Source organism: Trebonia kvetii (assembly GCF_007827045.1).
GTDB lineage: Bacteria > Actinomycetota > Actinomycetes > Streptosporangiales > Streptosporangiaceae > Trebonia > Trebonia kvetii.
In genome coordinates this window covers 250390-294650 of sequence record NZ_RPFW01000010.1, presented here as the reverse complement: position 1 = coordinate 294650, position 44261 = coordinate 250390, and the positions used below count along the sequence as shown (strand labels likewise).

General features: G+C 68.0%; 38 protein-coding genes and 1 pseudogene (1 of these 39 running past the window's edge). 7 read left to right on the top strand and 32 right to left on the bottom strand.

The window, feature by feature from the left end; genetic code table 11:
• Positions 1-99: 99 nt before the first annotated feature.
• The 9 genes from EAS64_RS39775 to EAS64_RS39735 all read right to left on the bottom strand — a co-directional run bounded on the left by EAS64_RS39775 (position 100) and on the right by EAS64_RS39735 (position 7995).
• Entirely contained in the window at positions 100-684 is a 585-nt protein-coding gene (locus EAS64_RS39775; protein ID WP_145861832.1) for a helix-turn-helix domain-containing protein, read from the bottom strand.
• Between the two features lies 1 nt (position 685).
• Positions 686-1480: a bifunctional DNA primase/polymerase gene (locus EAS64_RS39770; protein WP_145861831.1), complete on the bottom strand. Its 795-nt coding sequence runs from the start codon at positions 1478-1480 to the stop codon at positions 686-688.
• Positions 1477-2103, bottom strand: a complete 627-nt coding sequence (locus EAS64_RS39765; protein WP_145861830.1) for a hypothetical protein — start codon at positions 2101-2103, stop codon at positions 1477-1479. Before EAS64_RS39765 ends, EAS64_RS39770 begins: the two co-directional genes overlap by 4 nt.
• Positions 2094-3743 carry a type IV secretory system conjugative DNA transfer family protein gene (locus EAS64_RS39760; protein WP_145861829.1) on the bottom strand — a complete coding sequence of 550 codons (1650 nt, stop codon included), beginning with the start codon at positions 3741-3743 and terminating at the stop codon, positions 2094-2096. Before EAS64_RS39760 ends, EAS64_RS39765 begins: the two co-directional genes overlap by 10 nt.
• Positions 3740-4717, bottom strand: coding sequence for a hypothetical protein (locus EAS64_RS39755; RefSeq protein ID WP_222849954.1), 978 nt, complete (start codon positions 4715-4717; stop codon positions 3740-3742). The genes EAS64_RS39760 and EAS64_RS39755 overlap by 4 nt, the downstream gene beginning before the upstream one ends.
• A gap of 207 nt (positions 4718-4924) precedes the next feature.
• A complete protein-coding gene (locus EAS64_RS39750) occupies positions 4925-5140 on the bottom strand; it encodes a hypothetical protein (RefSeq protein ID WP_145861827.1) in 216 nt (71 codons plus the stop codon).
• Between the two features lie 403 nt (positions 5141-5543).
• Positions 5544-6248: a hypothetical protein gene (locus EAS64_RS39745; protein ID WP_145861825.1), complete on the bottom strand. Its 705-nt coding sequence runs from the start codon at positions 6246-6248 to the stop codon at positions 5544-5546.
• A 162-nt stretch (positions 6249-6410) separates the two neighbouring features.
• On the bottom strand, positions 6411-7262 hold the full coding sequence (locus EAS64_RS39740; protein WP_145861823.1) for a helix-turn-helix domain-containing protein: 852 nt from the start codon (positions 7260-7262) through the stop codon (positions 6411-6413).
• Between the two features lie 118 nt (positions 7263-7380).
• A complete protein-coding gene (locus EAS64_RS39735; RefSeq protein WP_145861822.1) occupies positions 7381-7995 on the bottom strand; it encodes a helix-turn-helix domain-containing protein in 615 nt (204 codons plus the stop codon).
• Positions 7996-8584: 589 nt separating this feature from the next.
• Between EAS64_RS39735 and EAS64_RS44250 the strand changes: the two genes are divergently transcribed.
• Entirely contained in the window at positions 8585-8731 is a 147-nt protein-coding gene (locus EAS64_RS44250) for a hypothetical protein (protein ID WP_187366517.1), read from the top strand.
• Positions 8732-8938: 207 nt separating this feature from the next.
• Here the strand turns inward: EAS64_RS44250 and EAS64_RS39730 are convergent, their stop codons facing one another.
• Positions 8939-9292, bottom strand: a complete 354-nt coding sequence (locus tag EAS64_RS39730) for a hypothetical protein (protein ID WP_145861820.1) — start codon at positions 9290-9292, stop codon at positions 8939-8941.
• A 306-nt stretch (positions 9293-9598) separates the two neighbouring features.
• Here EAS64_RS39730 and EAS64_RS39725 point away from each other — a divergent pair, with 306 nt between their 5' ends.
• Together EAS64_RS39725 and EAS64_RS39720 are read left to right on the top strand one after the other, a co-directional pair.
• Positions 9599-10237 carry a helix-turn-helix domain-containing protein gene (locus EAS64_RS39725; protein WP_145861818.1) on the top strand — a complete coding sequence of 213 codons (639 nt, stop codon included), beginning with the start codon at positions 9599-9601 and terminating at the stop codon, positions 10235-10237.
• On the top strand, positions 10234-10971 hold the full coding sequence (locus EAS64_RS39720) for an NsdA family TPR-like regulatory protein (RefSeq protein WP_145861816.1): 738 nt from the start codon (positions 10234-10236) through the stop codon (positions 10969-10971). Before EAS64_RS39725 ends, EAS64_RS39720 begins: the two co-directional genes overlap by 4 nt.
• Here EAS64_RS39720 and EAS64_RS39715 read toward each other — a convergent pair.
• The 6 genes and pseudogenes from EAS64_RS39715 to EAS64_RS39695 form a co-directional block, all read right to left on the bottom strand.
• Entirely contained in the window at positions 10968-11843 is an 876-nt protein-coding gene (locus EAS64_RS39715; protein WP_145861814.1) for a phosphotransferase enzyme family protein, read from the bottom strand. The two genes, EAS64_RS39720 and EAS64_RS39715, sit on opposite strands and share 4 nt — an antisense overlap.
• 118 nt (positions 11844-11961) lie before the next feature.
• Positions 11962-16332 carry a MobF family relaxase gene (gene mobF, locus EAS64_RS39710; protein ID WP_187366516.1) on the bottom strand — a complete coding sequence of 1457 codons (4371 nt, stop codon included), beginning with the start codon at positions 16330-16332 and terminating at the stop codon, positions 11962-11964.
• A 153-nt stretch (positions 16333-16485) separates the two neighbouring features.
• Positions 16486-16638, bottom strand: a complete 153-nt coding sequence (locus tag EAS64_RS44245) for a hypothetical protein (protein ID WP_187366515.1) — start codon at positions 16636-16638, stop codon at positions 16486-16488.
• Between the two features lie 335 nt (positions 16639-16973).
• Positions 16974-17480, bottom strand: a complete 507-nt coding sequence (locus tag EAS64_RS39705) for an integrase core domain-containing protein (RefSeq protein ID WP_187365938.1) — start codon at positions 17478-17480, stop codon at positions 16974-16976.
• A gap of 211 nt (positions 17481-17691) precedes the next feature.
• A pseudogene (locus EAS64_RS46520) lies at positions 17692-17907 on the bottom strand (IS3 family transposase); the annotation flags it as partial.
• Between the two features lie 92 nt (positions 17908-17999).
• Positions 18000-18290, bottom strand: coding sequence for a transposase (locus EAS64_RS39695; protein ID WP_145853611.1), 291 nt, complete (start codon positions 18288-18290; stop codon positions 18000-18002).
• Positions 18291-18780: 490 nt separating this feature from the next.
• Between EAS64_RS39695 and EAS64_RS39690 the strand changes: the two genes are divergently transcribed.
• Positions 18781-19539 (top strand): transposase family protein, encoded by a 759-nt coding sequence (locus EAS64_RS39690; RefSeq protein WP_145851078.1) that lies wholly within the window; start codon positions 18781-18783, stop codon positions 19537-19539.
• Between the two features lie 16 nt (positions 19540-19555).
• Here the strand turns inward: EAS64_RS39690 and EAS64_RS47770 are convergent, their stop codons facing one another.
• From EAS64_RS47770 to EAS64_RS39660, 6 genes are all read right to left on the bottom strand, one after another.
• Positions 19556-19786: an ASCH domain-containing protein gene (locus EAS64_RS47770; RefSeq protein ID WP_145861810.1), complete on the bottom strand. Its 231-nt coding sequence runs from the start codon at positions 19784-19786 to the stop codon at positions 19556-19558.
• A complete protein-coding gene (locus tag EAS64_RS39680; protein ID WP_145861808.1) occupies positions 19773-21260 on the bottom strand; it encodes a GNAT family N-acetyltransferase in 1488 nt (495 codons plus the stop codon). Before EAS64_RS39680 ends, EAS64_RS47770 begins: the two co-directional genes overlap by 14 nt.
• A gap of 494 nt (positions 21261-21754) precedes the next feature.
• On the bottom strand, positions 21755-23041 hold the full coding sequence (locus EAS64_RS39675; RefSeq protein WP_187366514.1) for a CHAT domain-containing protein: 1287 nt from the start codon (positions 23039-23041) through the stop codon (positions 21755-21757).
• A 258-nt stretch (positions 23042-23299) separates the two neighbouring features.
• Positions 23300-25069 (bottom strand): hypothetical protein, encoded by a 1770-nt coding sequence (locus EAS64_RS39670; protein ID WP_145861804.1) that lies wholly within the window; start codon positions 25067-25069, stop codon positions 23300-23302.
• Between the two features lie 13 nt (positions 25070-25082).
• Complete coding sequence (locus EAS64_RS39665; RefSeq protein ID WP_222849952.1) at positions 25083-26777, bottom strand: hypothetical protein; 1695 nt, start codon at positions 26775-26777, stop codon at positions 25083-25085.
• Between the two features lie 64 nt (positions 26778-26841).
• Positions 26842-28467: a hypothetical protein gene (locus EAS64_RS39660; RefSeq protein WP_145861800.1), complete on the bottom strand. Its 1626-nt coding sequence runs from the start codon at positions 28465-28467 to the stop codon at positions 26842-26844.
• Positions 28468-28520: 53 nt separating this feature from the next.
• Between EAS64_RS39660 and EAS64_RS39655 the strand changes: the two genes are divergently transcribed.
• Positions 28521-28754, top strand: a complete 234-nt coding sequence (locus EAS64_RS39655; protein WP_145861798.1) for a hypothetical protein — start codon at positions 28521-28523, stop codon at positions 28752-28754.
• A gap of 457 nt (positions 28755-29211) precedes the next feature.
• Here the strand turns inward: EAS64_RS39655 and EAS64_RS39650 are convergent, their stop codons facing one another.
• The 6 genes from EAS64_RS39650 to EAS64_RS39625 all read right to left on the bottom strand — a co-directional run bounded on the left by EAS64_RS39650 (position 29212) and on the right by EAS64_RS39625 (position 40057).
• Positions 29212-29622 carry a PIN domain-containing protein gene (locus EAS64_RS39650; RefSeq protein WP_145861797.1) on the bottom strand — a complete coding sequence of 137 codons (411 nt, stop codon included), beginning with the start codon at positions 29620-29622 and terminating at the stop codon, positions 29212-29214.
• On the bottom strand, positions 29619-29840 hold the full coding sequence (locus tag EAS64_RS39645) for a type II toxin-antitoxin system VapB family antitoxin (RefSeq protein ID WP_187366513.1): 222 nt from the start codon (positions 29838-29840) through the stop codon (positions 29619-29621). The genes EAS64_RS39650 and EAS64_RS39645 overlap by 4 nt, the downstream gene beginning before the upstream one ends.
• Before the next feature lie 368 nt (positions 29841-30208).
• Positions 30209-33694: a winged helix-turn-helix domain-containing protein gene (locus EAS64_RS39640; RefSeq protein WP_187366512.1), complete on the bottom strand. Its 3486-nt coding sequence runs from the start codon at positions 33692-33694 to the stop codon at positions 30209-30211.
• A gap of 800 nt (positions 33695-34494) precedes the next feature.
• Positions 34495-38628, bottom strand: coding sequence for a protein NO VEIN domain-containing protein (locus EAS64_RS39635; protein ID WP_145861790.1), 4134 nt, complete (start codon positions 38626-38628; stop codon positions 34495-34497).
• 41 nt (positions 38629-38669) lie between these two features.
• Positions 38670-38963 carry a hypothetical protein gene (locus tag EAS64_RS39630; RefSeq protein WP_187366511.1) on the bottom strand — a complete coding sequence of 98 codons (294 nt, stop codon included), beginning with the start codon at positions 38961-38963 and terminating at the stop codon, positions 38670-38672.
• Positions 38960-40057, bottom strand: coding sequence for a tyrosine-type recombinase/integrase (locus tag EAS64_RS39625; RefSeq protein ID WP_222849951.1), 1098 nt, complete (start codon positions 40055-40057; stop codon positions 38960-38962). Before EAS64_RS39625 ends, EAS64_RS39630 begins: the two co-directional genes overlap by 4 nt.
• A 272-nt stretch (positions 40058-40329) precedes the next feature.
• Here EAS64_RS39625 and EAS64_RS39620 point away from each other — a divergent pair, with 272 nt between their 5' ends.
• Positions 40330-40593 carry an ATP-binding protein gene (locus EAS64_RS39620; RefSeq protein ID WP_342782116.1) on the top strand — a complete coding sequence of 88 codons (264 nt, stop codon included), beginning with the start codon at positions 40330-40332 and terminating at the stop codon, positions 40591-40593.
• An 867-nt stretch (positions 40594-41460) separates the two neighbouring features.
• Positions 41461-42213, top strand: a complete 753-nt coding sequence (locus tag EAS64_RS39615) for an HD domain-containing protein (protein WP_222849949.1) — start codon at positions 41461-41463, stop codon at positions 42211-42213.
• A gap of 54 nt (positions 42214-42267) precedes the next feature.
• Here the strand turns inward: EAS64_RS39615 and EAS64_RS39610 are convergent, their stop codons facing one another.
• The 4 genes from EAS64_RS39610 to EAS64_RS39595 all read right to left on the bottom strand — a co-directional run.
• Positions 42268-42540 carry an SUKH-4 family immunity protein gene (locus tag EAS64_RS39610; RefSeq protein ID WP_145861785.1) on the bottom strand — a complete coding sequence of 91 codons (273 nt, stop codon included), beginning with the start codon at positions 42538-42540 and terminating at the stop codon, positions 42268-42270.
• Between the two features lie 539 nt (positions 42541-43079).
• Positions 43080-43463 (bottom strand): twitching motility protein PilT, encoded by a 384-nt coding sequence (locus EAS64_RS39605; protein WP_145861783.1) that lies wholly within the window; start codon positions 43461-43463, stop codon positions 43080-43082.
• Positions 43460-43705: a hypothetical protein gene (locus EAS64_RS39600; protein WP_145861781.1), complete on the bottom strand. Its 246-nt coding sequence runs from the start codon at positions 43703-43705 to the stop codon at positions 43460-43462. The genes EAS64_RS39605 and EAS64_RS39600 overlap by 4 nt, the downstream gene beginning before the upstream one ends.
• A gap of 86 nt (positions 43706-43791) precedes the next feature.
• Positions 43792-44261, bottom strand: partial view of a tyrosine-type recombinase/integrase gene (locus EAS64_RS39595; RefSeq protein WP_145861779.1) — the 3' end only. The gene runs 694 nt beyond the window's last position; 470 of the gene's 1164 nt are visible here — the last part of the coding sequence; the start codon falls outside the window, past its right edge; its stop codon occupies positions 43792-43794.

Sequence of the window (44261 nt, the reverse complement as noted above, 5' to 3'; positions counted from 1 at the left end):
TCGCCGACAGCCGGCGACACCTCGCCAACCAGATCGCCCCGCCGGCCAAGCCCGGCGGGGCGATCTCGTCTCCAGCCATCGGCATCCTCAACGCCCGGGTCATCGGCATCCTGAACGCCGGGCAACAGGGGTGTCGAGTTGGTCGTCGTCGAGTCCGGCGCCGGCGCACCAGTTGCCGGCGATGGCGCGGCGGCGGGCGGCCGTGGCGGCGGCGCGTTCGGCGCGGGTGCGTTCGGGGGCGCGCTTGTCCCACAAGGCGTCGTACAGGTCGGTGACCGCGTCGCGTAGCGCCGTACTGACGGTGAGGTTGCTGCCGCGGACCAGGTCGCGGATGGTCATCTCGCGGACGCCGAGGGCGCGGGCGATGCGGGCGGAGCCGTGGCCCATGACGTGCAGGGCGCGCAGCCGCAGCTGGGTGCCGCCGGCGTCGACGCGGGCTCGCGGCAGGGTGCCGCCGTGGACGCCGAGCAGGGCCTTGGTGGTGGCCGGGGTGGGTCTGCGGCGGCCGGTGGCCAGGTCGTGGACTGTGCCGGGTGCCAGCCCGGCGGCGGCCGCGATTGAGCGGTAGGTGCCGCCTTCCTGTCGTAGCTGGCGCAGCTGGTCGCGGATCTCGGCGCGGCCCGGTGCGGGTTCCGCGGGTGCGGCGGGCTGGCGGTCGTCTTGGCGGCGGGGAGTGCTGGTCATGTCAACGTGCTCCCTCAGGCTGGTGGTCGGGCGGTTCGGGGGTGTGCTGGGTGGTGCGGCGGGCGGAGTTGAGGGTGCGGGTGATTTCCTGGTCGGCGAGGCCGGCCTGGCGGGCGGCGGCGGCCAGGGGACTGAGGTCGGCGGCCCGGTCGCTTTCCAGGGCGCGGTTGGCGGCCCAGTACAGGCCGGCGTTGCGGTTGCCTTCGGGCTGGGCGGCGACCCACCGGGCGAGGGCGCTGATCTGCTGGCCCGGGTCGGGCTGCGCGGCCGGGGGGCGGTGCTGGCGGGCGGGTTCCAGGAGCCGGGCGGCGGCGTCCCAGTCCAGGACGCCGTGGCCGCCGAGTGCTTCCTCGCGTATGTAGGGCTTTCCACTGACCTGGGAGGGCGGGATGAGGACGTAACCGCCGGCGGCGAGGAAGTCGATGTGGGCGGCGGGCTGGTGGCTGGTGCGCTGGCTGGTGCCGGTGAAGTACAGGTGCAGGCCGCCGGAGGGGGTGCGGATCCGGGCGGCTGCCTGGTCGAGGAGCCCGGCGTCGCGGAGCCGGGCCAGGGCGGGGAACCCGTTTCCTGCGGGGCCATGGTGGTCGATGTCCAGGACGTCGGGGCCGGGTGCTCCGGTGGCGACGGCGAGGTTGCGGTGCGGGTCGCGGGCGAACCAGTCGGTGATCTGTTCCGGGTCGGTGCTGGCGTCGCGGTAGCCGTGCCGGGTCAGGGGAACTTTCATGTTCCACAGGCAGGGGAAGACCGGCCAGCCGCGTTCAGCGCATGCCAGCGCCTGCCGCAGGACCCGGTTCATGCCATGCTCCGGGGGTAGCCGGCGGGCGGGTGGTGGCCGCAGCGGGTTGTCTCGGCAGCGAGTTGGGCGGCGAGGGCGGGCAGGATGCGGGCTTGGTATTCGGCCTGGGCGGACAGCACGCTGGTGTCCCGGGCGCCGCCCAGGTAGAGGGCGGCCCACAGCTGGCTGGCGATGTCGAGGCCGTATAGGCATAGGTCGTGCTCGGGCCAGCACGGGCCGAGCGGGGCGGCGAGGTGGCCGTAGCCTGGGCGGTAGACCCGGTCAACCCACTCGCGCAGCTCGGTCAGCGGGGTGCGGCGTTCGTCGCCGGCGAGCCGCCACCAGGGCGGTGCCGGGCGGGGCCGGTAACCGTCGCCGCCGCTGTGTTCTGCTGTGGTGAGCCGATGGGTGAGTTCGGTGACCTGCCGGTCGAGGGCGTCGAGGCGGGCCAGGGCGGCGGTGTCTTCGGCGAGGGTGCGGCTGATCGTGGTGATCATGCCGGCCAGCTGGTCCAGCTGTGCGGCCAGGGCGGCGTGGTGGGCTGTTTCGCGGGTGTCGAGGGCGGTGTGCTGGTCGCGGCAGGCGGCGAGCTGGTCCAGGACCGCGGGCAGCGGGTCGTGGTTGGGGGTCATGGTCAGTTCCACGGGAAGGATGAGTCGTCGTAGCCGGAGGTCCAGCCGGGCGGCAGGAAGTCGGGCCACTGGTCTGAATCAGGGCCGGGCTCGAGGGCGTAGCCGGGGTCTGGGTCGGGTTCGGCGGACAGCGGGTACGGGCGGCCGGGCAGGGCGCGGCCGTGGCGGCGGGCGCGCCGGTAGGCGGGGTTGTTCCAGGCGCGGGGCAGCCGGGCGATCACCGGGGCGTAGCCGCCGCGGATGACGAGGGCGAACCCGGCGGGCAGCTGGCGGACCATGTCGGGGCTGGCGACGTCGTGCAGGCTGACGTGTTCCTGACCGTGCAGTTTCCACGACGCCTGCCCGCACAGCACGCTGGCGGCTTCCAGGGTGGTGGTGTCGGTGATGCCGGGCAGGAACACCTTCACGCTCGAGGTGTCCCACACGACCTGGCGGCCGTGCTCGTCCCACCGGCTGGCGAGCTGCGCCTCGCCGTGCACGACGGCGATGACCTGGATGCCTTTGCCGCCGGAGTCCGACAGCCAGGCCGGCAGCGGAACCGGGCAGATCTGGGTGACCTCGTCCAGTCCCATCAGCAGCGGCGGGTCGAGCCGGCCGGATGCCGATGCCTGGCCGATGAGGGCGGCGGCGTAGTGGATTTCGGTGGCCATGGCGGCGAACAGCGGGGCGACCGGCGCGTCCTCGCCGATCGCCTCGGCGAGCATGTAGACGGTGCCGCATTCGTGCAGGAACGCGGCGATGTTGAAGCCTTCGCCGGGGGCGGGCAGGACGCTTTCGGCCAGGGCGGGGTCGGCCATGAACGACAGAGCGCGGGACATGACCATGCGGACGGTGGCGGTGGTCTTGTGCGCTTCGGACCGCAGCTCGGCCAGGGTGCGTGCCCACTGCCGGGCGCCCGCGGCGGTCAGGATGCGTTCGGGTATGTCGGGGTCGTCGCCGGCGACCCAGGCGGTGACGGCGTGCAGGTCGTAGCCGGCCAGTGCGGCGGCATGGAAATAGCAGCGCAGGTAGTCGCTGGCCTTCGCGGACCAAAACGAGCCGTCTTCGACGCCCTGCTGGGAGACGGCGAACGCGAACGCGTCGGCGCGGCGGATCGCGGTGGCCGGGTCCTGGCAGCCGTCGACCGGCGACCAGCGGAACGTGGACGGCACTCCGCCGATGTCCTGCGGGTTGAACACGTGCACCGGGCCGAGCTGGCAGCGGACCGCGGCGGTCAGCCCGTACACGTCGGCCTTGGTGGTGGTGGCGATCACCGGGCCGGGGTAGCGAAGGATCACGTCGGCGAGGAACGCAGTCTTGAACGTGCGCGGCGGCGCCATGACCAGGACGTGCTCCTCCAGCAGGACGCGGAGCCCGTGACGCCAGTGGGCGCGGCCGAGGAACACCGAGTGCTCTTCCGGCCACAGCATGCGGACCCAGAAGGGCAGGGTGCGGCGGATGCGGGCGGAGCGGCGCAGCGCGGCCAGCCGGCCCCAGCGCAGCCACAGGCCGGCGATGGTGGCGAATCCCTTGCCGGGGTGCAGTCGCAGGTGCAGGCGGACCTGCATCGAGCGGACCCGGTTGCGGGGCAGGTAGCGGGCCGGGAGGTACGCCCAAGTGCAGAACCCGGCGACGATGAGCATGACGGCGAGGAGGATGGCGTACTTGATCATGAGTGGTCTCCGTTCTGGGCGGTGAGCACCGCGCGGCGCAGCGCGGAGCGGGCAGAGCCGGTGTTCAGGTCGGCGGCCGGGGCAAGCTCGGCGCAGATGCGGCCCACTGAGGGCAGGGGGATGCCGGCGAGGGGACCGTGTCGTTCGGTGACCAGGGCCAGGAACCGGGCGGTCTTCGTCCCGCCGCGCCCGCTCCCCCGCCGCTGACGGTCGGCGTTGCGGGATGGCGTGCTGGGCAGGCTGACCCGGCCGGAACGGGCGGCCGCACTGGGCTGGCCGGCCGGGGCGTGACTGCCCGGGAGGACCGCGCCGGCGGCTGGATTTGGCAGGATGGCGCGGCGGCCGGGGGCGACCGGGCACTCCTCGACCACCCAGGTGCGGAACCCGGTCAGGGTGGAGGCCGGTGCCAGGCTGAGGCGCAGCAGCCACAGCGCCAGGCCGGCGGCCGCGACAAGCAGGGAGGCCTCGGCGAGAACGGCCGGGTCTTGGCGGCGGGCCAGCACCCAGGCGCGGACGACACCGATAAGCGTGTCGCTGGCCAGCGCGTAGGCGGCCGGGGGCATCGCCCACACCGCCAGGTCCCGCCACCCGGGTGCCGCGGCGATCACGTTCATGAACACGCTCGCCCCGGCCGAGGCGGCATTCAGTGCTCGGGCCCGGACCGCCCGGCGGCCATTTAGGGCTAGGGCGACGCCCAGGCAGGCGAACACCAGAGCGGCTGCGTCGGGGATCGCGGCTTCCAGGCCGGCGACGACGCGCAGGTGCCGGGCGACGTAGACGAGGCGGTACTGGGCGGAGAAGCTCACGGCCGCCGCGGCGCCAGCCAGGACGCACAGGCCGAACGACGCGGCATGCAGCCACAGGCCGGGCCGGTCACGGCCAGGACCGGCATGTGGGACAGTGAATGCTCCGGTCGCTCCGGAATTTGCGGCGGACTCTGGAAGCGCGGCCTGGTCAGGCTGCGCGACAGGCATTACGGCTGTCATTAGGCTCCATGCATTTCGGCCATTGAGGGCGAGGGGAATTACTGCGGTTTCGGGCATGGGTGAATTACTCCTGTTAGAAGGAAGCTGGACCGGAACCGGGGATTAGAATGCGCCCGCTGTTCCGGGAGAAATCAGGTGCCTGCTTGATGGCAGCCGGCTGCGGTTTGCGTGGCGGCGCGGCTCAGGCGGTGCCGGTCAGTCGTCGCGGTGGTCGGTGAGGGCGGCAGGCCCGTCCGGCCAGCTGCCGAAGCCCAGCACGGTACGGGCTGCCGCGTCCAGCGGGGCAGTCCGGGCGGCGGGACGGTGGAGCGAGCCTGCCTTGCGGATGCCGATCACGAGCATGAGGAATACGGCGGCCGCAGCACCGGACAGGAATGCGGTAACCGCGACCACGAGCGTGAGCGAAGTCATGATGCGGTCCTCCCGTCATCTCCGCGCCGGGGATTTCCCGTCACCGGAATCACTTCCTTTCCCTGCGGAGGGAATCTCATGGAAATGACGGTATGCGGGCGGCGGCACCGAACCAATATCAAGGTGATATATCACAGTGAGATAATCGGGGAATCGCAGGAAAAAGGGGCGCATGACAAACCCCGGCAGGGCCGGGGAACGAGCGCCATGCGGCGCTGACGGCCCTGCCGGGGCGCTTGGCGGGCCGCCCGTTCCGGTTCGGCGGACGGCGATCCCTGCGTCTTCGGTAAGTCAGAGGTGTACGGCCATGAGCTTCAATAGTCGACCGTAGCCGACTATAGTGCTCGCGATCCTGGCAGGCAACCGGCCGGGCCGGGCCATGACGAGAAACGGCTGGTCCGGCTTACGCCGCCTGGCTCAGCGGCCCGGTCCCGGCGGAGGCTTCCGCGCGGACTGCGGCGACGAGGGCACTGGCGCGGTCCCGGCCGATTCGCAGCCGGGCGCGGAGGGTGTCGCGGGAGATGGGGCGGCCGGTGGCCGCGCGGTGCTCGGCGTCCAGTTCCCGGGTCCTGGCCAGCAGTCTGGCCGGGAGCACCGCAGGCGGTGCGGGGACGGGGCGCGGCTGCTGCTCCTGTGCCTGCGGTTCCGGCATGGCGGGCGGGCAGACGGCGTGGATCTGGCGCAGCAGCCACGGGCCGGTCTCGCTCCAGCCGATCAGCAGTGCCGGGCCGACCGCGTCCACCAGGGCGGTGCCGTACTGGCGGTGGCCGAAGGCCTCGGCGGTGTTCAGCGCCAGGGTGAGCAGGCCGCAGAACCGCAGCATCCGCTGCAGCCGCGCCAGTTGGGCGTCGGTGTAGCCGTGCAGGGAAAGAAACCGCATCCCGGTCAGCAGCCCGACCACGCTCAGGTCGACCGCCGGGCCGATCAGCCAGGCGATCCACGCGGTGATCCCGAGGTCAAGGCACAGCCGGGTCACGTTACCGAGGCTGAAAGCGAACGTCATGACCACGATCGCCGCGGTGATGACCGTGACCGCGCGGCGGGTCAGCGCCTGACCGGGCTGGGCGAGACGAGCCGGTTCGGCGATGGCGGGAGTAAGGGCAGGCATGGTTCTTCCCTCGTTTCGGGAACGCGGGGCGGATCAGCGGTTGCCTCGCAAAGCGATGTCAGCTGGCAGGGCATGCTGCCGGAGCGGTAGTTCGCGAGGCAGGAGCCCGGTGCTTCCGCCGCGGGGAAGTGGTGCGGAGGAGGCACCGGGCTCGCGCGGTTGTCAGTCGCCGGCCAGGCCGCGCAGCAGCAGGGCTGACTGGGCTTGGCTCATCGCGAACGCGCGCAGCTGCTGGAACACCTGCAGGTAGGGGTCGATGTCCTTCTGGTCTTCCAGGCACACCCCGCCGCCGATCCCGCCCAGGTGCACGAGCCCATGACTGAGTGTTGCGGCGAACTGCAGGATCCACAGCGACCCGTCGCCCGCGGCCGCGTGTGCGCCGGACTCGAACGGCAGGATCTGTACGGTGATCCTGCCGCTGTCGGCGGCGGTCCGAGCCAGCGCGGCGAGCTGCTCGCTCATCACCGTCTCATTGCCGACCTGCTGGTGCAGGGCGGCCTGGCCGATGATCAGGTGGACCTGCGGGCGGGAGTCCCCCAGGACAGCGTGCTGGCGGGCAAGGACCGCCTCGGCCGCCCGGTCGCGTGCGGCATCGTCATCCAGGGACGGGTCGGTTTCCGCCAGTGCCCGCGCGTAGGCCGGGGTCTGCAGCAGGGCGGGAACCTGCTGCGCCTCGTAGACCGCGATCCTGGAGGCGGCGGTTTCCATGGCGAGGTAGTCCCGCAGGGGTCCGGCCAGGATCGCCGCGTACTCCCGGTGCCACTCGAATGCGCCCCGCGGGTCGGCCAGCCAGGTCAGCAGCTGCTGCTCGTCTTCGGGTGCCCCGTACTCGGCCAGCAGTTCTCGCAGTTCCTTGGGCCGGATGCCGCGCTGGCCTGTTTCGATCCGGCTGATCTTCGACCTGTCGCATTCCAGCAGCCGGGCCGCGTCTTCCAGGGAGAAGCCCAGGCTCTCGCGGTAGCGGCGCAGGGCCCGGCCGACGAAGCGGCGGCGGACGGGAGGTGCAGGAACCATGTTCGGCCCCCTTCGGTGTGGTGATAATCCGTTGCCGTCAGGGTTGCCGCCCTGTCGACTTTTATAAAGCTACTCACATTTATTGGCGGCATCAAGGTGCAACACGCACCCGTTCCTCTTAATCGGCTTGTTCTTGCACCAGGACGGCGCGCGCGGCGCGGATGATCCGCTCGGCGGTGCGCTGGCTGACCTGCCACTGCGCGGCCAGGTCCCTGGTTGGCGGGAGGCTGCCGGCGCGGAGCCCGGCCAGGACGCTAGCGAGGCGCTCGTCGCCCGCGTACGGGTGGGGCTTGGCGGGAGCGCCGGGGGTGCCGGGCTTGTGGCCGCCGCCGATGCCGGGGCGGCGGTCGGCGGCGGCCCAGACCGTGGAGCGCTTCCACAGCGGGGCAGGACGGCCGCGAGCGGCCGGGCCCCAGGCGTCGGGCTCGGGAAAGTAGCCCAGGCGGCGGTTGGCGTGGATCACGTAGCGGCTGGAGTAACGGAGCATGCGGGCGGCTTCAGCGGCATTCACCAGGTCGTCCGGGTCGCCGCCCCGGTCGACCTGGGTCAGCGACCCGATCTTGGCCTCCTGATGCGCCTGGTGCCAGGCGGTCCACTCGTCCTCGTACCAGTAGTCCGTCCGGCCGATCCGGCCCGCCTTCTCCGGGTGACCCGTCCTGGCCCGGTCGCGGTACCAGGCGCTGGCCGTGGGATACGGGACGCCGCGCGCCGCCATGTCGGCGCGGCTGATCACCGGGCGCCCGTTGATCGCCGGAATAGGGAACTACCTCCTCGGGCAGCGCTTCCCGTCGTGGCCTTCTTCTGCGGGGTGTGGCTTCGGGACGGCCTCAGGCCGACCTCGGGGAATCGTAGCGCTGGCAGCGAGGGCATCACCAGGTGAGGCGGGGGCCTGTCCTCTACAATTCCGGCAAGTCCTGCGGTGCCTGAAGCCGCCTGTGGTGGGCGTTCCGGGGCGCCGCGGGGCCAGGCGGCCGGCGGGACCTTTGCCGAGGCGCTGCTCGCAGTGCCGCCCTGTGGGGCGGGCCTGCCGGCCGCCGTCTTTGTAGGTGCAGGCGGGTCGACCTGAGGTCGACCTCGGGTCGGGGACAGCCTCGACTCGGATGCCTGGCGTTGTCTCACGTCTGCGTCGCGCCGCTCCCGTTTGCTGGCCGTGGGTCAGTGTCCATCACCGTGGCTCGGCTTCCCGATCCTCGATGACCGGGGGGCTGCTCCGAATAGGCACGAGGTCCGGAGCAGCGAAAGATGGGACCGGCCGGAATCCATCCAGGCGTCCTGGTCGCTCACCGCGTGCCTCTTTCCCTCGGCTGCCCTGAACTCCCTTCGTGATCGCCGCAGATGAGAGCGCATCTGACCTCCGCCTTGCCGAGCTGGCCCGCGATCATCAGCTTGACGTCCACGAGGAGCGGAGTGTCGGCGCGGAGGATGAGCTCGCGCAGCAGCGGTGCCGGCGGACAGTACTTCCTGGCTAGCGGGGCGAGTTGGGGCCCGGTGGTGTGGAAGAGGCCTACCGCGTTGTCGGTGCTATGCCGACATCGGCATAGCACCGATTATGCCGGCCCGTGGATTATGCCGAGCCCGGTGTGAAGGCGCTGTTCATAGGTGCGGGTGTGCGGAAGGTGTCGGCATAATTTCTGCTTCCAGCTCATTGTCGTGTCCGTATCTAGTGGTCAGAACCGTTAATTCGTCTGGGATGACGGGTCGGTCCAGGCTGTAGCGTCGCCGAGGTAGAGGCCGCAGGCGCAGTCGAGGGCTTCCTGGGGGGTGCCGAACGGCAGGCCGGTGGGCAGGAGCGATTTGTCGTAGTCGTCGTGGCTGGCGCGGTAGATGGCGAAGCCCCAGTGGGCGGCCGATCCCGTGTACTGGAGCCGCATCAGGGGCAGGGCGTTGCCGTCGGGGAGCCGGCCGGCGATGTAGGAGAACTGGCCGTGCCAGCGGACGTCGATGCCAGCGAGCTGTGGCCACCGCTCGCGGGCCCGGCCGGCGAGCTTCTGCTGGCACGAGGTCTTCGTCGAGTCGGGCGGCTTGGCCATAAGGCCATCATGCCCTGCGCGCGGGGCTGCACGATGGAGCCCGTGCCTTCCAGCCCCTATCTCATCCGGCTCAGCGCCGGCGAGCGCGCTGAGCTTGAGTCCCTGTCGCGCCGGGCCACCGCGCCGTACCGGGAGCGGACAATCATCGCTTCGTGTTCGCGCGCTTAGGTGCCAGACCTGAAGGCAATTGTCTGCTCGCCAACGCGAACCGCATCGTGTTGCCATCCGTGTTCCCTTATGTACCGGCAATATGAGACATGTCAGCACATTGGATGGCGAGCAGCCCAAGGGAACGGGGAGCGCGCCGTGGCTTTGGCTATCTCTGAGGTGCGCGGGATCGTCGAGCGGGTCTGCGCACGGCAGGACGTTCTGGATGCGTGCGCACGGCGTGATCTCGGTGCGGTGATCAGGGTCCTTGGCGCGCACGGGATGACGCAGGGGCAGATCGCCGGCCTGACTGGCATCAGCCAGGGGCGGTTGAGCGAATGGGCAGGGCGCAAGCGGCAGCCGCGGGCGGCTTCGACGTTCGAGGCGTTCGCTGACGGGCTGGGCTTGCCGGCGGCGGCTCGGCAGGCACTCGGGCTCGGGTCGATGTCATCCGGCGCGCAAGGGATGAGCCTTGTCCGCGCAGCGGGCATGGCGGACTTGGATGCCGGCCTGGAGTATCCGGGCACGCCGCTGCAGGCAGCAGGAACCGTGTCGTCGCTGTGGCAGGCTGACCTGGCCGATGAGTCCGCCCTCGAGCGGGGCCTCGTCATTCCTGCCGCCTGGAACGAGGCCTCGCTCCGCTGGCTCGTTGCCCCTTCCACCATTCCTGGAAGCGGTGATTCCGCACCGAACGGCGTGCGGGTCGGGATGGGCGACGTAGAGCGGTTCCGAGACACAGTGGACATGTTCCGAGAGCTGGACGACAGGTTCGGCGGCGGCCACTGGCAGCGTGGATGACGAATGACAGCACCCCGTGGAGTCCGCAGGCGCAGCGGTATTTCATCCAGGCGCTCGGCCTGGCCCAGGCAGCTGGTGACCGGCTGCTCGGCGCTGGGATCCTGGACGCGATGAGCCATCAGGCCACCTACACCGGCCGGTTCCGTGAGGCAGCCAGCCTGGCGCAGGCGGCCAGGACTGGGACGGCCGGGATCGCCACCGCGACGCTCACCGCGCACTTCCACACGATGGAGGCCCGGGCACTGGCCCGGCTGGGCGAAGCCAGGGCCTGCGACCTGGCGCTGGCGGCGGCGGTCAGCGCATACGAACGGCGCAGGCCTGAGGCGGATCCGGCCTGGTTTCAGTACTTCGACGAGGCGGAACTGTCCGCTGAGTTCGGGCACTGCCTGCGGGACCTGAACCGGGCCAGGGACGCTGCCGAGCATGCTGGCCGCAGCGTGGGGGCCTCCCCGGACGGGCGGTTCGCGCGCAGTGATTTCTTCGCCACCATGGTGCTCGCCGACTCCTATCTCGCCGCCGGGGACGCTGAGCAGGCCTGCAGCACTGCTCTTGCCGCGCTCGGTGCCGGGGAGCAGATCCGGTCGGGGCGGTGCGTGAATTACCTGCGGGAGTTCCGCGAGCATCTGGTGATGGCCGAGGGGTCTGCCGGCGTGCGGGAGTTCGGCGAGCAGGCCGTGCAGTTCCGGCTGTGGCGGATCGCGGCACGACCCGAACGGTCCGCTGCGGTCGCCTAGTACGGCTGCCAGTCCATGCGGCTCGCGCCGGTACGCAGGGCGGTGATGCGCTTGGCGGCCTCGGCGGCGGCCTGGGTGTCTTCGGCTGCTTTCTGGATGAGCCAGGTGACCATGAGGAACTCGCGGACCTCGCGCAAGACCGGGTAGCCGGGCCACGTGGTGATGTCATAGCCGTAGATGCGGGCGAAGTCCTCGTATTCCTGGCGGGTGTGCCAGCCGAAGCTGTCGCAGAACATGGCCGTCTGCACCAGGTCCCATTCCCGGGGACCGTCCGCGAACCCGTCCAGGTCGATGAGGACGGGGGCGCCGTTGCGGTCGCGCATGACGTTGCCGACGCTCGCGTCGCCGTGGATGACGCCCTGCGGAAGGGCAAATTCGAGTTCGGCGTACGCGTCCTGGAGCCTGGCCAGTGTCTCGGTGAAGAAGCTGCGGTCGTCTGCGGTCAGCCAGGTGCTGGCGTCGATCCGCGGGGCTGCGTTAGCGAACGGGTCCAGGCGCGGGAGGCGGAGGTCTTCCGGTGCGGTGAGGCGGTGCAGTTTGGCGAGGATGGCGGCGATCTCGGGTGTGCTGGCGAACTGGTCACCGTCATCGGCGACCGACTCCCAGAACGTGACGACATAGCCGTTGGCGATGACTGGCTGGTCGACGCCGATGACGCGGACCGCGGGGTAGTCCTCGGACTCCAGCCAGCGGGCAACGGCAATGCTCCGGCGGACGAGGCCGATGTCGCTGCCGGGGCGGGAGACGCGGGCGATGACGGGAGCCTTGAGGTGGTAGACCGCGTTGGAGCCCATTCGCAGCAGGCGCGCATTGCCGGGGTCGAGGCCGGCGGCGGCGCATGCTTGCTCGAGTGCTTGCTGGAAGTCGTTCATCCGCGGTCGGGGCGCATGGCATCTGCCGGCATACCGCCACCGTACCTAACCCAGAACCATCCGGGGCAGCCCCGACAGGGCACGGAAATCAGGTCACGGACAAAGCCGGTCCTGGATGTCAGTCACCGGCTTCGAAGTCCGGCTCGCGGCCGGCGGTTAGTTCCAGCAGCCGTTCTGATGGCTGGATCTGGGGTCTTGGCGGTTGGAGGATCGGGTCCCGATCAGGTTCGGTCCAGGCGGGGAATCCCGGGCCGAGGTCTTCGAAATCATGGTCCTCGGCGGGGGTCATCAGGCTCTGCCGTTCGGCGAGCTTCGCGGAGAACTCGCGATGCTGGGCGGCCAGGTCGGTGACCCGCTGCTCCGCCTCAATGCTCCTCTCCCCTGCCGTCGGGATGCCGTGCTTATCCTCTGTGACGGGCTGGGGTTCAGCGGAACGGAGCGGCGGCCAGGACTGTTCGGGGTGACGGCGGCGCAGTTCTGCGTCGGCGGCCACGGTCAGATGCCGCTGGTGGCGGGTGGCTTGTTCCCAGTCGGCTCTGTCTGCCATGGCGGTGGCGAGTGCGCCTTCGCGTTGGCGGTAGCTGTCGTGCAGGGCGTGGTAACTGGCGGCGCGGGCCTGCTGGCGGGCGGCCTCGCCGGGTTCGTCCCGCAGGCCGGCCGCGGCGGCTTCAGCAGCGGCACGGAGAGCGGCCAGGTGCGCGTCCCGGGCGCCCGCGCGGGCCCGGCGGAGCTCGTCGCCGACCCATGGTGGTGCCCAGGCGGTTTCGATGGGGTAGGTGTCACGCAGCCGCAGCAGCAGCCCATCGGGCATGCCCCGCACATCGGGCCTGTCGGCGGGGCCGAGGGCGGCCAGGGCCTCGTGCCACGCGGCGCGCAGGTCCGGGCTGCCACTCGCGGGCTCGGCGCCGATCGGGTCGGCGGGGTGGTTGTAGCCGGACAGCTCGCGGTAGGCGCCGATGGATGCGGCGCGCTGCTGCCATTCCAGCCGGGTCAGCGGGTCGCCGGGGACGGGGCCGAGGCCGGTGACTGCCCAGGGCAGGGTGCTGGCGGCGGCGTGTTCGCCGATCCGTTCCTTGCGGGCGTCCATCAGCATGGCGATCTCATCGGCGTAGGCGCGGCGTCCGGGATCGGCGATGGCGGCGGGCTGGTCGGACCAGGCGGGTGCGGGGAGCGGGATCAGGGTGCCGGTGCGGCGGCGGATGCGGGCGTCGATGACGGCGGGGATGTCGCGGGCGCCGGTCAGGTTCCGTTCGGCGACTGCGTCGGTGAGGACCTGGCCCGGGTCCAGGCCGGCGAGTTCCGAGGCGCGCAGTGTGCGCCACAGCCATTTCTCCTTATGGCTGGCCTCCAGCCGGTATCCCGGCGGCAGGGCGGCCGCCAGGAGCTCCCGGTAGCGCTGCTCACGGGCCGGGGCGGTTTCCACGGTCCAGATCGCGTGCAAGATGGCCAGGTGGTCGGCGTCGGCCAGGGCCTGCTGCCAGGCTTGCATGGCGGACAGTTCCTGCCCGTCGCGGCCTAGCACTTCGGCCAGCACACCGAGCGCGTCATCGGTCTCAGCACCCGCGACCGCCGGGTCCGGAATGTCTTGCCGGGCGGTGAGGCGGTCGTAACGGGCCAGTTCGGGGGCGGGCCGCGGGCCGGGCGTGATGTCGGCACGCTTAGGTGACTGGGTGAAGACGTAGGCGGTGTTGCTGTCGGTGCCCCGGGTCAGGGCGACATAGGCGTGCTGGCGGTCTTCGGTGCCGGTGATCACCGCCAGGCCAGCAGTCACGGTGCGGCCCTGGGCGGCGTGGTCGGTGACCGCGTAGCCGAGTTCGGCTTCTTCGTAATGCGCGTACAGGAACTGTCGGTCCGTCCAGCGGCGCTGCCCGGTTGCCGGGTCGGCGTCCAGGGCACGGCGGACGAGCAGCCCGCTGGCGGTGATGGCGTCGATGCGGAGCAGGTCGCCGTTGGCGAGCGTCCGGCCCGGTTCGCCTGCTTCGACTTCGTGGTGGTTGCGGGTGCAGACGATCAGGTCGCCGCGGCTCGCCATCGCGCCGTCGGCGATCCGGATAGCGGGGCCGGGGTCGACGTGGCCGAGGCGGATGAGGTCGTCGCGGATGCGGCGCGACAGTTCGCGGCGCAGGCTGTGGTCGGCGGCCATCAGCAGCACGTCCGTGCCCTGCGTGGTGAGCGCGGTGTACGCGGACGCCGCGGCGTCCAGCATTTGCTCGGGGTCTCCGCCGGTGATGCGGGCGTGCTGGTCGTACTCATCGAGGACGGTGGTGTCGCCGTCGCGCAGCCGCAGGCTGGCAGCCTGCTCCCAGAGCGCGCGGAACCGGACGGGTTCGGCGAGACGGACGTAGCCGAGACGGCCGGCGAGCAGGGTCATGCCGCCGCCGTTCTGTACGGCCTGCAGTTGCCCGGTGTCCCCGGCGATGATCACCTTGGCGCCGTTCGTCTCGGCCAGCGCGATCAGGTCGGCCAGGTCGGGGCTGGTCATCATCGATGCCTCGTCGATGACCAGCAGCGTGCCCGGGCGGATGGGGACGGGGCCGCGAGCCCCGCGCCCGCTGGGCAGGTGGCCGAGGAACTGGGCGGCGTTGTAAGAGTCGGGGATGCCGGCGGCCAGGGTATTGCGGGCGGACTGGGATGCGGCAATGCCGATGACCGGGCCGAGGCCAGCCGCCGTCCAGGCCCGGGCGGCCTCGGCGAGGGTGCGGGTCTTGCCGGACCCGGCGGGCGCGTTGATCACCGACACGCGCCGGCCGTCGGTCAACGCGGCCAGCGCAGCGGCGGCTTGGTCGGCGCGCAGCCCCGATCCGGTGCGCTGACCGGCGGGTGCGCTTTCCGCGCCGCCATGCAGGATGCGGTCGAGGTCCGCGGGGTCGGCGCCGAGCGCCTGCGCGGCCGCGTCACGGGTCAGGCGCGGCGCGCCTTGCGCGGATGCCTGCGCGACCATGCGCTCTTCCATCGTCAGCTGCGCGGCGGTGGCGTAGCGAACGCCGCCGTGCCGCCGGTACACGCTGCGCCCGTCGGCGCGCAGCAGGCTGGACGGCACGGGGGCCGGCTCGGGTGCTTCCAGGCAGCAGACCGGCTCGAACTCCGAGCGCAGCGCGCAGTCTGCCAGGTCTTCAAGCAGCGCGGCCGCCTGGGCCGGGTTTCGGCCGGTGCGGGGCAGGACCCGGCCCAGGTACTTGACTAGGTCGGCGCGGGTCCAGGTGCTCTTTTCCTGCTGCGCCAGCGCGACCGCCTGCTGCCCCGCGCGCGCAAGCGCGACCTCCTGCGTCACCGTCTCCGGGCCGCCGGCTTCACGCGCGGGCGCGTCTGCGCGGTTCGCGGCGACGTGCCAGACCGACGGGGCAACTGACGCCAGCGGGACGCCGAGGGTGCGCGCGAGCTTGTCGGCCCAGTCCGCGTGCAGCTGCTCGGTGTCGAGCGCGCCTTCCTTGCTCTTGCGCGTCGCGAAATTCGACGCCTGACCGAGCTGCGCGAGTTCGCGCTGGGATGGCGCGCGCCCGTAGTGCTGCTGGAACCGCGCGGCGCGGGCGCGCAAGTCCGCGGTGATCGATTCGCGGCGCGAGGAGAACAGCCGCATCATCTCCCCGCTGATGCCCGCGATCTCAAACCCGTGGCCGTCATCACGGGGGGTCCACTCCAGGCCGAACCTCGCGGTCAGGGCTTCTTCCAGATTCTGGGCCGTGATCGCGGCGACCGCGCCGATGTGCTCGTTGTAGCCGAGGGAATCAGGCGCTCGCCATTTGCCGTCGGTACTCGTACGAGCGACGTGGGCGATCTGGGCGTGGACGTGCAGCTGCATGTCACCGTCGCGGGAGGTGTGCTGCAGCCAGTGCGCGACCGCCAGGTCGGCTTCGTGCCACTGGCCGGTCTCGCGGCCGTTGACTCGCTTGTTGTGCGAGCCGGTGCGGGTGTAGCCGGCTTCGCGGTGGAAGTATTCGAAGCCCGCGTGGACGGCCTGCCAGATCATCGCGTCCACCTCGGCGACTAGGGCGGACCAGTACTCGTCCCCGGCCGTGTCGCCGGCTTGGCGGGCCAGGCGGGCGTTCTCGCCGAGGGAGGCGTGGAAGATCGAGATGGACTTCGACAGCGACAGAGTCAGGTCGAAGAACAGCGGGCTCTGCCTGGCCTGCCGGGTCGCCTCAAGGCGCAGCTCGCGCTTGCGCTCGGCGGTGGCGTGCGGCTCGGCGGCCAGCAGCTGGGTATAGATCTCGGCGGCTTTGCGGCCGCTGCCGGGCGGCCTGCCCAGCGGGGTGCCGTCCGGGGCTTTGTGCTCGCCGAACAGCAGGTCGTACGGTTTCCGCTCGACGATCTGGCCGGGCTCGAGGCCGAGAGCCTGAGCGCCGGGGCCCCACCAGCGGCCGGGCGGCTCTCCCCCAGTTTCGGCGGCCTGGATGTAGTACCCGGCCGCGTCCTTAGCCGTTGCTTGGTCGACTTGCTTCCAGATGTAGTCCAGGTCGTAGCCCTTGCTCAGGGTCGCGATAACTGCCAAACGGGCCTCTGCCACCGAGGGCCGGAGGCCACTGAACTTCCCATGATCATCAGATGGTGCATGGGTGTGAGGGAATCGAACGTCATAGATAAATGATGACAAAGCGGGCGATCAAGATCAGAAACTGAACGAGCCGATAGGCAGCAGAAGGGGTTACTTGAACGAGATATCGGCGGCAGCGCGTGCGGTCTCAGCCAGGCCCACACCGCTCAAGATGGTCTGGGCGCATGGGAAGAACGAGCATCCCTCGTGCGCCAGGTCCGCGTTGCGCACTTGATCGAGCGCGATGCGCCAGCGCACCGTCACCCCCCTGCCACTCCGCCAAGGAGAAGAGGCAGGCAGGCAGGCGAGGCAGGGGATGCCCGCCAACAGGCGGTCCGTTCAAACCCGAGTCATACATCGATCGATGCGCAGATCGTCTTCGCCCGCCGTCCCACGGTCGAGCCACCGAAGGACCTAGTGACTCAGATAGTGACTACGACTCCAGACTCCCACAGACCTAACGCGTCACCGTTGGACTGTCGCACTGCAGTGAGCCGCGGCAACCGGGCCCTGTGCGCCTGCATCAGACAAACCAGGGCTTGCACTCACCAGCTCTCTGATCTGCTCCGAGCTTTCCGGACAGCGGATTAATGACTAATTCACGCTGCGGACTGCCGTTCCAGGTATTCATCGTGGACCTGCTGCGGGGTCCGGTACTGTAGCCCGGAGTGCCGGCGCTTCGAATTGTACCAGAATTCGATGTACCTCACAACGTCTCGCCTGGCTTGTTCCCGTGTCGGGTACTGGGTGCGGTGGACGCGCTCGTTCTTCAGCGCGGCGAAGAATGACTCGGCCATTGCATTGTCATAGCAGATGCCGGTGCGGCCGACGGACTGCCGCAGGTTATATTTCTTCAGCGTCATGGCGAACTGCCCGGACGTGTAATTGCTGCCGCGGTCGGAGTGGAAAACAGCGGCAGGAGCGAGCGTGTAATTGCGGGCGGCCATCTCGACGGCCTCCTCGATGAGAGGCGTCTTGTAGTTATCGCCCGTCGCCCAGCCGATCACGGCCTTCGTGTGGCAGTCGATAACCGTATCAGTTACGTGGAATCCGAGCGCGGAAGGCACTGTCGGCCGAAGGCCGTCCTCACCTGCGAGGATTCCCACGTAACACGGATTCTGTGGACTGCGACGAAGGAGCATTCCACAGAATCGCCAAATACAGCCAGCCCTGCCACGTCGGAATATAGGTGATGTCGCCGACCATTACCCGGCCGGGCGCGCTGGCAGTGAAGTCCCGTTTCACGAGATCGGGGATGGCGTGCTCCTGGCCGTCGCCCTCGGTGAGGCTGAACCGCCACGGCCGCGGCTGGCACGGCTCCAGGCCCAGCTCGCGCATCACCGAGCGCACCAGCTCCGGCCCGGCCGGCACGCCCCAGGCCGCCAGGTCGGCGTGGACCCGCCGGTACCCGTACGTCCCGTCAGAATCGTCGAATGACTTCCGCACGATCACGGCGATTATCCCGCGCCTTTTCGCCGTCGCCGATTCCGGCGCGTTCCGCCATTCGTAGAAGCCTGATCGCGATACCTTCATCCACCTGCACATTTTCACGACTGACGGCACGTGCATATTACCCGATTCCAGGTAAGCCGCATACTCCGCGTCGATGAACTCGAATTTCTCGGTCACCGATGGTCGCGGGCGAAGTATGCTGCGGCTTTTTTCATGAACTCAAGTTCCATCTTGAGTTCCCGGTTCTCCCGCTCGAGCTCGCGGAGCCGCGCCCGCTCGGTCAAGGTCGGCGGCGGCTCCTCGCCGGCATGATCACGGCGATAGGCGGCAACCCAGTTGCCGAGGGTGCCCTCATTGATACCGAGCTCTTTCGCCACCCTGGCGATCGGGCGCGACGTCTCGATCACCATCTTCACGGCTTCATCCTTGAATTCAGGCGAGAAGCTCTTCTTCGGTCGGGGCAAGTTTTCAACCTTTCCAGATAATCCATCCTAATGGACGGACTGTCCGGAAGGCTCGGGGCACCTCACTCCGGTGTGAGGTTCGGATCGGAGCATGGTGAGGAGGGAATGGCGGACGGGATGATCGCCAAGCAAGCTACGCAACATGTGCTGACTGAGGTAGCGGTAACTCTGCGGGGGCTGGAAGGTTGCAGCTGACCGTATCTGCTCCAACGTGAGCAGGGGTTCAAGTCGCTGAACCTGGCACAGGAACAACAAATAAGCGGTCTCAGCACCGGACAGGTAAGTGTCGTACTCGGCTTTGGATACCCCGGTACAGTGAGCCCATTCCAACTTGCTTGTAAACAATGAATCACTTTGAGTGATGATAACGTTGTCGTCTCGCGGCGACGGCACTGTGGCCACAGGGTCACGGTTCGCCGGCGGACACGGCGAAGCCCCTGGTAGATGAGGCAATCGACCAAGAACGACTCATCACCCCCAGGGGCTTCACATGCTGTTCTACCGTGCCGCGCTGCCGTTGTCGTCCCGGACCCTGAACTACGCGGCCGGGCTGATCCGCCGGCACCTGAAGGCCGTCGGGTCGCGGTGGCGGAAGCTCAGCCCTGGGCAGCAGGCCCTGCTCGTGCTCGCTCACCTGCGCAAAGGCGAGACGTTCGAGCACCTCGCGGCCGGGTTCGGGGTCGGCAGGACCACGGCCTGGCGGTACGTCAACGAGACCGTGGAACTGCTCGCGGCCCGCGCCCCGAAACTGAGGAAAGCGGTCCGGGACGCCAAAAGGGCAGGTCACGCCTACGTCATCCTCGACGGAACCCTCATCCCGATAGACCGGGTCGCCGCGGACAAGCCGTTCTACTCCGGCAAGCACAAAAAGCACGGCATGAACCTGCAGGTCATCGCCAGTCCTGACGGCGAGGTCCTGTGGGTCTCCGGTGCGCTGCCCGGCTCGGTCCACGACAAGAAGGCCGAGTGGATATGGGGCGTGCTGAACGAGCTAGAGAAAGCCGGGCTGGTCACCCTCGCGGACAAGGGATATCAGGGCTCCACCTGGGCAAAGGTCCCGTACAAGGGCCGGAACAAACCGGAATCCCAGAAAGAAGCCAACCGGGCCCACGCCAGGCTCCGCGCCCCCGGCGAACGAGCGAACGCCCAGCTCAAGGTATGGAAGATCCTCGCGAAGCTCCGCTGCTGCCCCTGGCGCGCCGGGAAACTCGCCAAGGCCATCCACGCATTGCAACTCCACGGCGCCTAACCAGGTTGGAATGGGCTCAGTTCTGGTGTCGTTCCCATATGTCAGCCGGGGTCCCTTCGGCGATATTCGCGATGCGGGCGGTCCCCACCAGGGCACCGACGGGCTTGGTGGCATAGATGATGACGGGGGTCCCGGGGTGAACAGTCGGCCGTTGCCTGCGTATCTCAGCGGACTTGGTGCCGCTCAAGATGGCCTGGGCGTATCGCGGACGGATTGACAGTAGCAGTGCTCGGTCATTTTGGCTCATACCCGGAAAACCCTTCCTGATAGATGGCGGCGAAGAGTGACGGCGAGATCTTCTCTGCCGACCTTAGTGACAGAGACTGAACGTACTCGCTGGCTAGCCCTCGGAGCCGCCGCAATGTGACTTGGTGAGGGAAGACCTCGGTGTCGGCGAACCGCAGGGCAAGCGCTGTGCCGTTCTTGGCCACCGCCGTGACCTGGTCTTGCTGCCAGACTCCCAGGTGCCGAAAACGCTGGTGCAGTTCACCTGGCCGCGCGGCGACGACCTCCTCAAGCCGCGAGCAGGCTACGACGGCTGCAAGCTTGATCCGAAGCACCGGTACGGTCAGCTGCACGTCATCGACGCCGGTGACCAGGAAGGCGACTGATTCCCTTCGCGGGTCTCGCAGGATCAGCCGATTCCACCGAGGCCCGTCGGCCCCCAGCCCGCGAACCATCGCCAGGTAACTGGACTGGCGCTCGCCCTGGCTGCCATGCATGAATGGCAGGACTGCATCTTCTTGACGGGACCGCACCGCAGCCAGCTCGTACTGGGTGTCCTCGAGCTGGGCCGGCCGGTACTCTTGTGCCCGGGCCAGCTCATCGAGCTGAAGCACTACGTCGGACGGCCGCATGACGCGGACACCGGTCGTGTCGACAACGGCAGCCGACCAGTCGATGAACCGCTGATCGCGAGTCGCAATGACAGTGGTCCCCGTGAGCCACGCGGCCGCCAGGTGCCGCACGTCCGATACGTCGCCCCGATCGGCCGACAGGTCCAAACCGATGTTCTGTCGCACGAGGTCAGTGATCTGCTTGGCAGCCCCGTCCAGCGCCCGGGCCTGGGTCCTGACTGTCAGGTACTTGCGGGCGGCCTGGTCCTGCCGTTGCCTTTCCGACGGATCCGGGTGCCTGGCGATCTCAGCCTCAAGTTCAGTGGAGATGACCAGGTCAACCTGATCAGCGAGCCAGTCCCCGGTCAAGGCGCCCGACTCTCGCTGCTCGCTGCGCTGGTAGCTCGATTCAAGATCGGCGAATACGTTGAGGTCCAGCATTACCCGGACAAGCCCAAGGGATTCGGCCGAGGAGAACAGCGCGGGATGCCCGTGATCCCGCCACCAGATCGACAGAGGGTACCGCTGGCGACCGCGCCCGGGCCTTTCGCCCTGCTTTTCGAATCCGAGGTGCGGCCACATCGCGTTTGCGGCGAAATCGTTACGGCACTTGAGCGTTATCCCGAACCTGTCTTCGTGCCGCTCGCTGATCGCATCGATGAGAAGACGAGCAAACCCCCGCCCTCGGCCTTCAGTACCCACGCACAAATGAGTCAGCCGGACAACCTGTCGAGGCAAGGAATAAAGGGCATAAGCCATAACCTGCCCACGATCAACAACTGCCAGCAAAGTGCCCGCGGCGGCCGCCTGCTCGTAGGCCTTGTGAGGAAGGAAGCCCAGGGTGCGCTTGTTCAGGTCCCCTAGAGCGATAGCCTGATCGATCATCTTGCGATCAGATACCTTAACCACGATCAAACCATCGGGTACCCTGCTCCCGGCTTCACCCCGTGTCATTCTTGTAGTGTGTCAACCTTAGCCGGTTGATGCTAGATCTTTCTTCTCGCACTTCATGATTTCCAGTTGCCAGGACTCATATCCAGGAAGGCATATTGATGGAAGTCATTAGCTGAGGCTAGGGGAAATGGCTCGTCCACGATCGGAGCACCTCCTCCCATAAGCCTTGCCCGTTCGTTGTCGCGGTTGGAATGAACGGTAACGAAGGCCGCCCCCTTCCCTCTGCAGAAGCGCGGAATCGGATCAGGCCGCGTGCCCGTTACGTGCCCGATCGGACGGTGAACCACGGTGATTCACGGTAACCCACGGACAAGGAGAAACATCAGCTGACCTGCGTTTACGATGCTCAGCGCATCCGTATCTGAAGCCTTCCAAGCTGGTCATGAGTGTTCGATTCCCGTCATCCGCTCTCTTTCCTTCGCAGCTCACCCACGTGCCGCTTGACCGCCGGACAGCAAGAAGGGGGCGCGGGCATCATCGCCGAGGGGCGTCATCATCAGTTGCGCGACACCAGAGCCGAACGCCGTCTCGACAGATCGGCCGTCGGCCAGGGCCTGATAGAAGCCGATGCTGAAGCGGACCGCGGAATGGTCTCCCACTGGCTGGCGCATCCCGATGACGGACAGGCCTGTTGCCGCCAGCGCCTGGGCCAGGCGCTCGGTACTGCACGCGTTGACGACCACGCAGCGAACGCTCTGGCCGACTGCCTGGAACGCCTGCACTAGCCCGTCTACGGGGATGGTGTGGATGTACCCGTACTCATCTCCGACTACGATGCTCTCCTCCTTGGCATCGCCGTGCCCGGCGAAGTGCACGACGTGCGGCTCGACAGAGGAGAGAGCTTGCGTGATGTCGAGCGACTGTACCGCCCACCGGCTTTCCAGCCGGATGTCGTCACGTTTTCTGCCTTGACTGACGGCTTGCTGGATCGCACGGAACTCATCCTCGACGCGCAGCCCTCGCCTTCCCGGATCGGCGGGGTCCACGGGGTTGGCGGCGAGGTAGAGCACCTTGATCAGTTCGCCGGTTGGCGGCGAGAATCCCGGCGCTGGCGTCGGGTTGCCGCTCACGCTCACTGTTGCCAGTGTCCGATCGGGGTGACGTCCACGCGGGCCGCTGTAGGTGAGATCGAAGTAAAGCGGCACATGCGGGCCTGCCTCTTGAGCGCGCACGTAGAAGGAAGCGTCCGCCGTGGCCCCGGCCGCCAGCCGGTCGAGCGCGAATCTTCGGCTACGTTCATCCACGGTGACCTGGCCATCCAGGGCAAGCTCCAGCTTCTCCGCGTCGCTGCCGCCGACGTTGCTCAAGCGGCAACGCAGGACGGTCCATTCACCGAGTGCCAGCTCGCGCGTCTGCAGTTCGGTGCTTATCCGCGGTTCAGGCGCCGGGGCTGGTGCCGGCTCGACGATGATCTCAGCGGTGAAGCTGGCTTCACGATGAGGCTTGCCGTTGTGGTCCTGGTAGGAGAAGTTAGGGCTCGTCAGCCGGTAACGTCCCGGCCTTTCCGCGCGGACCCGGAGCTGCTCGCAGACTGTCTTCCCCGGAGGAAGCCAGATCGGGCCAATCCGTTCCTGCCCGCGAAGCCGCATGACGCCGGCCGGCAGCCTGATCACGAAGATAACGTTCAGGCACTCATGCGGGCCGCTGTTGGTCAGGCAGACCTTCAGGTCGGCGTCACCGGCGTGCACCGGAGAGATCGCGACCTCGATCATCAGCTGTCTGTTCCGAGCGCGAAGGATCCAAGATGGTGGACGCGGCGGCATCTCCGGCAGTGCACCGCTTCATGCCTTGCCTTCCCTTCCTTCCCCGCCTTCCTTTTCCCCCTTGCCTTCCTTGACACCACGGCGAAGGCGTCGTCAAAGATCACCACCAGGTCTTTGGTGCACAAAGGCTTGCCGCAGTGATGACACACCGCGACGGGTTTCTGGCTCCGATCGTTGCACTCGGCGCATTCCCAGCCCATTACCGCGTCATCCTGTCTCACTCGTCATGGGACTCTTGCGCCCCAGCGTGGCCTCCGTCAGGTCACGGAGCCGCTTGTACTCCTCGCGGATCGTCCGCTCCATCTCGTCATCGGTGTAGGCACCCTTCACCACGATCCGGACCTTCGTGGCCCCCCGCTCCGGGCGGATGCCGCCGCTACGGACTTCCTCCCCGGTCAGGATGATGTGGAAGTCGACGGGGTAGACACCGACATACCGTCGGCCCTTGATATCCCAGTAGCGCTGGAACTCGTTGGCTCGCCTGCCGCTGCGCGGCGGGTTCTCGATGACGTGCTTGACGTAATAGCCTTCCTCGCTCATCGCGTTTGTCAGCGCGATGACTGCCTCGTCGTCCGGGACCACGTCAAAGGTGTCCGCGTAGCTGTCCCGGTTGCTGTCCTCTGCCGCGCGGTCAGGGTCCACGCGCAGCGCCTGGTAGCGGATGTTCGCCAGGCTGATCCGGAAGCCCAGGTCGACCCGCGTCTTGACGCTGGCCGACCTGCCTAGCGCCCGCCGGCCGCCGAGCGAGTTGAAAAGCGTCACTCCGGTGACCCCGGAGAGCGTCCCGCCCATTTTGGCGGTAACTCGCCCAGAAATTTCATCTCCCGGATCGACTTGTCCAGAAAAGCGGATGGCCAGCGTCACGTGAGTTGTCCGGGCCTCGTCCTTTTCCTGGTCGGCGGGGGTAATCCGTTTCAGTTCGATAAACTGGCGGCCTTCCCCGCCCAGCCCGACCGTCGCCCGCGGCTGGGTGCCCACCTCGTCGAGCAATCCCCAGGTATGGATTTCTCCCCACCTCACCGGAAACTCCAGCCGCAGCAATTCGATCATCCGCAGGCTCAGCGGCTTGTCCTCGTCCGGGCCGAACTTGACCCACTGGACATCCAGCTCGAGCCCGTGACGGCCCGAGTCAGGGACGATGGACGGAGTGATCCAGATCGGCCCGCTGGCGATCTTCGGCTCAGTGCGGAGCTCGTAGCGGCGGCGGTATTTCCAAGGGCTCGACGAGGGCGGGTCCAGGGGACGGAAGACCGCGTGATCGCCCGAGTTGCCATCGAGCGGCAGGATCGGGCCAGCGATCTCATCTCCGGTGCGGATGCCGAACGGCCCCGAGAGCAGGATGCGCCCCGCGCACCAGGGCACGGCGGCGTCGTGCGTGCGGGCTCGCTTGCGACGGCGCCGCACCCGCTCACGATCTGGCCCGCCAAACGTGAAGCGCACGCTGAGCTCACCTTTGACCGGGTCCAGGACCGTCCGGTACTCATCGCCTTCGCCCTCGAGGGTGATCTCCCCGCGCAGTTCCTCGGTCAGTTCCACGTCGACCGCCTTGGGGAGCAGCGGCACCGGGAGCGCGGTCCGCGCTCGAGCCACTCCCCGCCAGACATGCAGCATGGCGACAAGGGCGGACAGCCCGCCCGTCAGCAGCAAGATCGCCCCGACGGTAGGGCTCAGCCGGACCGTGACAATGCCGGCTACCGCTAGCGCGGCACCGCCAAGAACGATCACCAGCCAGCGCCAGGTAGTCCCCGCGGTCAGGGCCTTCCCGTGCGCGCAGCCTCCGCAGTGGTAGACCGGAGCCTTGGCGAGGCCGGGACCGCTCCCCTCCCGGAGGATCTTGCGCGCCCACCGCGGCGACGGCCGGACGTGCTTCTTGCAACCCGGCCGCCAGCAGTGGTGGCACAGCGCGAACACCGGTGACGACCCGCACTCGTAACAGCGGGCCACCGATGCGCGCGGCTCGATTGCCACATCCCACATGGCCACCTCCGACTCAGCGTCCGGCTGGAAGGCGGTCGAAGCGTTCCCGCAGCGCCCGTCTCAGCGCGTTGATCTCCTGGACGACCGGCTTGCTCTCCCCCCGCAGCGAGCCGTAGACGTAGAGCCGCAGGTCCCCGCTGGCGACAGCGCTGCGGTAGGTCATCACGCCGTCGACGCTGCGTTCGCGACGGGCCTTGTGCCGCTCTCCCCTGACGTACACCTGGAGGCGGAGCAGATCTGGTCCCTGCACCCGCTCCGCTTTGATACAGCAGTCCTCCGGATCGAGGTCGCGCACCGAGGTGACAAGCGTGAAGCCCCGGTTCCTGAGCGCCATCGCTATGTCGTCGAGGCGCAAGGCACTCGGGATGACCTCTTCGAAGTACAGCCACTGGTACGGCGACATCGGACGGCGAGCGAAGGCGTCGTGGAGCGGCAGCGAGAACTCTGTGGTGACGACGCTCTTCAGCTTCAGCGCGGACCGCTGCGCCGGGTACGGCCGGCCGGCCGCGTCATAGAGCCGAGCGTCCATTCCGGACAGCAAGCGGTTAACGGTCACCTCAACCCGGCCGGTGAGTGTGTCCTGCTTATAGAAGTCTCCTGGGTTTGATATGGACAGCGTCATCTCACCGCTGGTCAGCGTGACCAGCTCTTTCCTGACCTCAGGGTCTTCCTCTTCGGCTTCCGGATCGTCCGCGGTATGCGTGACTTCCGCATCGCGCCGCTGGCCGATCAAAGTCATCGGGACGTCGGACCATTCCAGGCCGCCTTTGCGGCCATCATGTTCCTGCTGCGGGTTGTACCGGAGGGCCGGCCTGCTGTCCGCATGCAGTTCGAGCGAACTCAGCGACGTGTGCGTGGGCCAGCCCATGGAGACCTTGCTGACTTTGGCTTCTACCCCCTCCGCCTGACCGCGCGGCAGGTGCAGGCGGACCGTCATCCGAAGCCACAGGCCCGGTTCGAAGTCGAGCTGGCGTTCGGGCGCGTCCCCGATGACCTTGATCCGCTCCAGCAGCCGTGCCAGCAGGTCCGCGATCGCGTCCTGGGCCGAGAAACGCTGTGGGCGGTCAGCATCCTCGGCCATGTCGGGATCGTCCAGATCCATGTCGACGTAGACCGGAAAGATCCGGAGATCTTCCGGCCGGTACTCCTGGGAAAACACGCACTCGCTGTTATCGATGATGAGCTGGTCGGTCTCGCCCGAGCCAGGGCGGCCGGGGAGTCGCACCGCGATCGGGACTGAGCCGTAGTTGCCCTGGAGCCCGAGCGGCACTTCAAGATCGGTTTTCTCGTAATCGGTCAGCGCCAGGAAGCCGACGACCGCATTGTCAGGGAGAACCGCGCCGTCGCGTCGCGCGGCCTCCACGTCGGCGTACGCATCACGGGTGAAGAACTCGTCACCGTCATAGGGCAGCACGATTTTGATCTGCCCGGCCGGGTCGCCTACCTCGGAGACATCTGCGTTAAGCGAGATCTCTTGCCGGTACTTGTATTTCTCCTCGATTTTGGCGGTCTCCACCCGCGCGCGGGCGTAAGCTGGCTCGCCGGTCCGGTTCCGCAGCGGGGCCGCGGCGTGCATCACCGCAAATCCCATCAGGCGACGGAATCGCGCCGCCAGCCGTTCCAGAATTGACCCGCTCTGAACGCGCGGACGGCTCTTAAGCGATCCGGTGGGTACCACGCGCCATAGTCCGCGCGTCATGGTTCTCACGTTCTCGGCCTCATCAGCTCACCGGATGGATTCTCTGACGCCTCCACTGGTCCCCCTGACGTTCCTATTCCTTCCGCCAGCTCCCTAATAGGTTCATTGTCGCCGAAAACGAAGAACTGTCCATGCCCTCAATCAGAACGCAAGGTACTTCACCATAAAGCGAAAATTCGTTCCCTGCGGCCACTAACAGGCTAGAAGCTCGCTTCTCAAAGACAGAGATAGCGTCTGCTGACGCGCTAACAGCAGTGAAGCCGTACTTCCGCATAAGCGACTGGCCCTCAGGGGTAAGCGGCCGTGTGAATACCGGCTGGGCGGCAGTGCCCGCGCCAGCCGCCGCGAGGGCGTCCACGAGCGTCGCGATAACGCACCGCCGCGTCCATGAGGCGCCTGGCGCCCAGACGATCGCGACGTACCAGCCCGCGATGGTGCCCGCGGATATCGCCAGGTCGGCCGGGTCAAGCTGCGCGCCGGCCGTGACCTGGCCAGACCTGAGGCGGTGCACCGCCGTCGCGAGCAACGGGTAGACGACGTAGTAGCCGAATCGCCCTTCGTCACCCTCCCGGTCGATGACTCGGACGACGCAGCCTGGCGACCAGACGATCTTTGCCCAGAGCTCGGCTGGTTCAGGCTGACCGTCCGGCCCGAGCAGCCGGCTCGACTCATCGAGCAGCTCGACCAGATCGTCCCTGGAGGCGACCGGCAGTGCGGCGCACTGGCTCCAGGCCCGGTGGTGCGCGCCCAGGCTGACGCCCTTGGGCAGCAGCTCTTCGACGCCGGGGTGCGATGCCTGGAGCGCCTGGTGACGTTGCTTCGCAAGTTCTCCGACGGCGGACCATAGGGCCATGACGAAGACCGCCGGGGCGACGGGCGCGAGCGCGACCCGGGCGATCGACCATCTCCCGTGCAGCGGGGCCCCCACCCGCACCCGGCCATGCCTGAGTCTGGCGTCCGTGCAGGCCGCAAGCCAAAACGGAATCGCCGCGAGCGCGAGCCCGATCGCCCACCACGTGGCTGCCCCGCCCGGGGCTCCGGCCGCGGCGGCAAAGCCGGCCGCGGCGGTCGCGCCGCCCGCGGTGACGATCGCCCCCGAGCGCATCAGCATGCCGAGCCAGGCCCGCTCGTCCAGCGCCATGGCGGCCACCCAGGAGGCCTCGACCGCGACCCCGGCCCAGGCCACCGCGATTACCAGCCAGCGGACCGAACCGACGGGTCCCGGCGGCACTACTCCCACCGCGATCCCGACCAGCAGAAGCGTTATCCCGGCATTGATCCAGGCTCTCGTACGCTGGGCCCATCGCCTGGCGCGCTCGTCGTAAAACCGCTGAAATAGCTGGAGCCATTGGGTGGGACGCTCCCCGTGATCGGTGAAGTCGTCCGGGAGCCACTGCTTAAGTTCGTCTGGTGTCACCATGTAGCGACGGGTCCAGATAACCGACTGCACCGCAAAGATCTGCGCAAGGCCGGCCGCGACGAATAGCAGCAGGGAAACGTCCTGCCAGCGACCAAACGGCTTTGGCGACTGCAGGACCAGCGCGACCAGCGTGAAGCTCGCCCCCGCGAGCAACGGGGCGGCCACGCTGCCGGCCGCCTGGATGCTCTCCAGGTACGCCAGCGGTCCGCGAGTCGTCCATACATCGCGTCCGGTCCGCTGCACGAAGCGCTGCGGCCTCGGGTTCGTGGGATTGGCCATGCCGACTAACGCCGGTCATTCGGGCAGCCGGGAACGTGGGAGCCATCGGAGCCATGGCAACGGGGACACGTTCTTCCTTCGCCACCGATGCCCCGGACCTCTCCGGTGTCGTCCCCTATCAGCGCGTGCGGACCGGACCCGATCCCCAGGGCTGCCTGCAGGATCGTCGCGATCTCGCTAAAGTCATCACTGCGGAACGACGGCGGGACCAAGAGGACGATGTCGATCGAGTCGGCGGTCCGCTGTTCGAAATACGCCAGCTCGATATCGTCGTGTCGTCGGCTTAGGCGCCTGCGCCCTTCGTCTACGGCGCTCTCGTCGACCCGAGCCAACTGGCCGGGTTCACCCCACAGCCGCAAGCGACGCGGCGTCATATCCGGCATATCCGATGGCCCCCTGGTCGCCAAATGGCTCTCAGTATGACTCCTCCTATAGGCTCACGTCCCGGCCTTCTCGTATATCGAGGTGCTCAAGGGCAGCCGAATCATCTTGGATCGATTCCAGGAGTAAACCGTGGCCAGAAATTATTACAGTCATAGGCTAACGAGTTGGCGACACTTCAAACATAGCGGGGGGCCTTTCGGCCCGCTCCCCCGATGGGTAAGCGACGGTATCGAGGTGACCAGCCGGGCGAGACCGGTGATGGCTGAACTGGGCGTCCTCATTGCGTGCTCAACCCGACGATGAGTCGAAGTGATTTACGGCAGTCCCTATGTGGAGGCGGGCAGCCTTTCTGGTCCGTGGTTAGGCGTAGTCGTGAATGCTGTGCTCGGCCAGGTCAGGCGCGTGCCGGGCGACCGCGCGGTAGTCGGCGTCGTCGTGCAGGACAGTCAGGCCGTGATAGGAGGCGGTCGCTGCGATGATGAGGTCTACCGCCGAGGCACTGCGGTGATGGCCCGCGCGCGACATCTGGTACTGCACGCTCGAGACCCACCGCCCGGCGGTCTTCGGCACGGTCACATCCGGGTACAGGTCGCTGAACATCTCCGCGATCTCGTCGTACTCGACGGCGCTGCGCGCGCTGTAGAGGAACTCCGTGCGCTGCGGGTAGCAGCTCCCGATCGCCTCGGCATCGATCGGGTCGTACCACGCCTCCTGCAGCTTGGGGTCGCGCAGCAGTCGGACCAGGGCGGAAGTGTCGAGCAGGTAGATCACCGGGCATCCTTCTCGGCCTGATGCACCCGCTCCGCGTCTTCGACCGCTCCCCAGTGCTGCGCACGCTCAAAATGCCGGCCGATCCGGGCAGCCCGCTCCTGCCTTTCTGCGTAGTACCTCAGAGCCAGGTTGACGGCGTCCTTCTTCGTCCTAGCCTTGGACAGGGCCATCGCACGGTCCAGTGCGTCCTGATCGATGTCGATCTGCGTCACAGCCATAGGGCACCTCCAGCGATGTTGTCTATCCACAAAGAAGCATACAACATCAACATCGAGGCTGGGCTGCTGCCGCTCGCACCCCCACGAGGCCTGCGTCCCGAACGATGGAGTACCAGTGCATATGAGCATGCCGGAAGGCGTGCCCGTTGCGTGCCCGATCGGACGGTTAACCTGGGTGAATCACGGTCACTCACGGACAACGAGACACCGCACCTGACCTGCGTTTTCGCTGCTCAGCGGATCCGTACCCGGAGCCTTCCAAGCTGGTCATGCGGGTTCGATGTCCTCATCCACTCTTTATCGCCCCAGCCCAGCCCCGGCTGTCCGCGGGTTGTCGCTGTGACGGCAGCACTGCACGCCGCCCAGGACTATCCGTGTGCGAGAACCTGCCGGAACCAGATGATGGCGGCCTCGCCGTCCTTACGGGTCACGTCGTCGACCGTCCTGCTGTGGCGGAGGCTATTCCGCAGCTCGGCAAGTTGCGCAAAGCGGACGTTCAGCATCTCCTTGCTGCCGAACCGTGCCTCGAACTGCGGCCAGAGCGTCTTAGAGGTGAGCACGTCCTGGAGCTCGCGGAGGTCACAATATTCCAGCCTGCCGGAGAGTGAGTCATGATGGCCATTCCTCAGGCCCGGGTTCCGGCGCCGTGCACTAGCGATGCGCTCGTTAATCCTGCCGCTCACATGAGGTGGCAGTGCGCCTGCTTCTCCGCCGAGCATATCGGCGATGACCCGGCGCAGCTCGAGCTCCACGCCTTCGACCTGCACGTCAAGCAATGATCGCTCGGGGACGGGACTGACTTCAGCCGGGGCGCCCTTGCCAGTCACCGTCCCCAGGGCCTCTCCCAGGGCCTGCTCTCGCCAGTCGAGGAACCCCTCGAAGTCGTCGGTGGCGAGCGGGCTCGCCGGCCCCGTTGGCAGCCGGTGGCTGCTAAGCACCTCATCAAGGACCGCACCAAGTTCGGTGCGCATCTCCTCGAGGTAGGCCGATGGCGCCTGGCCAGCGATGCGAATGTTCGTCGCTCGATCAATGAGGCAGTGATTGAGGACAGAGTCCACCGTGTCTCCCTTGCCGATGCTCCGCAGGTAGACGCGCGGGAAGACATGATGATCATCGATCCTGCCGGCCTCGATGAGCTCCGGAGTAAGCGGCGCGCCCGTGTGGAAGTCGCGCGGGCGTTGCAGGAGGGTCAGCGCAATGGTGGCTCGGTACAGGCCCTGCTGCCGTGCGGTCACCGTGCGCCACCGCGCCGGGTTCCACTCGAATCCCCGGACCGCCTGCGGCTCGTCCCCGCCGGTAAGCCAGCTCTTCAACACAGGTGCATCGCGTTCGGCCAATGTCGCCGACGAGCTCTCGTACTCCCCGGTGAACGACGCGCACCAGAACCACCGCTTGAGCTTCGACCGCATGGCGCCATGCGCGGGACCGGCCGTGCCCTCTACCTCCTTCCAGACGGTCGCCAGCGGGATGAGCACCGGTTCGTAAGGCAGCCACTTCGGCGTTAGCACACCGCATTCGTCGCGAAGCAGCGTGAGCACGGCGGCCATACTAGTCACTGCGGAGTCCCACCCGCGGGCGATGTCATCGGCGGGCAGGCTGATGACAAACCGCCGCTTGCATGACACGCCGAGTCGCAGTGCAATGCACTGCAGGAGGTAGTAGGGCTTAACGCCGAAGTCGCCAAGGATGGGGTACCGCTCGAGCGCGCCGTTCCAGAGGTCGTACAGGCTGTGCCCGCCGGCGAACGCCCGCGCGCTGATGAGCTCGAACGGAGTGAGCGGTCTGCCGGTACGGTTCAGGGTCTCGAAGATGGCGCACACCGCTTCGAGCGGGGTCGCCTCCGGGAGCACGGTAACCGGGAACGCGTACTTCACCAGGGGATCGATGCAAGCGTACTCGATCTCACGCAAGAGGTCGCGCACCCGTTCCCGGTCCTCATCGTCCCGACGAGGCACGACAGCGTCACGCCAGCGGGCTGCACCGAAATCGCGGACCGCTGCCAGCGGCATCATGAGGGTGCGCGCCTGAGCGTCGAGGCTCTCCAACGGGGCTGCGCGCTCTGCGCTGAAGACCTTGACGGCCTGGTCGACGTCGGCTCCGGCGAGCAGAGCACCGAGGTCGAGAAAGAACCGCGAGTCCCCGACCCCATAGATTGCCTGGTAAAGCGATGTGAGCCGCTGCTGCCCGTCCAGGACGAGGTAGGACGGACGTCCCCGGAGGAGCGGCGCGCCCTCGGCGGCACGCGCTTTGAACGTCGCGCTGCCGCCCTGAAGGAACAGCAAGGCTCCTGCAGGAAATGAACGAATCATCGACACGAGCAGCTCGCGCGTCTCATCGGGTGCCCAGACGAAGGTGCGCTGGAAGTCGGGCAAGGCGAGCTGGCCGGCGTCAAGCTCGGCGAGCAGCTGGAGCATCGAGCGTGGGATGGTGTGGAACTCGTCCGCCGCGGCGCGCGGCGGCGCGGCTGCGTTCACCGGAATGCGTACCGGCTCGAGCAGATGCGGGAGGTTGGCAGCGCGCGCCCGCTGGGGGACCGCGCTCACCTCGTCATCCGCCGCATGGGCCTCGGCGAGGCGAAGGAACTCCGGCACGTGTGGCGGCTGGCTGAGGGTGAGCTGCGTGCCGAGACTGTTCCTGGCCCAGTAGGAGAGCTCATCGCGGCTGATGCGGGCGCGCCAGCTGACCGGCCGCGCATGAGAGTAATCGGCGACGGCGGGAGGGGTCAGGTAGCGGTAGTCGCCTGAGATCTCGCCGAGCAGCACGGTCCGGCTCGCGGGCTCCGGCGTGACCACAACATCGCCGGGCTGCATGTCATTCGCAAACTTGTACAGGGCATTGGCTACCTGGCCAAGCTGGCGCCGGCCGTACCCTGGCCAGGCATGGGCCACCCTGTCACGAACCTGCTCAAGGGTCAGTCCGGAGGTATCGCCGGCCTCTTCCCATCCAAGGAGCGCGGCGCCCTGCTGCACGAAGACGGGGGCATGCACGCCGCCTTCACCCGCTCGCACCATCCATACCATGGGCTCGCCGCGGTCACGACGCTCCACGGCGGGGATGGCGCCCATGTCGGCGAGCCAGTTCAGGAAGGGCGGGCAGTCCCGCTTCAGCGTTTCGGTAACCACCCGGCCCGGGTGGGATGCGAGGAAGGACGCTCCATCAGCGGTCAGGATGACGACCCGGGCGTCCGGGTTGTCGACGAGCCCCGCTTTCGCAAGGTGGGTGCGTGTCCAGCCCAGCCGGTTATAGATGACCGCCTGTCCGCTCGCTAGGCGGCGACCACGGGCCTCGTTGTCCAGGTGGAGCGCATCGGGGATCAACTCCACGAGGTCTGCGAAGGCATGCGCCTTGCCATCCGACAGCGCCTCAAGCATGGGGCGGAGGAGATCATCTACGGACGGCACGCCCACCGCCGCCACGGTGTCGTTACCGCCGCTCACCGGAGCTTCGGCCTCGTCATCGGGCTCGCCAGCACTTCGATTGATGAAGCTCTGAAAGCCTTCGTACCGAGCCAGCAACGCGTTATCGACACGCGCGGGGTCCGTCGCGAGAAGGCGCCCGCCTTCGTCGGTGATGCGCCAGACACCACGGTGGGGGCGGTCAGTCAGGCCGGCTTGAGTAAGATAGGTCATCGCCCAATGGGCGCGACTCGCCATGAGGGTGATGCGCTGGCTCCCGACGAGCTGCTCGCGCTCCTCCGGCGTCAGCCTGAACTCAGCAGCCAATGCGTCGATGACTGAACGAGCAGTATGGTCGGCTCCGTCGCCAAGGATCCGCAGCATCGGCAGCATGAGGGTCTGGTAGTCAGGAATCGCCATGACACAGCGTATTACCTGAGCCGTCACGTCGTCGAACAATGAATTTGCCGCGATGTTCGCTAACCTATGACAGCAGAGGAGTCGCCCGGCAACGCGAAAATAGACTGCCGAGGCCGCACGCCCCGGGAAGACACATTTAGGGCACATGAGCACCGGAAATGGTGTGAACCAACGGAACGGCCCACGCACGTCTCACATCACGCGGCAGTCTACGGTCACCAACGGTCTCCCACGGATGCCGGGACGGCCACCGACCCGGGACACGCGAGTTGCCCGCGTCTGGTTACGGGTCCTCACGATCAGCAGCGCGTCAGAGTTGACCAGCCGCAGGCTGAGCCGTCGATGGCACACGCATTTCGGCTTCACCTTGGTGCGGTAGCCGATCGCCAACGTTTCTGAATCATTTGTGGGTTCCTGTCATCGAAGCCGAGCCAACTGAGGTCGGTCTTCCGCGGCGGAGCGCCGCGGAAGTTACGGCAGTGCTACGGGCACCCCGGTGATCTGTAGCGTCGCGATGCTGACGTTGAGCGCGTGATCCGTGGCCGACGGGAGACGGAAATCCTCGGGCGGGGGCGGCTACGGCGAGATGGCCCAGGTCCTGTGGCAGACGTGCTGTGCCGCGCGCGGAAGCTGCTTCTCGCTGCTAAGCCGTTACAAGGAATCCATTTTATGAGGGAAAGTCGACAACGCGACGCTGCCCTGATACAGACCTCGGCCCGCAGACCGAAGAATGAAACCCAGGAGAATCGCCGAGACCAGATTGCCGCAGGTGAGTACTTCGCGTATGACCGGGTGGGGTGAACCGAGCCCTTTGATGCCGTCGGCGTCGCGGCAGGGAACTAGGCGAGGGGGCCGGTGTCGCCGGTGAGCCTGTCGATGTCAAGGCGGAGCTCCCCGTCTTCGAAGGCACTAATCGGGTCGCGGATGCGCGTCCATGAGGGCGTTGTGGTAGCCGCATCGAAGACGCGGTACAGAACGTAACGGCGACGCGCCCGGATTGCCAGGCGGAATTCCGCGGCGGTCCAGCTGAACTGCCCGTCCCGGCCGGTGGTGGATTTGACCTCGACCCATAGCTCGCTGCCGTCATCGTCGACAGAGATGATGTCGTGATCAGCGCCGGGATCTGTGTCGGCGGTCCAGGTGACGCGGCCGGGCGGTAGTCCGAGCCGGGTGACCCGCTCCCGCTCGATGACCAGGACTATCTCCTCACCCCGTCGGCCGAGCGCGCCGTCCTCCTCGGTTTCTCGAGGGCTGCGCGGCCTCCAGGTGCCGTATCCGCCGCCGGGCCCGGCGGGAGCGGGCGGCTGCGGCATCCGGGTTCCGGCAGCGGGCTGGGGATGGACGAGCCGGAGGTCAGGGAGCGGCGGCCTGGGGGGCCGAGGCGGCGGAGCCGGCGAAGGCGTCGCCGGCGGTGGGCTGTTGGTGATGTCGGCCGAGCCGGACTTTGCTCCCTGGATGAGGTTCCTGCTGAGGACCCCAGCGAGCGATGTCACATCCTCGTCGTCGTCTTCGTCTCCGTAGTCCTCGGTGCTGGACAGAGCGGGGGGCTGCCAGGGGACCTTACGGCGCTGGAGCTCGCGTTGCATCTCGCGGGCTGATCTGCGGCGCAACAGGAAGTAGATGCCGTCGCCGAGCACCTGTCCCCCGAGAGGGGCTTCGCCAGCTAGCAGGGCAACGGCGCTGGCCGTCACTCGGCGCAGTTCGTGGGAGCCGGAGACCTGGTCCAGGGCGATCTGGTCCTCTTCCACCTCGTAATCCGCCGAGACGGCGACGTCGTGCCCGGCGAAATGATATGTGCGCGTAATGCCGTCCACAATGGCGATCCGGGTGATCCGGGCCAGTCGGGCGGTGAGGCCGGCTGCCGTGCGTGCGCGGCCTGGGCCGCACACCGCTGCGGCGAGTGCGGCGACCGCCGAACTGAAGGCCAGGTCGTGGAGGCGGGCGAGCACTGGGCCTGCCAGCCGGGTGTCATCGGGCCTGGCGTCCGGGCCGTACGTCGTGCCAACGGCCACGGCTGTCGCGGACAGCGGCCGGGTGCCGGCGGCGCGGAGGAATGCGTTCACCCGCGGGTCGGATGTGTCAGCAAACGCGACGGGCACGCCGCTGGCCTGCGCGGCGGACGCCAGGGCAGGGTCGTCATTGATGAGGTAGGTTCCGCCAGCCGCCTCGCTCGGCGGATGGAGGCGGCGCTGGTCATCAAGCAGGCAGGGCACGTCCGGGCCGAGCCGCTCGGGCAGCTTGCCTAGGTCCCGGTACGCGCGCCGCAGGACGTCGGCGGCGTGTGCTGGTACCTGCCGCTGCCCGCCGTATAGCTCGCCGACCTTTATGAGCATCCGCCTCCAGTGGTCTTCGTTAGGGCGCTGGGCGGCGCCGAGAAAGACCCAGACATCGTGCAGGTTCTCCGGCAGCACCGTCACAGCACCTAGGAGGCGGCTGCGGTTGTCCGCACCGGTGAGGCAGTGGCCGGGGGCCTCCCACTTGCGGCCGGTCCAGATGACTGGCTGGTCTCTCAGTTGTCCGGCTGGTCGGCGCTCAGCGCGAAGTGCTGCTACAAGCGCCGGGTAGACCAGGTCGGGTCGGCTCGGGCCGCGGCCTTCCTCCCTCAGCTTCGCCAGAGCCGAGACGATATCGTCGGCGCGCGGCTCGGTCCGGCACCCCAGCCGCCGCAGCAGGCTCGCCGGGATTCCCGAAGCATACGGCGCCCCGTCCCCTAGGATCGCGACGGTGCGGTCAGACCGCAGGTAGGCGTCGGCGGGTGCCCTAACCGTCCCTGGCCCGGTTTCAATGAACCGGATGCCCTTGAGCTGGGCGAGCACAGCCGGAGTCAAGAGCCGCTGCAGCCGCGCGGCCGCCGTGCCCATGACCGCGGGCCCCACGGCTCCCTGCTCGACCAGCCGGGCTAGGGCAACCAGGTCACTCCCCCGGACGGCCCGCCGGAACCGCAGTGGCCGGAGCGACTCGTTCGCCTCGTCGTCGTCGGCGGGCAGGTGCAGCGCGGGTTCCAGCAACGCCGCTCCGCGTGCCGAGCGGCTCACCATATCAGCGGGTGCCGTCCACTCGCCGCGGTGATCGGGCAGTACCTGGCAGCGGCGCACGGCGGCCCACGCCTTCTGCGACAAGGTTGGCCGACCGCGGATGTACCGGGCGAGCGCGTCGCGTTCCTGCTGCGACGCGGTGCCGTCGGCGATACGGCGCGCGGTGTCGGCGGCCCAGCCGGAGAAATTGAATCGTCGGCACAGCCCGGTCAGGACCCGGGAGCCGGCCAGGCCAGGATGCAGCACCTGGACGGCCGGGACCACGGCCGACAGGGCATCGTCGGCAAGCCACAGGGCTTCCGGCGAGCTGAGCGTTCCAGCTCGGGTCAGCGTTGTGGCCGAGGTGCGGAGGTCTTTCCTGTTCTCGTCGCTGAGTTCTGCCCGGCATGCGTCCAGAGCACCGGCGAACCGATGCTGGAGGCCCAGGTCCTGCAGGGGTCCGGGGAAGTCAGAGTAGTAGCGCGATGCCTCGGTGTTCCCGAGGCGGGTCGCGAGGTTCTGCGTGCTTTGACCCGCGCAACGGAGCCGGACCAGCGAGCCTGCGGTGAAGGCCCTGATTCCCATTCTCACTGCCATCGCCTGCGTGTCGGCGGGTGCCGCGAGACGGGCGTGAAGCAGCTCATCGGGCGCCAGCGGACCGATAGCGAAGGCTGACAGCGCAGGGCTGGCTGGGACCGTGAGCGACGCGGCGGCAGCGGGCACGATTCGGCCGTTGCGCCCTGCTGTCGCCTGCGTCGGCCAGCACTGCTCGCTGCGCAGCAGGCGATCGATCTCAGCGGACAAGCCGGGAACAGTGGATGACGCAGCGCCTGCGGGATCGAGGGCGCGGAAGGCGTCGGCCCCGAATGCGGCGAACAGGGGGCCGGGAAGCAGTCGGACGGCGAGCGCCGCCGATTCCCGGATGAGCCAGGTATTCCAGTCGCTGTTCTGCGGGTCGACGAGCTGGCTCCTGTCTTCGGTCATCTCGAAGGGCGCGCTGATGCTGAAGGCAAACCCGGTCCGGGACCGGGTGGCGCCGATCGGGTAATAGAAGATCCCCGGCACCGTCAGGTCGAGGCGACCACGCCGGACCCGGACCGATACCCCCAGCCGGATCCGGCCGGCGGTCGCGCGGAAGTAGCTAGGAACATTCGGTCGACCCAGCCCAGACGGCGGCGCAACGGAATGCTGATACTCAGCTTCGCTGACCGCCTCCGCTGCACCGCCCAGATGCGGGCCATGGTGATCGAGCCGAGCCGCGCGCTTGATCAGACCGCGGACGGCCTTGTCAGCACGGGCTGACTGCCGCCACTGCAGCTCCTGCCCGAGCCGCGCCGAGCGCAGCACCACGGCGCGCAGGTTCTTACCTGTTCCGGGATGTGCCAACTTGATCAGTGTCGGCGCGAACTCCGCGGCGATGGCGGTCAACGCCTCCGCCTCATGGCGCTCATCGAAGGCGCGCAGCGGCCTTTCGTCAGCCTGCCGGTATGGGACCGCGATCGTAACTCCTGGCCGCCCGCGCGACCCCGGGTCGGCCAGCGGCTCGGCCAGCGCCCCGTTGACACGGTCCAGGATCGTGCGCCGCCCTCCGGACACGACATGAATCCGGTCGCCCAACAGGAACAGCGAGCGGAGGCCGAAGTTCTTCGACCCGATCCCATTCGCCTTCGGCTCCACCCGGCCGACCGTGCCGGCCACCAGGCCGTGGCCCAGCATCACACCCAGCCGATCCCAGCCGGCCTTGTCGATGAGCTTCCCGTTGCCGCGCACAACCAGGGCGTCAGGTCCGAACTCCATCGTCAGCTCAGTGCCGCCGGCGTCGTACTCGTTCTGTACCAGTTCGCGCAGGACGTCCGCTGGGGTGTGGCTAACCGCGAACTCGGTCAGGATGCTGGTTCCCACACGGAACCGGAAGTCGAGAGTTCCGGGGGCAGCCGGGATCACTGGCGTCTCAGTCACATCATTCCCGCTTCAGTCGGATCAGCCACGATGATGTCACGCTACGCCGACAAACTGCGGGCGGCGGCGCAGCGGCGTCGCGGGCGAATAGACCGCGCTATATAGCGGGCGAACCCGCGGACGGCGGTGACCCGCCGCGGACTGGATGTCGTGACCACTCCGGGCTCGCGGGCCTTCACCCAGTCCAGCGCGGCGGCGATGGTCACGGTCTGCTCGCCGCGCTCGTCCAGGAAGGCCGCGAAGTCCGGCAGCAGGTAAGCGGCCTCGTTCATCTGGTGCCCCAGCGACCGGCGGAGCTGCAGGTAGTCATCGACTGCCTGGCGCAGGCCGGTCACGCCGCACCTCCGGGCCAGGGCTGGGCGACCGCGCGGAGCGCGGTGAAGTCGACCTTCGCGTAGAGGGCGGTGGTGCCCAGGTCCTGGTGCCGGAGCACCTGCCCGATCGCGGTCAGCCCGGCCCCGCGGCGGAGCATGTCGGCGGCCAGGGCGTGACGCAGCCGGTGAGGGCCGACCCGGGGCAGGCCGGCGCGCAGGCAGGCCCGTTCCACGACGTCGCCGACGAGGTCGGCCCTGATCGGGCCGCGGGGTGCCTTGCAGGTCAGGAACATGTGACGGGACCGTGCCCCGGGGCGGGCGCCGGACAAGTACGCGACCAGCGCTTCGCCGACATCGGCCGGCAGCGGCAGCCGGTCCTCGCGGCGCCCCTTTCCCCGGACGATGATCTCGCCGCGGCGCCAGTCCACGTCGTCCAGCAGCAGCCGGGCCACCTCGACCGACCGCAGGCCGAGCCTGGCCACCAGCATCAGGATCGCGTAGTCGCGGACGCCGCCCGGCTCCTGGCGCGGGGTGTGCTCCAGCAGTCGCTGAACTTCGCCGGGTCCCATCGTCAGCGGCACTGAGGCGAAGCGCCAGCCGCCCACCGGGGGCACCGCGCCGCTGAGATTGGCCGCGGTGATGCCGTGCAGGTGGAGGAACCGCATCAGCGACCGCAGCTCGGCCACCCGTCCCTTCGCCGAACCCGCCGAGACCCTGGCGCATTCCCGCAGCAGGAACGCGTTCAGGTCCGCCCCCGTCAGGCCGTGCGGAGCGAACGTCTCGCCGTCCGTCGCCTGCTCGGCCAGGAACCGCCGGGCGGTGTTCTCATAGCGGAGCATCGTCGCCGCGGACAAGCCGCGCTCGGACCCCATCCACGACCGGTACCGCTCCAGCAGCGACTCCGCCGGCGACGTGACCGCCTGCGCCGCGGGCACCGCCCCGGCCTCGCGGAGGTACTTCAGCAGCGGAACCATCCCGCGCGGCCCGGCCACCCGGCGGCGGCCCGCCTTCCGCAGGTCGCACAGATGCTGCTCCAGCCGTCCCTCGTCCAGATCGCGGGCCTCAAGTCCCTGCCCCGAAAGCCACAAGCCGGCCTGCCCCAGATCCTTGAGCATGTTCCTGATGCTCTGCCCCGTATATCCGTGCCGCGCCAGCCAGGCCCGATAACCCTCAACGTGCGGGCTCAGAACGCCCGCTTTCCTGCGTGAACTCGCCATCTCTGCCCCCTTTCGCGGGAGCGACCTGCTCCCGCGGCCAAGAGCCTGCCAGCACGGGAACTATGCCGAACGCAACGCTCCTGTTTCCAGCGCAGTGAAGACATCCACGTAATCGGGTTCCGCATAGTTCCGGTGCCGGCATAGGTCGATCTATGCGGACATCCGCATAGATCGACGACATCGGCATGCTCCCCGCCGGGCAGGACGCCGCCGAGGCGTTCTACCGCATCACCGACGCCGCCTACGAGCGCCGCTCCGTCGCCGTGACCAGCAACATCCACCCCTCAGGATTCGACACCATCATGCCGAAAACCCTCGCCACCGCCACCGTCGACCGGCTGCTCCACCACGCCCACCTCGTCCTGACCAAAGGCGACTCGCACCGGCTCGCCGAAGCCCTCACAGGCAAGGGGGTGATCCCGCTGGCGACCTAACCCCCGCCCGCCGGCAGAACAAGCGGCCACCAGCCTGGAAAACTGGTGGCCGCCAGCCCGGAGAAAACAAGACCACCCAACCGGATTTCCCAATGGCCGTTGACAGCCGCCACGGTCGAGCGGGCGCTGCGCGGCGAGCCGCTCTGGTCACCCTGCCGGTCGGAGCTCTGAAGAGCGGCCGGGATGAATAAGCATGACCTGTCAGCAGGGTCCCCTCCGGTTAGCTTTCCCAGGTCGTCAACATCCCGCTATCCGTGGGGCATAAATGAACATGCTAGGGCTTGTTCCATCACGGAGCGGATAGCAGACGCCGTGCGCGTGCTCCTTCTCACCGGGATGCGGGGGGCGCCGCAGCGGTGGGACCGGAACTCCATCCTCGGAGTCCGCGGTGAAGGAGAACATGCCGCACTGGGGCCAGGCGCATCCCTGCGCGAGATCTCCCGGAGCAGGCAGACTGACATCTTCCAGTGTAAAGTTCGGCCAGAGCCGAAATTCTATTGGCTCCCGGAATGGCTCGCAAGGTTTTCGAGGCGTTCGAATTAGCCTCTTGGACTGGAGCCCTTAACGAATCGAACAGTTGACCTTCTCTTACCATGAGAGGTGAGAGGCAGTGCACTCGGGTTTCCGCGCATCCCGGGACGCCTCCACGACGGTTCCTTGATGCGGCCGCAAGCCGACTGCAGCCGGCTCAGGGTCTGCAGGTCTCCGTTGCTGAAATAAAGAATTGGGCTAGCGACAGGCGGCTCCAAAGTGCGCGACGGCACCGGATACCTTTCTGGCGGGATATCTCACCGTGTGATTGCTGTCCCAGGTGCGCCGCTGTTGAATCGTGGCATACAACCCGCTGAAGCGTCAGAGGAGGCGCTGATGGGCACGGGCAGCACGGCAAAGCCGACGTCAGGCGCAACCACCAGGCTGGACCCGATCGAGAGGCGGCTGCTAGCCAGGATGCCGTTGCATGCGATTACCTCCGTCCATGGCGAGGCCGGCCTGCGCGAACGGCTCCTCCCGGAGATCTCGGCGTTCCCCGCCGCCCAGCGTGCCCGCGCCCTAGCCGCACTGGAACTGGCGTCGCGCCTGCACGCGCAAGACCGGCGGCAGCGCGAGCCATACGCCAACCACGTCCTGCGGGTTACGATCCGGATCCTCAGCCACTACCGCCTCACCGACCCGGACGTCACGTGCGCCGCCCTGCTGCACGATGCCGTCGAAGACCACGCTGAGGACATCGAGCCTGGTGGCAGCCGCCAGGATGCGTTGGCGGTGCTGGCTTCCCGGTTCGGCGCCAGCACTGCCGGCCTAGTGGCCGCGGTCACCAACCCCGTCTACGAGCCCGGCCGCGACGAGCACGAGCAGTACCGTGAGCACGTCATCGCCAGCCTGCAAGCCAGCCCCTTGGCCCGGGTGATCAAGGCATCCGATTTCACCGACAACGCCGTCGGCCTGTTCCACACCACCGGGCCGAAACTGGTCAAGCTGGCCAGCAAGTACCGTCCCCTGGTACCGGTTCTCCGCAAGCTCATCCTCCGTCCCGACACCCCGCTCACCCCCGACGTCAAGGACAAGATCAGGCGTCAGTTCGACAATGCCGAAGACAGGTTCGCCGCGATCTCGGGTTAGCGCCATCTACCGTCAAGATCAAAGCCCGTGCCGGCAGGCAGGGCGTGGCCAGGGTCAGCCAGACAGCAGGGAAGCACGGTCGACCACCTGGTCGTACTCGGCCATGATCCGGTCCGGAGAGATGCTGGTGGGGAAGGCCATCACCCGCCCGGTCGCCCGCTCCACGACGCAGAACGACCCGCCCCTGACCGGTCCCTCGCTCATCCAGTCCTCGCGGACGAGCCATCCGGCACCGAATTCCTCCAGGCGCCATCCCTGTCCGTCGCCGGCACCGGCCGGGCCGATGACCTCGGTCGCGATGCGCTCTGCCTGGTCAATGCTGATCATCTGGCATGACCTTCCCGTCCAGCCCCGCCGCCACCACGCGCGAAAACTGCGGCCCTGCACGCCCAGTTCCTGCAGATGAACCAGTTATGCGCGGCCGCGTGCTCACCGTGGTCCCTGCCCTAATGCGCGCCTATCGGCGGTTATCTTAAGTCCGGATGCGACAAGCCCTTGTGGTGAAGGGTTTCTGCGTCGTGGACATGTAGCCGACGCGAGGTTATGGGCGGGAACAAGAACCCAAAAGCGCGCCGAGAAGAGGAAAGCCGCTGGTCAGCGCACGGCTCCTCACATCAGCTACGTCGGAGACACGACTTAAGAGAACGTGTCCACGACGCAGGTCGATGGGTGCGTCAAGCTACATGGGAGACACCCCAGAGCGGACTTAAGATAACGGCGGGTCAGCGCGCGGTTATCCAGCGGCTTCGGGTCGCTGGCCGCCCGGTTGCAGCCCGGCCCGCTCAGCCCGACCTTGTATTTTTATGCAGCGCTGTCCCCGGGGGTGAACGTCCGCAGTTGCCGCATAGCGAGCCGGGGCGTGTTGGTCAGCAGGTGATTATGACGGGCCGGTTCCCTGCCGCTGATGCGAGCCGTGTCATGTCGGCGGGGTCGCTGGTCACGATGCGGTCACCGGGGTTGGCCAGCAGCACAACGGTCGCATCGATCGGATCACTCGTGCCGGTCTTGCCGAGCAGGGCTCCGGCCTGGCGGCCGTCCTGAGGGCTGACCGCGCGGACATCGACGGCGCGCAGCAGCTGGGCGAGGTGAGCCTGGCGACCGTGGCTGTCCCGCCAGACCTGGGCGATCACCATGGCGTTGGTGCGCAAGTCCATGCCCTGCCGCTGGGCCGCGCGCACCCGGGCGACCATCGCCCGGTCCCCGCGGTCGACGGCCACCAGCGCGCCCGCGTCCAGGACCAGCGCGCTCACGCGGCCGTGTCGCCGACCGCGACACCCAGCTCCCGCTCGGCCCGGGCGATCTCTTCGGCTGTCAGCACGCCATGCTCGCTCTCCCAGCCCGCGAGGAACTCTTCGAGGGCTTCCGCGCGCAGTTTGCTTGCCGCGGCCTCCGCCAGCCAGGATGACAGCGGCTTGCCGGCCTGGGCAGCGGCCGACCGGATCGCGTCACCCAGCTCGGGATCGAACGAGACGCTCAACTTGTCCACCTTCATTCTTTGATCCTACCTTGGTATTCCACACCGTGGTAGTAACGCACTCGCCTGCCACGACCCGCGCGTTCCCGTGCCGCACCAATGCTCTACGGATTCCCTCGTGACAGGATCCGGTCCATGACCTCGGCGCCCGTGGTGATAACAGGCCGCAGCTCGTGCCGGTAGACGAGCTCAGTCGTTGAGGTCTTGTTGTGCCCGGCCAGCCGCGCGATCTCCTCGATGGGCACGCCGTCCGCCGACATCAGCGACACGAAGGTATGCCGCAGGTCCCGCGGCGCCCACCCAACCCCGAGCCCAGCGGCCTTCGTGATCCTCCGGAACTCGCGCCGGACGTTGGACGCATCCAGCGGGGTGCCGATAGTCGAGACGAACACGAGCCCTTGATCCTGCCAAACGGCACCGGCCGCCAGCCGGTCCTCCGCCTGCCGCCTGCGGTGCTCCCTGAGTGCCTCGACCGCGGTCCGCGGCAGCGCGAGCGTCCGACGAGACTTGGCCGTCTTAGTGTCGCCCCCCTGCCGCACCGACCGCCACACGGCCACCGACGGCGGCACCGGCC

Excerpts from the sequence above, each read along its gene's own strand:
- EAS64_RS39720 (WP_145861816.1), top strand. The coding sequence starts at position 10,234 with ATGACGAATGACAGCACCCCGTGGAGTCCGCAGGCGCAGCGGTATTTC.
- EAS64_RS39775 (WP_145861832.1), bottom strand. The coding sequence starts at position 684 with ATGACCAGCACTCCCCGCCGCCAAGACGACCGCCAGCCCGCCGCACCC.
- EAS64_RS39660 (WP_145861800.1), bottom strand. The coding sequence starts at position 28,467 with ATGGCCAATCCCACGAACCCGAGGCCGCAGCGCTTCGTGCAGCGGACC.
- EAS64_RS39740 (WP_145861823.1), bottom strand. The coding sequence starts at position 7,262 with ATGGTTCCTGCACCTCCCGTCCGCCGCCGCTTCGTCGGCCGGGCCCTG.
- EAS64_RS39625 (WP_222849951.1), bottom strand. The coding sequence starts at position 40,057 with ATGCTCAAGGATCTGGGGCAGGCCGGCTTGTGGCTTTCGGGGCAGGGA.
- EAS64_RS39680 (WP_145861808.1), bottom strand. The coding sequence starts at position 21,260 with ATGATCGATCAGGCTATCGCTCTAGGGGACCTGAACAAGCGCACCCTG.
- EAS64_RS39670 (WP_145861804.1), bottom strand. The coding sequence starts at position 25,069 with ATGTGGGATGTGGCAATCGAGCCGCGCGCATCGGTGGCCCGCTGTTAC.
- EAS64_RS39655 (WP_145861798.1), top strand. The coding sequence starts at position 28,521 with ATGGCAACGGGGACACGTTCTTCCTTCGCCACCGATGCCCCGGACCTC.
- EAS64_RS39755 (WP_222849954.1), bottom strand. The coding sequence starts at position 4,717 with ATGCCTGTCGCGCAGCCTGACCAGGCCGCGCTTCCAGAGTCCGCCGCA.
- EAS64_RS39760 (WP_145861829.1), bottom strand. The coding sequence starts at position 3,743 with ATGATCAAGTACGCCATCCTCCTCGCCGTCATGCTCATCGTCGCCGGG.
- EAS64_RS39730 (WP_145861820.1), bottom strand. The coding sequence starts at position 9,292 with ATGGCCAAGCCGCCCGACTCGACGAAGACCTCGTGCCAGCAGAAGCTC.
- EAS64_RS39600 (WP_145861781.1), bottom strand. The coding sequence starts at position 43,705 with ATGAAGGTGGACAAGTTGAGCGTCTCGTTCGATCCCGAGCTGGGTGAC.
- EAS64_RS39690 (WP_145851078.1), top strand. The coding sequence starts at position 18,781 with ATGCTGTTCTACCGTGCCGCGCTGCCGTTGTCGTCCCGGACCCTGAAC.
- EAS64_RS39750 (WP_145861827.1), bottom strand. The coding sequence starts at position 5,140 with ATGACTTCGCTCACGCTCGTGGTCGCGGTTACCGCATTCCTGTCCGGT.
- EAS64_RS39615 (WP_222849949.1), top strand. The coding sequence starts at position 41,461 with ATGGGCACGGGCAGCACGGCAAAGCCGACGTCAGGCGCAACCACCAGG.
- EAS64_RS47770 (WP_145861810.1), bottom strand. The coding sequence starts at position 19,786 with ATGAGCCAAAATGACCGAGCACTGCTACTGTCAATCCGTCCGCGATAC.
- EAS64_RS39610 (WP_145861785.1), bottom strand. The coding sequence starts at position 42,540 with ATGATCAGCATTGACCAGGCAGAGCGCATCGCGACCGAGGTCATCGGC.
- EAS64_RS39715 (WP_145861814.1), bottom strand. The coding sequence starts at position 11,843 with ATGAACGACTTCCAGCAAGCACTCGAGCAAGCATGCGCCGCCGCCGGC.
- EAS64_RS39745 (WP_145861825.1), bottom strand. The coding sequence starts at position 6,248 with ATGCCTGCCCTTACTCCCGCCATCGCCGAACCGGCTCGTCTCGCCCAG.
- EAS64_RS39770 (WP_145861831.1), bottom strand. The coding sequence starts at position 1,480 with ATGAACCGGGTCCTGCGGCAGGCGCTGGCATGCGCTGAACGCGGCTGG.
- EAS64_RS39645 (WP_187366513.1), bottom strand. The coding sequence starts at position 29,840 with ATGGCTGTGACGCAGATCGACATCGATCAGGACGCACTGGACCGTGCG.
- EAS64_RS39675 (WP_187366514.1), bottom strand. The coding sequence starts at position 23,041 with ATGATCGAGGTCGCGATCTCTCCGGTGCACGCCGGTGACGCCGACCTG.